Source organism: Pueribacillus sp. YX66 (assembly GCF_041725775.1).
GTDB lineage: Bacteria > Bacillota > Bacilli > Bacillales > UBA6769 > Pueribacillus.
The window spans coordinates 1-56,139 of sequence record NZ_JBEUEL010000020.1; the positions used below are offsets into that span (position 1 = coordinate 1).

Below are 56,139 nucleotides of genomic sequence, written 5' to 3' on the forward strand. Positions count from 1 at the left end.
ACCTTCTGACATTTTTTGTATAGTTGTTAAGGTTGCTTAAGCACCATTATATTGACAGTTCAAGTGAGAGCCCTATCGACTTACACAAAATTCTTGACGGTACCTATTCTGAGGTGAATTTTGAATTTTATTTAATGTGTATTATAGGCATCATTTGGTAAAATGTCAACGTTAAATGGAACATTACCGTTCGACAAGGGAAATCTATCATTACATATAATGAACAAAATAGTAATAAATTTAATTAGTTATTTTTTTAAGCAACTAATAAATGGCTATAATATAATGTTTATATATAGTTTATTAATTTATTAGGTTAACTTGATTTATTAATTTAAAATGAAGTTTATTCAAAAAATAATGACTTACATATTGCGTTAAACGAAATTATATATTACTATATAAGAAACAAGGTTAAGAAATGATTTTTACATTATGGATTATCAAAATTTTATAAGGAGGGTTTTTGTTGAATGCGTACATGTTATTAGAGCTCCCATCTAGTATTGTACCAAGTCAAGAGATAGTAACATTCCGAAATAAAAGGCTAACTTATTCTAAATTAAGTGAGAATGCTAGTAGGTTAGCTAACTTATTGAAAAGTTATGGTATTAAAGCAGGTGATCGAGTTGGTATTATTTCAACGAATCGTCCAGAATTAGTTGAAACATTTTTTGCTACGTTTAAAGTGGGAGCGATTGCTGTACCGATTAACTATCGTGCAAGACAAGATGAATTTGAATATATGATTAATGATGTAAATGTAAACGCTTTATTGTTTGAGGAACGGTACGGATCTATTTTACAACCAATTATTGAACGTAATGATTTTGCTATTACGATTTGTTTAAACGATACACATCAAGCGGGACGAAATTATTATCACCTATTAGATGAAGTACGTGCGCCATTGTTAGACCAAGTAGATATTAATGCTGACGACACGGCACTTATTTTATTTACAAGTGGAACAACAAGTAGACCGAAGGGTGTGATGATTACCCATGGTCAACTGACAAACTACGTCATGAATCATTCCGGGGTTGCCGATGGTACTGATAAAGGTACGTCATTAATTAGTATTCCTAGTTATCATGTTGCAGGAGTAACAAGTATTTGTAATGCGATTTATTCAGGAAGACGCCTCGTATTAATGCCTCAGTTTGAAGCGAAGGAATGGTTGGAGACGATGGAACGAGAAAAAGTAACACATGCATTTTTAGTACCTACGATGTTAAAACAAGTACTCGATCATCCTAATTTTGATCAGACGGATTTGACGGCGTTAGAAAATTTATCCTATGGTGCCGCTCCTATGCCATTACCGGTTATACATGAAGCGATTGAACGATTCCCTAACTCAACGGATTTTGCAAACGCTTTCGGCATGACGGAAACTACATCAACAGTTACAGTGTTAAGTCCTGAAGATCATCGTTTAGAAGGAACAGAGGAAGAAATTGAACAAAAATTAAAACGGTTAACTTCTGTTGGCAAGCCATTGCCGAATGTTGAAATTATGATTGTAGATGAAGGGGGTAAAAAAATAGAAGAATCGGGGAAAGTTGGGGTCGTTTATGTACGAACTGACAAACAGATGAAAGGTTATTGGGAAAAAGATGATGAAACTGATGAAACAGTAGTCGATGGTTGGATACATACCGGTGATATAGGTTGGCTTGATGAAGATGGATATTTGTATTTAGAAGGACGAGATTCTGATTTAATCATTCGCGGTGGTGAAAACATTTCTCCAACTGAAATTGAAAATATTTTACATGCTCATCCGGCGGTAGATAGCGTTGCTGTAATCGGAGTACCCAGTATAGAGTGGGGCGAGGAAGTAATGGCCGTTATTATTCCGAAAGACAAAAATAATTTACCGACATTAGATGAACTTAAGGATTTTTGCCGAGATAAACTTGCTAGTTTTAAGCATCCAACGAAAATTGAATTTGTTGAATCATTCCCGATGACATCAACAGGGAAGGTAATTAAAAACGAATTAAAAGATTTGTTTATTACACAGTAGAAGAAATGATTTTTCTAATCATAAAAATATAAAAAACAGGAGTTGATTACGATGCGTTTTGAATTAACAAATGAACAACAAGCATTACAATTGGAAATCCGTTCATACTTAGAAGAAAAAATTACCGATGAACTATTAGAGGAAGTACGAACGACCCCTTATGGTCCAATCTGGCGTGAATATATCCGTACGCTAGGAAAAGACGGGTGGCTTGGAATCGGTTGGCCGAAGGAATATGGTGGTCAAGGTAAAACTCCATTAGAGCAATACATTTTTCTAGAAGAAATCACTCGTACAGGAATAACGATTCCGTTTATTACACTAGAAACAGTTGGTCCGACCATAATGCGTTTTGGAACGGAAGAACAGAAAAGGGAATTCCTACCAAAGATTTTACGTGGGGAGTTAGAAGTGGCTATTGGGTATACGGAGCCAGAGGCAGGAACAGACTTAGCTTCCTTGGAAACACGTGCTGTTCGAGACGGTGATAAATACGTTATTAATGGTCAAAAGGTGTTTACGACAAATGCATCTATATCAGATTATATTTGGTTAGCAGCCCGAACTGATCCAGATGCGCCGAAACACGAAGGAATTTCTATTTTCTTAGTTCCGACAGATTCGCCGGGTGTGACGATTACAACGACAAAATTAATGGGAGAAAAATCAATTGGTTCGAGTAGCACCTTTTACGATAATGTAATTATTCCAGCATCGAACATTATCGGTGAAGAAAATAAAGGTTGGAAATATATTACGGAACAATTATCGCTCGAACGTCTCATGCTGTCAACTTATTCGATGATGGAGCGTGTTATTGAAGAAACGACTGAGTGGGCGAAAGAAGCTGTTGTTGATGGAGAGTCTGCCATTAATCGTCCGTGGGTTCAAGAGAAATTAGCTAATTTAAAAGTAAAAATTGAAGTATTACGTTTGCTAAATTATCGCGCAGCATGGTCCCACGGTAACTTAAGTGAACCACCATTCAGACCATCGATGAACAAAACATTTGCAGCAGAATTGAATCAAGAAGTATACGATACATGTATGCAAATTATTGGTTTAGCTAGTCAGCTCGATGATAATTCGAAATATTCTATTTTAGAAGGTAAGTTAGAACAGTTCTCACAAAGTTATTTAGTGTACTTATTCGGTGGGGGAGCAAACGAAGTACAGCGTGATTTAGTAGCACGTTTCGGCTTAGGAATTAAACGTTCATAATGTGTAATAACATATATATGGAAAATTTTGGGAGGGAATATGATGGCATTAACAAGAGAAGAAATTGAAAAGTATTTAAGTTTAGAGTCTGAAAAAATTAAAGGTCCAGATGCAGTTTGTGAACAGATGATTCGCCACTGGGTAGAGATAATGGAAGATGAAAACCCGTTGTATAGTGATGAGGAATATGCGAAGAACTCCGAGTATGGTGGAATCATCGCTCCGCCAATGCAAGTACAAGCATATACGATGCAGCCGGTTTGGCCTAAGACAGAGCGAGAACCCAGTCCGATGGAAAGATTTATTAAGTGTCTAAGGGACGAAGGCTATACATCGATTGTGGCGACGCATCAAGGTCAAGAATATTTCGCACCTCTCCGTTTAGGTGATGAAATTAGTTACACGATCACAGTCGATCAAGTTTCAGATGAAAAACAAACGTCACGTGGCCCAGGCTATTTTGTTACATTTTTATGGACGTATTACAACCAAAAAGACGAATTAGTTTGTAAGCAATCATTTACTATTTTAGCTTATAATGCAGGAGCTTAATAGGAGGGAAAGGCATTGAAAAAAACATATAATCGAATAACGTGGGAAGAAGTTTCAGTTGGAGATGATTTACCAGAACATAAGCGAAATATAACCGCCCAATTAGTCGTTGGAGGTGCGATCGCAGCAACACGTGATTATGCACCAGTTCACCATGATTATCATGCTGCTAAAGAGGCAAAAGCTGACGATGTGTTTATGAACATTTTAACAACAAACGGATTAATTGGTAAATACCTAACCGACTGGGCAGGTCCAACAGGTAAAATTAAAAAGATTGATTTGGGATTATCAGTACCTAATTATCCGGGTGATCAAATGGTCATGATTGGTGAAGTAACGGATAAATTTGAAAAAGACGGTGAATACTTAGTCGAGGTTGAATACGTAGGAAAAAACAAAATCGGAAATCATGCAACGGGTAAAGCAGTGTTAGCACTTCCAAGGAGGTAATGAATAATGAGTAATATTGTAAATACTCGAGATAAGACAGCGATTGTTGGTATTGGAACAACAGAAATTAGTCGTGATTGTGGTCGGACGGAATTAAAGATGGCAGTTGAAGCAATATTAGATGCAGTAGAAGATGCAGGTATTTCTGTTGATGACATTGATGGTATGGTTAACTATACGATGGATAAATCAGAACAGTTAGAAGTTGTAAACGCTTTAGGTATTCCTAATTTAAGTTTCTTCAGTAAGACACCCTATGGTGGGGGTGGTAGTTGTGCTACGGTGGCGCATGCTGTGGCAGCCGTTGAAGCAGGGTTGGCAAATTACGTCGTTTGTTATCGTTCGATTCGTGATGCGTCTCTTCCGGTGCGTATTGGAGATTTTGATGCATCACAGCAATCATACAACGATGATGACGTCTACTATGGCATGTATATGCCTTACGGATTAATCACACCGGTATCATGGGTTGCGATGTTCGCGCAACGTTACATCCATGAATTTGACATTGGGGATGATGCGTTTTGGCCTGTTGCTCAAATAAATCGTGAAAATGCAAACCGCAATCCGAGCGCATGGTTCCACGATCAAAAACTAACCTATGAAGAATATATGAATTCACCGATGAACGTTACACCATTAAGACGCCATGATTGCTGTCTCAATATAGACGGCGCGATGGCAGTAATCGTCACAAGTGCGGAAAATGCTAAACATTTAAAACAAACACCAGCATATATTTCTGGTGTAGCACAAGGAATGCATACGCATGGTGAACAGATGACGAGTTATTACCGTAAAGATATTACGACACTTCATGAAGTTGTAGAATATGGTGATTTAATGTTTAAAATGGCAGGTATTACACCTAAAGATATTGATGTGGCACAGTTTTATGATGCATTTAGTCCACTTGTACCAATGCAGTTAGAAGCATTAGGTTTTGTTGAAAAGGGTGAAGGAGTAGATTTTATCCAAGATGTCGATCGTCTTCGTGTCGATGGTGAATTGCCAATTAATACATCCGGTGGATTAATGTCTGAAGGATATGTACATGGGATGAATTTAATTGTCGAAGCAGTTAGACAGATTCGTGGTACTTCGACGACGCAAGTTAATGATGTTGAATTTTCATTAGTTACTGGGGGATTAGGTGTACCATCCAGTGGAATTATTTTAAGACGGGGGTAATGTAAATGGTTAAATATAATAAAGAATATCCAACTCCAAGACCGTTAGTAGATGAAGATACGATTGAATTTTGGACGAAATTACATGAAACGAAACAATTGCACGTGCAACAATGTAAAAACTGTAACACATATTCCCATCCACCACGACCGGTTTGTCATAACTGTCGTCAGTTTGAGCTAGAATGGGTTCCGGTTTCTGGAAAAGGCAAAATTTACAGTTACGTTATTTATCATCGTTCAGTACATCCTGGTTTTGAAGTGCCATACGAAGTTATTCTTGTTGAATTAGAAGAAGGAATACGGATCGTTTCGAATATGGTCGACTGCGGTCCCGAAGATATCTCTATTGGAATGCCAGTTGAATTTGTTCCAGATGACGATGTGTTTGAGGATATAACACTTCCGAAGTTTAAACGAGCAAAATAAACAAAGTGGGTGAAATAGATGGATTTTTCGTTAAATGAAATGCAGGAAGAATTTAAACGAACAGCACGTAATTTTTTCAGTGAGCAATGTGACTTAGCTTCATTACACAAATTTGAAGAAGATGAAAATAAATATTCTGAAGAACTATATCAACATCTAGCAGAATTGGGCTTTTTAAGCATAGTTATTCCGGAAGAATACGATGGAATTGAAGGTGATTTACTCGATTTAGCGATCATTATTGAAGAAGCGGGATATGCAACATTAGCCGCGCCGTTCTTTTCAACGATTGCTTATGGAATTATGCCACTGTTGAAATACGGAACAGAAGAACAAAAGCAACACTTTTTACCAAAAATAGCATCTGGTGAAATAAAGTTTACTGGAGCATTTGCTGAACCTAATGTGAACTATCATTACGAGCATGTATATGCCGAGGCGACAGAATCAGACGGGCGATTTGTCGTTTCAGGAAAAAAGTTATTTGTACCGTATGCCAATATAGCAGATTATATAATAGTTTTAGTCCGAACAGATGAAACAAAAGCAGGAACTGAAGCAGGCTTAACATTATTAATAATTGAAAATGATAATCAAAATATCGAACTAACAGAATTAAGCGGAATTAGCCCAGAAGCAATGTACGAATTAACTTTTAAGGATAAGTCTGTTCCCATAGAAAATGTTTTAGGTGAAGTTAATGACGGCTTCGAGGTAACGAAAAATATATTAGAAACAGCAACAGGCTTGCAGACGGTGGAAATGGCAGGTGTCATACGCCGTGCGCTCGACATTACGAATAGCTATGTAAAAGAACGAAAACAATTTAATATTCCAATTGCAACATTCCAAGCAGTACAACATCGTTTAGCAGACATGTTTACGGCCGTTGAAGGGGGATATTTAGCAGCTTATCAAGCAGTTTCCCGTTTAGCCCAAGGAAAATCAGCTTCGAAAGAAGTAGCGGTGGCAAAAACTTGGCTAAGTCAGAAAGGCCAATACGTCTTAACAAGCGCGCATCAATTACACGGTGGAATCGGTGTTGAAATGGATTATCCACTGCAATTCTGCTTTAGACATTTTAAACGATTGCAGTTGCAATTAGGTAATGAACCGTATTATGTAAAACAGTTGGCAAAAAGTATTGCTGAATCAAAAGAGGAGCAATACGCCTAAATTTAATTGTTGATTCCTTTTGTGCCTCAACTAATTAAAAAATAGATGAATAGGTGGGAAAACAATGGTAAATCAGGCCTTGTCAGGTTTGAAAGTAGTTGATTTTTCATGGCATATAGCAGGTCCGTATTGTACGAAGTTATTAGCTGATTTCGGTGCAGAAGTGATTAAAATTGAACGACCAGAATTAGGAGACCCATCAAGGGAAGAGGGCCCCTTTCCAAGCGACAAGAAAGACTTAAATGCTAGTGGACTTTATCTTTATTTAAACAATAACAAAAAAAGTATCGAATTAAATTTGAAAAGTGAAAAAGGTAAGTGGATCGCTCGTGAATTAATAAAGAAAGCAGATATCGTCGTAGAAAACTTCGCACCAGGTGTAATAGATCGTTTAGGATTAGGCTATGACTCGATTAAAGAGTTAAAACCTAACGTTATTATGACATCCATTTCCAACTTTGGACAGACAGGAGAGTTTAGAGATTATGAAGCAACAGAATTAATTACGCAAGCGATGAGTGGATGGATAACATCAGTAGGTGAAGAAGAGTACGAACCATTACGAGCAGCAGGTCGACTTCGTATTTTAGAGTACCTATCTGGAGCATTTGCTGCGCTTTCAACATTAAGTGCCATTTTAGAAAGACGAAAAACGAATGAAGGAACGCATATTGACGTATCGATTACGGAAGTAGGAAATATGCAACGTTCTTATCCAACAGTCCAAAACTCGTTTCCATCACGTGTATCCAAAACACAGAAACGATTCCGTATGTTACCGAGTGTAGAAAAATGTAAAGACGGTTATATTGGAGTTACTGTACTTACCGGTCAACATTGGGAAAACTTCTGCGCGATGACTGAAATGTATGATTGGATCGATGATGAACGGTTTACGATGATTCCACAGCGTTTAAAGCATAAAGAAATTTATCAGAAACGTTTCGATGAATGGCTTATGCGTCATACGCGACAAGAAATTTTAGAGTTAGGTGCTAAGTGGGGAGTACCAGTAATTCCTGTCCCGTCATTCGATGAATTACCAGAATTCCCACAATATAAAGATAGGGATGTTTTCATTGAAGTCGAGCATGCACATGCAGGAAAAGTGATTCAACCTGCAGCGCCTGCACGTTTATCAAAAACACCTTGGCAGTTAAAGTCAGTTGCACCGACATTAGGTGAACATAATAAAGATATATTAAAAAGTATTGATAACGCTTCCGAAAAGGATATTGAAGAAGCTACAAAGTGAAGTAGGGGGATGAATGATGAAAGGTAGGTATTTTGAAGGGATTCGTATTCTTGATTTAACAATGTGGTGGTCGGGACCTTTAACGACTTCCTATTTTGGAGCGCTTGGAGCGGAAGTGATTAAAATCGAATCAGTACAAGCACCAGATGGATTTAGATATACATCGGTTAAACCGATGGAAAAATGGTGGGAAAAAGGCCCACAGTGGAATGCAGCTAACTTAAATAAGAAAGGACTTACTTTAAATTTACGTGACGAAAAAGGGGTAGAGGTTTTTAAAGAACTGGTAAAGCAAGCTGATGTTATCATTGAAAATTTCACTGCAAAAGTAATGAAAAACTTTGGCTTAACATATGAAAAATTAAAAGAAATTAATCCCGAAATTATTATGGTATCGATGCCGGCCTACGGATCAACAGGTCCGATGAAAAACTCACCAGGATTTGCGTATACATTCGAAATTTTATCCGGTATTGCTCAAGTAAATGGTTATGAAAATGATAACCCGCTCATTATTTCAGGTGTCGGTGATGTAACATCTGGCTTCCACACGATATATTCCATTTTAGCAGCATTGGAGTATCGTGAACGTACGGGAGAAGGGCAATTCATCGAGATAGCACAAGTTGAAACGTCGATTGTACTTTTGGGGCAACCATTAGCTGATTTATCAATGAATCAACGGGTCTGGGATCGTATTGGAAACAAACATCCGGGTATGGCACCGCATGGTATTTTCCGTAGTAAAGGTGATGACTCATGGATCGCAATTGCAATTACGAACGATGAAGAATGGCAACGTTTCTGTGAAGTAATCAGTCGACCTGATTTAATGAATGACGAACGATACAGTACAATTGAAAATCGTTACGAAAATCAAGATGAATTAACATCAATAATTGAGGACTGGACGACGCAATATACACATTATGAAGCGACGGAAATTTTACAACAACATGGGATCAAGTCAGGTCCTGCATTAGAAGTGGAAGAGATGGAGCATGATCCATATTTAGGGAATATGTTCCAGGAAATTTCCCGTGAATTAACTGGCACGCATTTATTCCCATCTTGGCCAGTCACATACGATGGGGAGCGACTGCTACATCAATGTCCTGCACCGACATTAGGACAGCATAATGAGGAAATTTTAAAAGAATTGCTAAATTATACAGATGAACAAATTTCAGAGCTAGAAGAAGCAGATATTATTGGAACCGTTCCATTGAATGCAACAGAAAACTTATAACAGAAAGGATGAGTATGATGAGTTATAAAATGGGTGCAAAGTATAAGTGTGAAGAATGTGAAAGTGAATTTGTTGTAATTAAGCCTTCACCTGGGGCTTCATTAAAATGCTGTGATAAGGAAGTTAAAGAAATATAACATTTTCAAAAAGGGGAATGACTTATGAGTAATCAGTTAGGTAAACGTTATATTTGTGAAGAGTGTGGCTCAGAAGTATTGTGCACAAAAGGTGGAGATGGCAAAATCTACTGCTGTGATCAGGAAATGGATATCAAGCAACCAGTAGCACTTCCGACAGCAGATTAATTAATATACAAAAGATGGATTAGATAAGTAACAAGGGGGGAGGGAGCAATGCAATATTATGAACTTCTTAACGGTTTACGTGTACTTGAGATTTCTCGATATAGCTCATGTAGTTACGCGGGGAGACTGTTATCGTTAAGTGGTGCTCATGTGACAAAAATATTGCCAGACTCGCTCTCTTTTTGTTCTTTTTATGATGAGTTGAAGACGATGATTAGTTTAAAGGCATTTAAAAAAGAAATAAACAAATATGTATCTAAATCAGATATCGTTATTGCCGATTGTTATTTTGCACATTATGTTAGTGATTTATATACAGGAGCGGGCGTCTTCATTGAGTATCCCTTTGACTATTTAAATGAAGAAAAGGAATTACAAGCACGATATAGTTGGGCCTACTTAACAGGAGAGTCGATGGGGGATTCGTTATTTATTGGAGGAAGTCCAGCGATTAGCTTAATTGGTGCCCATATTGCTTCAGCATCGTTGTCTGGATTCATTAATAATGAGAGAAAGCCAATCATCATTAATATTAATAATATTATGATTAGCGCATTAGAAGGTGCGTATGGTCACTATATTGAAAGTCATAAATTACGTCAACGTGTAGGAAATCGCCATCATTCGTTAAGTCCAATGGCAATATTAAAGTCGAAAGATAAACGTGGGATTTTAATTGGCGCCCCCACGACAGCACATTGGCAATTATTGTCTGATTGGGCGGGGATAGAAACAGAAGAAGCTTGGCTAGATGATAACATGAGGCTCTCTCAATCCGAAGCAATTGAAACACGATTATCGGAATGGACAAAGTTATTTAAAGCAGATGAGTTATTTCATATGGGACAGATTTTTCGATTACCTTTTGCGAAAGTTCAATCAATAGATGAAGTAAAACAATGTCAACAATTACATGCAAGAGACTTTTTTATTCGTGAGAAAGAAGACATAAAGTCATTCCGATTGCCTTGGCTCATCAAAGAAAATGAAATTACTCTATCCTCAGTTTATAGAAAACGTCCGTTAAATCGTTTACGTATATTAGATTTAACAACGATGTGGTCAGGTCCTTATTCTACAAGAATTTTTGCTGATCACGGTGCAGAAGTAATCAAAATTGAAGCACCATACCGACCGGATGGCATACGGGCTAATAAAGATAATCAAGCACCTTTTTTTAAAGAGTTAAACCGTCACAAATTAAGCATTACACTCGATCTAAATAATCCCGGGGAACGGAATTATTTTTTACAACTTGTAGAAATAAGCGATATCGTTATTAACAATTTTAGTCCACGTGTCATGGAAAATTTAAATTTAACAGAATCAACATTGTGGAACTATAACCCTAGTTTAATCATCATTGCAATGTCAGCTTTTGGTGCGACAGGTCCTTATCGTGATTATGTTGGCTATGGACCGACATTGGAAAGTATGGCTGGAATCGCTTATTTAACTAAAGATCAAAAAGATGCCCCATATTTACCAGGCTTTTCGATAAGCGACATATTAGCTGGCATTCATAGTGCTTATGCACTTTTAAAAGCGATCTATTTTATCGAGCGAAAAGGTAACGGGATATTTTTTGATATTTCACAATACGAAGTCGCATGTCAAGTTGTCGGCCGTGAACTGATACAAGGGAATGAAAGGAAACAGCAGACTCCTGTCTATGAAGTGAATAGTTTTAAAGAAACGCTAAGACGTTATCCTGTCGAGCCGATTTTTTTATCAAATAATACGAAAACAATCGGTTATCCTTGGAAAAGTACAAGGTGGAACAAATCGAGTGGGAACGTGCCCCGTTTTGGTGAACATAATGAACAAATTCGTAAGTTAATTACTTCAGGTCATTGACAATAAATGAAAAAGGATGACTTAAATATGAAATTTAATCATTTACATGTAGAAATGAATAACGATATTGCTTATGTATTATTTAATCAATCAAAAGACGATAATCAATTTAATGTTTCGTTAGCGCAAGAGCTGTTGTATATTGGAAATTATTTTATTGAAAGTGATCATTTAAAAGCAATTGTCGTTGGTCATAATGGGCCGCATTTTTCGCGTGGTCTATTAAATGAGCGTGGAGACGTAGTAGTAGATGATGATATCGTAAATGTGGCCTCAGAAGCAATCGATACATGGAGCCGTATTTCCTTTCCGATTATTATGGCTATTAATGGACATTGCCATTCGGTAGCACTAAGTTTTGCAACCATTGCCGATATACGTTTAGCACATGATAATGTTCAATTTAAAGTACCAGAGGTAACACAAGGTTATATACCGATTGGGGGAATTACACAACGATTACCACGAATAATTGGAAAAGGCCCATCAATGCCGATTCTATTAAGTGGAAAAACGATGTATGCAGAAGAAGCTTTAAATTACGGATTCATTAATAGAATCGTTTATGAGGGGACGGTTTGGGAGAAAGCTTGCAAACAAGCAGAACAATTAGCGGCCATGTCTCCTATATCCATGCAATATACGAAAGAATGCATTTTACGAGGTGGTGATTTACCATTCGAACAAGCATTGCGCCTAGAAATCGATATGTATATGATTTTGCAGTCAGGTGAAGATCGAATGGAAGGTGTCAATGCTTTTTTAGAAAAACGCGATCCGATTTTCAAGGGGAAGTAAAAACAGAAGAAAGACTAACTATATTGTCAAGTGAAAAAATAAAGCAATTTATAAAATAATGTATGAAATAAATGCATGCCAAATAAACATCAGAAAACTTAATTTTTTCACTCATTGACGAATTTCGTAAGGTTCATTTTTAGTTACTATCGCACGAATAATGTAACAGATTTTTCGAGACACAGCACCAACTGATGTTAAATGATGTTTCCCTTCTGAACGTTTTTTCTTATAAAAAGCTTTCAAAACAGGATCACTTCGAGAAGCAACTAAGGCAGCTTGAAACAGTGTTTTTCTGAGATAAGGCGATCCACGTTTACTCATCACATTATGGCTTGCATCAAATTGGCCAGATTGTGATACAGAAGTATCAATACCAGCGTAAGTGACTAACTTCTTAGGGTTAGAAAACTTATGAATATCACCTATTTTGCTCAATATTGTTGTACCAGTTACTGGTCCGATACTTGGAGTCGTTTCAATGACAGAGTCAATGGAATTCATCAATCGTTTAATTTTATCTTCTGTTTGTTTAATTTGTGCTTCTAAGAAGTTTAGTTGTTCAATCATGGAGCGAAGTTGAAAAGTAAATGTGTCTTGAGCAAACTGGATTCCAAAGGAATTTGAAACCACTTTTTAAGTGCTTTGACTTTAATTAATCCCACACGATTGCGACTAGCTAAACGTAATGTTTCAGCAAGGATATCGGCTGTGATTTTATTAAATGCATCCGGTGTGGAGTACTCAAATAACGCAGTTTTTGAAGTTTTTCTAAATACGCCAACCTTTGCGAAAACCGTATTATATTCAGGAAATACTTGATTTAAAACAGCAATGATTTTACGTTTAAAATCACTGGCAGTTCCAACAAGGTAAGAGCGATAACAGGTCAATTGGCGTAAGAGAACATATCCTCATTCGCTAACGTAGTGTCTTCAAATGAAGCGTAACGAATAAGATCGGCTATTAATACCGAATCAATGATATCAGTCTTTCTTTTTCGAATTTCAGTTCCTTTTCTCCAACCATCGGTTTAGATGGGGTTAATGACATGGACAAAATAATCAGCTTCCTCCTAGAATGAAAAAAGAGCTAACCAATAAAGACTTGTCGCTTCCATTCCCGTAAGGAAATGGGACGAATCATCTAAAATAGTATTTAAACGGGTGAGTAAAGAATGATCATCTTCAAGTGTGTTAGAGAAAGAAAAGCCTTTTAAGACTATTTTTCCTTCATCGTCCATAACGGAAGCAACATGTGTGCGTTCACCGATATCAATACCAAGATAAAACATACTCTTCCCTTCTTTACTTATTTGGATTGAACGCCACTCACCTGAAAAGCGTCACGACCTTGTGCTAAATACGGAGAGTAAGGCAATGCGCCCCTTCAACATCTAACTCATTCGTAAACAGCTTAACAGAGAGGGATCAGTCTATCAATTACAAGTTTAGTAACCCAAGGAATAAACGATCCACCTCTCAATCCATTAAATATATTTACTCAAATAATTGAGGAAATACCAATAAGAAATAAAAATAGGTTCATAAGATTTCCCTGTTAAAATCGGAAGATTAAAATCTTAAATATAATATACAAGGAGTTAATTTCAATGTTAAATAATGATGATAGTCCTATCTTATTTGAAAAAGACGAAAATATTGCACTAATCACATTTAATCGTCCTGAGCTGTTGAATTCATTTAATACCGAAATGAGGGATTTATTATATGAATTAATGAAAGTAATCCGTGATGATTCGACTATCGAGGCTGTGGTGTTTTCTGGTAGGGGCCGGGGATTTTGCGCAGGTGCTGATTTAACTGAGTTTGGAACTGATCCAACGATAATTGAAAAACGGAGAATTCGTTTGCGCCACGATGTTTGGGCATTGATGACGAATTTAGATATACCGTTAGCTGTAGCGCTTCATGGTTTTGCCGTTGGGTCTGGCTTGGAAATAGCGATGTTATGCGATTTTCGTTTTGCAACAAAAGATACCGTTTTATCACTTCCGGAAGCAAAAATTGGTATGGTGCCAGCGGCTGGAGGGACGCAAAGTTTACCACGTTTGATGAAACAGGGAGATGCGTTAAACTTTGCCTTAACAGGGAAGCGGATTACTGCAGAAGAAGGTTATCGAAAACATTTGATAACTGAAATCGTTGCTGAAGATCGCTTACAAACATATACAATTGATTATATGAAACGACTTGTCCATGTGAATGCAAAAGCGATAGAAAAGACAAAATCGCTTATAAAATCGGGTTTAGATATGGACTTAGACGATGGTTTACGCAAAGAAACACTTATCATTAAGCGTTTCTATGCTAGTTAAAGTACCAATTCATTGCCAAAATCTAATAAAAGTTAGTTGAGATAAGTACCGTGCTTCAATGTTAATTTATTTAATTATCGAGCATTCTTTGTTGAATTTTTCTTGCATATTGTTGTAACTCTTTAATATATTTTTGTTCGATTTTTTTACTATATCGTGTCTCAGGGAAATAAATTCCGATAGTTGCTACGATGAATTCGTTTGAATCGAAAATAGGAACCGCAATACCAATCGCATCGGAAATACGTTCACCTTTACTTAATGAGTAACGTTGTTTGCGAATTTGCTTTAATTCATCACGTAATTGTTTTTTTGTTAAAGTAGCAGAAGTGTATTTTTTGTATTCGACTTTTTCAAAATATTGATTGATTTCATTGTCAGATAAAAAAGCTAAATGCAACTTTCCAGCAGCTCCGACATATAAACTATATTCATCGCCAAGTGGAGTTGTTACCTTTAACATTTGGGTACTTTCTCTTCCAGTTAAAAATAAATAATTATAGCCAGACCGAATAGTTAAATAAACTGATTCATCCGTTTTAGTAGCAAGTTCTTCAATGTATCGATCGGAAATAGCAACAATATCATATTTTTGATATTTACGGATTAATTGAAAGAGGAGTATACCAGGTGAGTAGCGTTTAGTTTTGTCGTTTTTATACAGTAATCCACGTTCTGCCATGGTTGTTACTAAACGGAATGCTGTTGTTTTACTAATATTTAATTCTTTTTCTACATCAGTTAAACTGATCGATTCAGAACTTAAAAACATACGTAATAATGAAATGGCATTATTAACGGTATTTAGCTGATTAGGTGATTTTCGATTACCCAAATACATCACTTCTCTCCATTAGAAATTGATAGTGCATGAATGTCATAATACTATGATTATACACCTTTATCAAGTTTACACTATATTAGTTTATTTTTTTCATAAACTATTTTACCGTCAATCCAAGTTTGTTGTGCTGTCAATGTTTTAAGTTGATTAAGAGAGCAAGTTAATGGGTTATGATTAAGTACAATAAAATCGGCATTATATCCGACAGCAATTTTCCCACGAATATGTGCCCAATTACTAACTTTTGCAGCATTGGTTGTAAATAACTGTATCATTTGTTGGCGAGTGAGTGCTTCATTTTTATTAATATATTGTCCTTTGCGAGTTTTCCGTGATGTCGCTGTGTACATGCTTTTCCAAGGATTAATTGTAGCGACAGGAGCATCGGATCCAGCTGCTAGTGTAATACCATGATTTTTTACTGTTCGCATTCGATAAAGCCATTTGTGAAACACTTTTTCAACATCTTGTACATAACGATTACCATGATCATAAATTAAGCTTGGATTAGTGACAACGTCGATTTGTAGTCGTTGGATATCTTTTAAGAACGTATCAGGACATAAACTCAAATGTTCAAATCGATGCGATAATTGTACGTTTGTTTGTTTTTCGGCTTGTTTAATCGCTTCGATAGCAACAGCAATCATTTCAGGTTCAACGACATGTATAGCTAGTGGGATATGATGTTTACAGCAAGTAATCGCTATTTCAGTTAACTGGTCTAAATTCGGATTAAGTCCATTTGCTGATTCGATGACAACTTTCACATGGCCAAGGGATAAGCGCCCATCTTTGATTACTGTTGGCTGCTCATTCAATTGTTGCTTTATCGAATGGTAGTTTTCAATGTTTGTCATTAGTTGCACGGTAATTGGCCAATCATCGTTGATTATTTTCGTCCAAAGGAACACATCGGATACGTCATTTGTCGGTGATGCATCATAGACGGCAACAATTCCGTATTTTAGCAGATCCGTTTGTAACTTTGAAATACTTTGTTTTATTTCCGTTTGGGATAAGGGAGGGATAACCGTTGATGATAACCAGGCATCACCCCCATAGATAATACCAGTCGGTTCATTTGTTATTGGGTCACGATCAACTGTTACATTAGCTGGTTCAGAAGAATGTTTAGAAATACCGGCCATATTTAATGCTAGGCTGTTTAATACCGAAACATGCCTAGTAACGTGACGTAATCGAATTGGATGTTTCGTCGATGCTTGATCTAAATCCCATCGTGTCGGATGACGTTGTTCTCTTAAATAAAAAGTGTCATAATTCATCGCACGAATCCATTGATTAGGCGGAAGAGTCATTGCTTTTTTATGAATGAGTTGAATGATATCAGCGATACTAGTGACATTTGTTGCATCACAAGATAATGAGACATATTGACTTAACACGCCCTTTAAATGAAGATGGGCATCAATTAGACCAGGCATGACTGTTCTGTTGGCACCATCGATGATTATACCTGATTTGGATAAAGGGACGTCTTGTTGTTTGTCAGTTAAAAGAGCGATGATTTTTCCATCAGCAATCGCTATCCCTTTTGCGACTGGCTGCCGTGGCTCCATAGTTAAAACGTTTACATTTTTAACAACCGTATCAGCGAGTTTATGATTATACATTGATTGTCTCCTTCATGTAACAATAATAGAAAGGTACTATCTATTTTCTATATTTATTATAAAGTAATCCAAAAAGGATATAAAGAAATTTAGAAGAAAAAGGAGTGGAATTATATGAGATTAAAAGGTAAAGTTGCTTTAGTAACAGGAGGTTCTTCTGGTATTGGTAAAGGGATTTGTTTAGCATTTGTAAAAGAAGGTGCAAAGGTTGTTTTTAATGGACGTAACGCTGAGAGGGGAAAAGCGACAGAAAAGGAAATGTGTGACTTAGGTTATGATTGTAAATTTATCCAATGTGATTTATCTAATCATGATCAATTAACGGGTCTAATCGATCAAGTAATCGATACTTATGGGAAATTAGACGTTTTAGTAAATAATGCACATGGTGGAATGGATGAAGATAGTTTGTTTGAAGATGTTTCGGATGAAATAATGGAGAATGCACTTAAAGGTGGATTTTTGCCAACCTTTATTTTAATGCGTGATTCGTTACCATATTTAAAAGAAACAAAAGGTAAAGTGATTAATTTTGTATCAGGAGCTGGTATGATTGGTTTAAGTAAAAAGACAACTTATGTAGCAGCGAAAGAAGCAATTCGAGGCATTTCACGTGTGGCAGCAAATGAATGGGGCAGATACGGGATAACGGTAAATATGGTTTCGCCAATCGCTGGGTCACCAGGTGTTGATGATTGGAAAGATAACGATCCAAGAGCTTATGAAAAAATGGTTTCGTTAATTCCACTACGGCGACTTGGTGATGCGGAGGCAGATATTGGTCGAGTGACGGCGTTTTTAGCAAGTGATGAAGCAAGTTATATAACGGGTCAGACGATTATGGTAGACGGTGGGACTGTGCTAGTACGTTAAATAAATCATATATAGAAATGAGTGATTGAAATTAATAAAATGCTTAAACCGGCAATCATTTCAATCTCCTTAATTACAGTAATGTCAGCAAGTGCAATTTCACCTGCTCTCTATTTAATTGCTGCTATTTTCCCTAATGCAACACCAACAATGATAAAGGACCATCTTTAACGATTGTTCCTTTTTCTTTTATTTCAAGCTATTTAGTTAATTACATGTCAAAACGAAATTTATTATTACTTGGTATATCGATTTATATTATCGGTGGAGTCGGTGGACAATTTGCGAATACAATTTGGATATTATTATTATTGCGCTTGTTATTGGGGGCCGGTGTTGGTTTAATTTTACCATTATCAATGTCGTTAATTAACGATTATTTTACAGGGGATGAACGTACGAGAATGATGGGATATAATTCGGCATTTAGTAATTTTGGTGGAATTGTAACGATTGTGGTCGCAGGAATTTTAGCTACATACGGTTGGAGAATACCTTTTAATGTTTATTTAATTGGTTTTGTCGTTATGTCGCTAGTATTCTTCTTTATTCCTAATGAAAGAGTTAAAAATGAAGTAACGGAAAAAGAAAAAACAGGTATTCCTTGGATTGTTTATGTTTATGCATTAGGAATGATGATGATTATGATTGCTTACTTTTCCATCTCGACAAATATGGCCTTGTTTTTAGCAGAAAACCAATTAGGTGAATCTCGCTTAGCTGGGATGATTATATCTTTTACAACGATTGGTGGAATGACAACGAGTTTACTTCTCGTACAGATTCAATCAATTTTTAAAGAATATACAGTTACGGTTATGTTAATCGGTATGGGATTAGCCTTTACATTTCTATCATTTACTAATTCCATTATCTTGATTATGATAAGTGTATGTTTAATTGGTTTTGGTCAAGGAAGTTTATTTCCGATTATTATTTTAAAAGCATTAAACCGTGTTGGACCACAGTATAGCGAGCGTACGATAGCGATTACTTCTAGCTTTGTTTTTTTAGGACAATTTTTATCACCTGTTGTACTAGAGACTGCTAGTAGTATTTTTAATCAGAAAATGATTCGTTTCCAATTCACTTTTTTAGCGATATGCTTTTTTATTTATTTAGCGATTACCATTGCATTTAATATAAGTAAGGTTCTTCGTTCATCATAAATCTAAATTGATAGGGGTGTTGTCTGATGTTAAAAGAAGTTGCAGCTGATATATATAAAATAGCATTACCAATGGACTACAATATGGGCTATGTGAATAGTTACTTAATTAAAGAAGATGAAGGTTATGCAATATTTGATACCGGTGAAAATAGGGAGGAAGTTAGAGAGATATGGCGTAATATTATTGCCGATGGGTACAACATAACAAAAATATACGTTACCCATATGCATCCTGACCATATCGGGTTAATAGGATGGTTTAAGGAAACATATGACACGGAAGTGGTTGCTGCGGAAATAGGTTATGAGTTTTTATTGGAGGAACGTAAACGTTTTATTAATGGAGTTTATCAAAATGATGATATGGTAACATTAATCAAGTGCTATGGTGGTCCCGAAATTGAATCATTTGCTAGCAGTTATTACAAATATGATACTTATCAATTTGAACCGACGCAGCTGTTTAAAGATAATGATATTTTAAAGGTTGGTCAATATGCTTTTAAAGCCATTTGGACACCTGGTCATTCTCCGGATCATTTTTGCTTTTATGATGAGGCATCGAAGATTATTATTACAGGCGATCATATTTTACCTCATATTAATCCAATTGTCGTACCAAAAGATAAACGTAAAAACAAGTTGAAAATTTATTTAGACGCAGTAGATAAATTAACGGATTTAGAAGCAGAATTAGGTTTACCAGGCCACGAAGGTATCATCGAAGGATTAAACGAACGGATTGCAGAAATGAAAAAGCGATATAACAAACGTTTTCGTCAAATCGTTGAGTCTGTTCAACAAAAAAGTAAAACGCCCTATGAAATATCAGAAGAACTGTATAAGAATAATACACCGACTTCAATTATGCAAACTTTCACATATATCGTATATTTAGAAGCGTTAGGCTATGTATCAATTACCGAAAAAGATGGGATTTATCAGGTGAATGGGGAAATTGTTACGGACACATAAATATTTGTATATTCTCCATAAAGATAGAAGGGGAATGGATTACAATTAGGAAAGTTGATAAAATACTTACAATTTAAAGCAAAACACTATATTAAATATGTCATTATGAGGAAGGATATATATATCAAAATAATGACTGAAATATTCATGTGAAAACGGGGTGAACATTTTGGATAAACAACAGTATAAAGTATTATTGGAAATGGATGGATTAGATCGCAATAAGTTTAATTTGGAAAATTTACAATTTTGGAGTGAAACTTTAAAGTTTAATTTTAGAGCTTCTTATAAAAACGATACTTACGAAAACTTACGACCAATTTTTAGCTTGAAGCAAAAGGTTGATCATATTGAATAAAAAACCTATTGAATTTCTCCAATGGGATATAACAAAATTGTCTAAAAAAATTAAAAATAAGGAACTCTCTCCTGTTGAAATAACAACCACACTATTGGATAGAATTAATGATCATAACCCTTCTATAAATTCATATATTTCGATTTCTGCTGAAGCTGCTATTACACAAGCCAAAAAACTGGAATCAGAATTATTAAATGGCGTGTATAGGGGACCTTTACATGGTGTACCAATTGGATTAAAAGATAATGTGAATGTGAACAATATGCGAACAACATGTGCTTCTATGTATTACGAGGATTTTGTACCAGACGAAGATGCGACCGTCACAGCAAAATTAAAAAAGAATGGTGCTATTATTATTGGAAAAACAAATATGCACGAATTCTCTGCGGGTGCAACAGGAGATTTATCACATTTCGGCCCAGCTAAAAATCCTCACAATATGAAGAAAATTGCTGGGGGATCAAGTTCGGGCTCTGCAAGTGCTGTGGCTGCTAATTTAGCATTTGCTTCGATAGGCACCGATAGTGGCGGATCTATTAGAATTCCCTCGGCTTTTTGCAATATTGTCGGATTAAAACCAACGTTCGGACTTATTAGTACGTATGGAATAAAACTTTTAACTGCTACGCTTGAACATGTCGGGCCGATGACAAAAACAGTCAAAGATAATGCACTTCTGCTAAATACTATTGTTGGTTATGATAAAAAAGATCCTTATTCTATTAATTTTAAAAAACAAGATTACACACGATATATTGGAAATAGTATAAAAGATTTGATCATTGGCATTCCGAACAATTTCTTTTTTGATTTAGTTCAAGAAGATATTAAAATTTCCCTTGATGAAACAATTAAAGATTTAATGGATATCGGAGTCAAAACGAAAAGAGTCACGATTAACACGATAGAGGATTTAGTTGTCGCTCAACAGATAATTATTACGGCGGAAAGTTATTCGATGTTACAAAAGGAACTGAGAGATGCTCCTGAGAAAATAAACAAAGAGGTTAGAGATTTTTTAGTAAGAGGTGCCAATATACAAGCTAGTGAATATTTACATGCATTAAAAATCAAACATAGAGCAATCGATGAATTAAACAGTTTATTTAAAAGAATCGACTTTTTATTGGCTCCCACTACGCCTGTTTTTCCACCTTATATTGGTCAACGTTTACTTGATATTAATGGTGAAGAATATCCGACACATATGTTAACTCACTTAACCGGAGTTATGAACACAACTGGTTTTCCATCTATTTCAATTCCTGGAGATTCTATTAATGACCTCCCCCTTGGTATACAACTAGTTGGGAAACCTTTTTCTGAAGCCAAGATTTATCAATTAGCTTATGTTATAGAAAAAATACACTTTTAACAATAATCTTGTTGTAACAATAAATTAGTTCTATATCGGACTTTATAGTACTTAAAAGCCACACATAATTTTATAAAAGAAAAACAGGAAAACCTCATCTATAAATAGGCGAGGCTTTCTTGGTAGTCTTTGAATCTGAAGATAATTCATCTCCAACCTCTTTCATATCTTTTTTTACGGAAAGATTTATTGCAACTCAAATTGAATTCTTGTTTATATCTACTATAATACCTTGTATATCATTCTTACCACATCATGTGAGTGAAACACGAAATAGTATAGCAATAATCGCTCTCAAGAACTATTTTTTCATAAAATCTTCTAAGAAATAAATTATCGTAGTGAGATTAACTGACCGTTATAATACTTCTTATTAAGGAAAGCGTTCGTTTGCTCAGTTTACAACGCCGATAGAATTAGTGAATTGCATAAAAGCTAGGAATGCGATTATTGCTAGGGTCTGAAGAGCTATTCCAACTATACTACATATAAAACCAGCAATTGCCATACCTTTACCCTTTTCTTGATTATTGTCTATCTCTTTTTCACTTTTTGGATAAAGAATAAACCTTGTAACACCTGCAATTAACTCAATAAACGCCAAGAAAATCGATTGTATCCCTAGTGTAAGAATAGCAATTGATTTACCATTGATTCGGTCGACATTATTCGAGCTTAATAAAATGTATACGAATTCACATTAAAAATCACATTATTATTAACATATTATTTTCCCCCAAAAAACAACGAAGTTATGCGGTTTAGAAGCATTAAAAAAGGTGAATTTTAAAAATTCACCCCAAAAACAAAAAATAGTCTCTCGGAAATTAAATTTCCGCATAAGCTCTAGTCTTTCGACTAGGGCTTTTTATGTGCTTCACCCCCAAAAATCAAAATAATAATGAGCTAATTGCGATGTTCTGTAATGCGTGTGGCTCTAAGGTTTGTGAAGAGGGGTAAATTTATTTTCCCCCAAAAAACAACGAAGTTATGCGGTTTAGAAGCATTAAAAAAAGTGAATTTTAAAAATTCACCCCAAAAACAAAAAAATAGATGAACCCTTGTCCTATATAGGTTATACTTGTTTATAACCACATAAACTAAAAACCTAAGGAGGTCCATCTATTATGGCTATTATACCACAAATGAGTTTATTTTCATGGAAAGATATCGAGGATTTAGGAGATTTAAAAAGACTAAAGTTGGTCATTGAACATTTACCTGATGAAGAACTAATGATTACGCTAGAAAAGCAAAGAAAAAACGGAAGAAATGATTATCCTGTTCGCGCTATATAAATGTCAAGATAAGAGTGTACATTTTTGACTAAATAAGAATGTACACTTTTTGTGGGAGATGTATTTAATAATTGTTTGGCTTAAGCCAAAAAATTATTAAATTTTCGCCACGATTATACAGGACTCACCATCTTTCTTTGATTTACTTTTCGCTTTTTATATGGTCCTTTAATCGATAAGAATCACCTACTATATTAACTACTGTTGCGTGATGCAGAACTCGATCTAAAATTGCATTTGCTAACTTAGGGTCCTGAAATATCTTTGCCCAATCTTTAAAGTTTGAATTGGTAGTAAATATAGTACTTTTATTTTCATATCTTAAATCAATCAATTGAAAAAAATAATTTAGCGTCATCTGAATCAATTGGCAAATATCCAATTTCATCAATAATCAATAATTTATATTTGGCATAATGTTTAAGCCGGTTCTCTAGTCGATTCTCAAGTTTTGCCTTCTTTAGATTTAAAATCAAGTCATGACATTTTATAAAATAGGTACTCGTTCTCTTTTTAGCGGCCGCAATCCCAATTGAAGTTGCCAGGTGAGTTTTTCCCACTCCACTGGTACCTAAGAAAACGATGTTTTCTTTTCGTTCGATAAATCGTAAAGATGCAAAATCTAATATTTGTTCTTTATTTACAGATGGTTGGAATTCGAAATCAAAATCCTTAATTTCCTTGTGATGTGGAAATGCTGCTACTCTAACCATTGCGCGTACCATGTTTATTTCCTTCATATCAATTTCATAGTCGGTCAATTTGATAAGAGTATCCACAAATGAAAGCCGATTATTATTCATAAAATCTATTGTTTCATCTAAATGAGTAACCATCTGATTCAGCTTTAAATACTCCAAATTATCGACCAACTTTGTATAACTACTGCTCATTATCGTACACCTCATTAATCGCGTCTAGATTTTTTAATGCTAATTCCTCTATTTCATTTGTGTAGGGCAATTGTTTACTTAATGTTTCAATATAGTGTTCCTGCTTATAATTTAGCTTTCTCTGCTGTATTTCGTGTTGAACGATTAATTCCGTGCTATAATAAACGTGTATATGATTGTCATACACTTGTAAACTTACAATTTTTCCAATGTAACCTGCTGGTACAGAATATTGGTTAGATTTGTAAGTAATCATGTTTGAACGATTTACCTTTACAAGTGTATGATTTATTTTATAAGCCTCCCTTATTTGTTTACTTGGTAGTGGTAGTAAATGATTCTTTTCTTTTTGGAAACTCAGTATTGGTATTTTACCTGAACCTTGGTTATATTCATTGTTTACACGATTACATAGTTCTTCTATAAACTCATTCAACTCTTCATAGTTAAACTTTCCCTGATAAGCATGTATTTCATCAATTATTTTCATAGGGGCTTCAACCTTTCCCTTAGTTTGGGCTCTTCTCGCAATGCACGGTTTTACTTCAAAATTAAAATCTTTTGCATACTGATGGAATCTTTCGTTTACGACTCCTTTCTGATATTTTGTTCGTGACTCGTCCATCGCAGTTTTCATATTATCTACTAATATTGTTTTAGGCACCTCTCCAAATCTTTCAAAGGATTCTGTTAAAAACGATAATAATATACTTTGTGACTTAGATATTGATAAATGATACGCTCTGAAACGTGAAAGCGATAAAAGTAAAACAAAAACATTAACGTATAAAATTTCACCATCCTTTGTAATGTATTTCATATTTTCCTTCCAATCTAATTGTGCTTGTTCTCCTGGCGGAGTTTCAAATCGTATGACATCTTGGCTAGCATGTTTTCCTCGATTCGCATCAAAATATTGTTGGAATTCAGGTTTTTTAGATATATAAGTCCGAAAATTAGATGAGGAGCAATCTAACCCATAATTATCTTTTAAATACTGCCATAATACTCGCTTGTAATAAAATTTTTGCACAGAATCAGGAGACAACAGCTCCTTAATTACATTTGCGAGTTGCTACAGTGATTTTCGGATTGTGCTGTTCCTGCAGGAGTCTGCGTGTAGCCGAATTTCACACAATCCATATCAGCACTAATTCATTATCATTTTACCATTATGCAACCTGAGTGATTAATTGTGTATTGATTCGATCAACTGCTAATTTCGATGCATTATAAATAAGTGTTACGATATCAAAATGAACTTTAGCTCGTTTACCTGTGCAATAACGCACGTTATTAAGTTGAAAAAATTCCTTAAGATATGCATTCACTCGCTCAACGGCGGTACGCCGTTTAAATATATTTTTCCATGCCACAGAACCACGCGCCGGTGCAGTATATCGGCGAAGGTCCTTTGTTATTTTCATTTTAAATACTTTTTGACAAATACCATCATTAGCTAACGGACAATCAATACACTCTTTGGGTTGGGTATATTTTAACGTTTCGTACTTGACATCGTAGCTATCGTATCGATAAGAGTGTTCCCTGAAACAAGTTGGCGCAAAGTGCTTATCAAATCCAATTATTTCAGACTCATTGCGTTTATTATAAGCAATGATTGATTGATGTCCCATTTTGTACACCTGTTTATATATCGCTTCGTAATCATATCCAGCATCCATTGTCTGATAACGTAATTTAGGCAGCGATAAACGTTCGTGAATACCCTTTAAAAGTGGAATCGCCGCTTTACCATCATTTAAATTTCCAGAGGAAACGAGTGACTGCAAAATATACTGACTTGATGTTCCAACAGCTAAATGTCCTTTGTAACCAAACCAAAATTCATTTTTACCTTCACTATTTTTCTTTACACCCCACTTAGGGTCTGTTGGGACCTCCTTGCGTAGCTCGCTCAATGAAGCGTCCAACTGATTTTCGATTTTCTTTTCATATATAGACATGTTAGCCTCTTTTTCAGCCTGTTCTTTTAACCATTGTTCACGCTCAGCTTTTGATTTTCGTCCACGTTTTTTCGGTTCAGCCTTCGGCTTTTCTTTTTTCGTAGGTGCTTGATCGCGTGCTTCGAAGTGAGTAGCATCAATTGCGACTGTGTCATCAGTAACGAATCCCTCTTTAATCGCTTGAATAATAAGCCTCTCTTTCACTTCATCTAAAACGTTAGATTCACTAAGTTGTGTAACAAGTCTTGAATAAGAGGATTCCGATGGAACCGCATCAGACACACGAAATCCACAATTTAATTTAAAAGCGATATCATCATCAAGTCGTTTAATTAGGTCTTTAATTGTCGGTATACGTTCAACATAACGAATAAAAAAGGAAATAATCATTGCTGGATAATTAAGTTCTGTAGGTGCACCTACCTTAGTTTTTTTACTTACCTTAGCATAGATTAAGTCCATGTTTATTGCCGAAATAATTTCATTATATTTTTGGTTAGACCAGCTATAAAAAGTCAAGGTAAAAATAAAATTAATTTCAGAAATGTGATTTAGGTTGCATGTCATATAATTCTTGGATGCTAAAAAAGCATTCTTGCCGTATAATAGTCATAGGAAGTATCTCTCCAATCTTTTTGATAGTGTGATTTCAACTACTATTATACAAGATTTGGGGAGGTACTTCTTTTTTGACAACTCAAATCCCTTGCCCTGTAAGGGCTAGGAATTATGAAATTCACTCAAGTAAATAGTTAATTTAAAAGCCGATAGTATGTCTACTTTTAGAGTAGTCGCATTATCGGCTTTATGTTTTTTCAAAAAGAAAGGAGTGATTCAATGGAGGAGTTAGGGTATAATAATACTGAGGTGATTTTCATGAATAGATCATTTCCAGTGTTATATGAACAGGATGAAGATGGCTATATCATAGCAACTTGTCCTATTTTAGAAGGTTGTTATTCTCAAGGTAAAACATTAGAAGAAGCTTCGGAAAACATAAAAGAAGCTATTAAGTTATGTCTTGAAGAGTTAGACGAGGAAGAAATTCCGAACAAAAAAATATTCTTCGGTGAAGTGGTAGTGCCTTGAGTCATTTTCCTTTATTGTCTGGGGAAAACATGATTAAGGTGCTCGAGAGAATCGGTTACAAGGTTGCTCGTCAACGAGGTAGTCATGTGAGGTTAATACATGATAATAAACCACCGATAACCGTTCCACTCCACAAAGAACTTGGAAAAGGATTAACTCGCAAAATCATCAGAGATGCGGGTTTGACAGTGGATAAGTATATAAAGTTAAGTAAATAGTTAATTTAAAAGCCGATAGTATGTCTACATTTAGAAGTAGTCGTATTATCGGTTTTTTTGTTTGAAAAATGGAAGGAGGAAGATAATATGTTTAAATCGTTGCGCCATCAAAAACGAGAAGAATTAAAAGAAACATCTGTATTGAACACGGACGCTTTTGATAAAAGACGGTTCGAGCAAATATTTGGTATGTCCGAACGTTTGCAGTCGATTGAGGAGTTAGCAAAAGTTAAAAGTTTGCCCATGTTCAAAGGACTTCTCGGTGACATGTGGGCGGGATTGTTTAAGTTAAGTCCTGAACTCAAAGAGGATGTTCCTGAACACCTAGAAGCGAACCACTCAATCATGAACAAAATCATGAGTGAGGAGTCGTTTCAGGGCATAAGAGAAAAATCGAAGCTAGACGATATGTTCTCGGCTATTGGTGCAGTACGATTCGGTGAAGAAACTTACCATTGGTTAATGGAACAAAAAAGAAGGAACGAAGAGTTAAGTATGGCGATGGAGGAAGCGCAAAAGCAACTTGAACATAGCCGACAAGACTCTGATGAATCCGATGAAGGTGAACAAGGAAGTGGTGGAGGGGGAAATGAAGATGCTCTAAATCAAGCGATGTCGGAATTTGCTCAACAGATGGGTGAAGCGTTAGAACAAAGTCAGAACAGTTTCTCGAGAATGGTAGCTAATGCTATCGAAGAAACGAGAGAAACTGAACAGAACTTGAACGCTATGATTGGTGGAATAGAAGCGGGTACAGGTACTAGTAAAGAATTAAATAAAGTGCCATTGAGAGATAAAATAAAACTCGCAGAAGTAATTTCAACCGATCCTGATATGAAAGAAATAGCTGAATGGGTCGGGCGTTTCGCTAAAATCGCTCGTACTAAACAGAAGATGAAACATAAAGATAGTACGGAGCAAAGTGGTGTAGAACAAGGGAATGATTTAGCTAGGGTGCTACCTAGTGGATTGGTTCAATACACGAACCCCGCTACCAAAAACGACTTTCTAAAGCGTTTTGCAGAAGGTCAACTCATGCAATATGAACAGAAAGGGAAAGAAAGTTTGGGACAAGGTTCAATCATACTCTGTCTGGATCAATCGGGGAGTATGAAAGATTTGGACAATCAAGCAAAGGCTTTCGCTATTGCTTTAATGGCGATTGCTAAAAGGCAGAAGCGAAATTTTGTGTATATTCCGTTTAATTGGAATGTAGGAAATGTTAGAACTTTCCCTAAAGGTAAAATCACACCCTCTGAAATTGTGGAAATCGCTCGTGAATTTATGGGCGGTGGCACTGTTTTTACAGACCCTTTAAAAACAGCACTCAACTATATAAAAATGGACAGGTACAAAGATGCTGATGTTATCTTTGTGACTGACGGTGAAGCTGGGATAGGTGAAGCTTTTTTAGAGAGGCTCAATGTAGAGAAAGAGAAATTAAAGTTCAATGTTCTCTCGCTTGCTATTGGAAGCATGGCACAAGTGAATACACTTGAACTCTTTTCTGATAGAGTTGTTAAAATCAAAACCTTCGATGAAGATGGAGCTTTTGAGGCGTTTGAGGTATAAAGGAACGACCTCATAATTTGAGGTCGTTTTTGTCCTTTTTGTTAATTCTACATACATATGAGGTTTAATAGCATTTTTTCTAAGAGCGAAAAACACTACACAAATACTACACATTGATTTTATAAACCTTATCATATCAATGCTTGTAGGCATAGTTCAAAGGCGGTTGCCGCCTCCACTTAGTAAAGCTCTGCCGGAGTGGCGGAATAGGCAGACGCACAGGACTTAAAATCCTAAAGAGTACTCACAACATGAAAACCTTGATATAATGCGATTTTACAGCTCCATTCTCCAAAGGATTTGAACCAAATCCTACGAAGCTAAGGGAGCTGTTTTTTAATGTCTAAAAACTTCAAAGAAACTTTAAAAGATGGTTTACAATTTGTTTTATGGACAAAGCGTTTAGAGGAAAAATCAGAATTAACCATCAGAGATTACAGGCAAAGAATATCAGAATTTATCAATTTCCTTAAAGAGAATTATCCAGAAATTAAATTTGTAGAGGAGGTTCAGAAAAAACATTTAAGACACTACATTGAAGAAATGGATGCAAGAGAACTTAGCAACACAACTATTAATGGTAAGCTGCGTTATATTAGATCATATTTCAATATTCTAATAGAAGAGAATCTAGTAAGTGAAGATTTCAGAAACCCTTTGGACGGTGTTGCACTTAGGAAAGAAAAGTTTGACGACAAACGCCACTTATCTAATGAAGAATTAGAGAAGTTAATTTCATACCCAGACAAGAGAACATTTACTGGAATCCGTAACTACGTTTGTATGCTTTTAATGCTTGGAACAGGTATAAGACCATCGGAAATGTTAGCTTTAAATGTTGACGATTGTCAAGAATATCATATAATTGTTAAAGAAGAGGTATCAAAAAGTGGAGAAATGAGAATACTGCCATTGTCAACAGGTCTTCAAAGAGAACTCTATAAGTACATCAAAATAAAAGGAGACTGGGGAGGAGAGATTCTTTTTCCTAATCATGAAGGAAATAGACTTTCTACTAGAGGTTTGGGATACGCTATAAAGAAAATAGCAGATGAAGTGGGAATAGATAGAGATTCTGTTGGGACTTATTCATTTAGACACACGTTTGCTATTAATTATCTTAGAGAAGGTGGAGACCCTCTAAAACTTCAGAAACTTCTCGGACATACGACTCTAGAAATGACTAGACGATACGTTAGATGGGATATAGAGGACTTAAAGAGCGACTTTGATGAAAGATCAATAGCAGAAAAATTCATTAAGAGGAAAAATAAAAGGAGACGATAATTTCATGAAGAATTCTTATATCACTAAGTCTTATGACGTAGTGGAGAGAAACAGAATGACTAGAGACCAAGCACTTCCAGGATTTCCGTATATCTCATATAAAGCAGCTCAAATGGTTGAAATGGCTTACAGTTTTAAATTACTTTTAAGAGACAATGCCTTGGAAGCTTTATACAGAGACAAAAGCCGTAAAGTGAAGTCAACGGTAGACATGACTAATAAAACACTCCGAGATATAACCACGAAGGGTTATTTAAAGACTTTATCTCTGGGACATGAGTATGGAAACATGTACACACTAGACGAGTTGGGATTTGACTATCTCGGAGTAAGACCTTTTGACACCAACTTCTCACGTAGGGACTTGATTAGATACTATGCAGTCAATAGAGTATTCAGTGATCTATGCTTTGAGTACAGAGAAAATCATACAGTAGAATGGGTTACTGGAGGAGAAATTGGAGACGCTGCTTCTATTATATGGGAGGACAGTACACGAAGAAAGGCGATTAGAAGTGACGTTTGGGTATTCATTCAAAGCAACTTCAGACACGATAGAATGGAGGAAATTGTAGAAATCCAAAGTAAATACACAAGAGAAAAAATAGACGATTTACCAGGACCAGTAAGTGTAAATGCTGTTAGTGTAGAAAGAGATAATTACACGTTGAAGCTTGTAGAAGATGGAAAAGAATGTATAAGTAACGATGAGGTTGAGAAGTGGGTGGACGGAAGGTAATGGGATTCCTTTATTGGAGTCCCTCTTTTTTAGCCCCCAGTGACTAAATTAAAAATTCATCTTGAGACAAGTGGGGTCGGTTGCTAGTAAACACCTATACACGGAACACAGGAGTCGATTTTCTCGTCCCCCGCCCATCGGGAAATAACGGGAAATAGTCAGGAAATAATGGGAAATAAAAAGAATAGTCTAATTATTTCCAGGAAATAGAACACTCGTTCTTTTATTTCCCGTTATTTCCCTTCATTATATATCAAAAAGGCGAAAGGGAACATATGTTTTATAACTGTTTGAATGGGAACACTCGTTTTAATAGCATGTAACAATCCGAACACACGTACTAAAAACGAGAAAAGTTAGGACTTTAAAACTATTCTACATACGAACATAAGATCTGTTTTTGATCATGGGTACACAAAACAAGCGAAAATATGGGACTTTAAGCTCAAATATTGCATAGATACTTGCATAGTCGGAAAAAATGTTTTATTATGAAGTCAGTCGCGAGGGATTGCAAGCGACGATAAAAGAAAATTAAAAAATGTTAAAAAAGGTATTGACTAACCTATAGCGTATATGTTATAGTAAAGTCAGTCAGTCAGACGGCAAGACAAGCCGACTAACTATATACTATCGTATACGAGCGTATGTCAATATGCTATAAACCTTTAGAGATAGCGAGGACAAAGACGTTACGGTACAATGACGGTGTATAGATAGTTAAAATTTTTCTTTACCGTTTGATTGAAAACTTTAACATTTAATTGAAAATATGTATTGACTAGTCTATACACTACATGTTATAGTGTAGACAGTTGAAAAAACTGTGAGGTGATTAGTGGAAAGTGAATTTTGCTAGCAAATCCGCTAGGGTTACGGCTCGATCGGGTTTGTTAGCACCAAAAACAACATATAGATATATAGCGTCAACATTAGTATGACGTTACGTGAATAAACCACGTTATAAAAACCTGAAGGGGTTACGGGAGATTGACCGAGTGACAGAAACGGAATCGTTTGCACCGATAGCCTGCTAGGTTAGCCACGATATGCAGTAAAATCGGGGGGGCTAGAACCGCATAGACGGGTAAGGGGATCGAACTAGGATACACACTACATCTAACAAACTAGGTAAAACACATGCCTGGTTTATGCTATTGACTATATCGACTAGTCAATAGTATACGCTAGGTATGTAAACCTAGAATAAAACAAATCGAAAGGATTGATAAAAATGACGAACATGAACCTGGAAACAGGAACGGCGTGCGAAAGGGGTGATACTGAGGAAACAGTACATACATTAGAATGTGCGTGGTGTAGTGAAGAAATGGAAGAAGCTTACGACACGACAAAAGACGGCGAAAAGCTATGCGAGGACTGTGTAGATAATGATACCGTATCGTGTGACCAATGTTATGAGCTAATCCATGTAGACGATTATTACACTGTGCATGGCGCTCCAATATGTTCAGATTGTAAAGATGACAACACAGTAGAATGCGACAACTGCGGTGTTCTGGAGTGGGATAATATCGCTCACTCAGACGACAGTGTAACGGTATGTGACCGTTGCTATGATTTGAATTACACAAGGTGTTACGAATGCAGTGACATACTTAGACTTGATGAAGCATTACTCGACAGACATGCAGATCCATATTGCACACATTGTTACGTTGAAGAAAGCGACGTAATCAATGATTACATGTATAAACCTATTCCACGCTTTTATGGTGTAGCAAGTGAAGGAGACTACTATGGTGTAGAGCTGGAAGTGGATACACCGAGCGGTGAATATGTAGACTTACACGATGCTGCTGAGTCTGTTCTATATTGGGCAGAAGATGAAGCATACAACAAGTATGATGGCTCGCTAGACGACGGGTTCGAGATAGTTACACACCCGTTAAGTTTTGACTATCATATGAACGAAATGGACTGGGAGGAAATACTGAATGACTTGAGATACAAGGGGATGAGATCTCACGACGTCGGCACATGTGGAATTCATGTGCATATCAGTAGACGTGGGTTCGGTGACACAGAAGAAGAACAAGACGAAAATGTGTCAAAACTTCTCGCAATAGTTGAAAGAAATTGGGACGAGTTCGTGAAGTTTTCGAGAAGAACAAAAGGACAGCTCGCACGTTGGGCAGCCAGCTATTGCAACTTCTTAGAGGTAGATCCAAAACGTGTATGTGAAAAAGAATTGTTGTCGACCGCAAAACGTACGGGCAGGTACTTTGCGGTCAACCTGGAAAATACTCACACAGTCGAGTTGAGACTGTTTAGAGGTACACTTAATATTAACACTTTTAAGGCTACTATTCAATTTGTAAAAGCTATACGTGACTTAGTAGTAACTCATACAATGGATGACATTAAGGCTATGGAATGGAATGACGTAGCTAAGTATCTGGAAGAGCGTGGATACGAAGAATTAAACAAGTACCTGGAACAACGTGGGCTATCATATGGAGTTAGAAGTAATGATATTCCTGCATAGTCAATAGATTACTCTAATAAAATTATAAAGGGGATTGATATTTAATGTGTAGATTAGGCGGAGTAGTTTTAACGAATAGACCGAGATCAGTTGACAAGTATCGTCAAATTAGTGAGGACTTGCTTGGAATGTTAGTCAAGATGGAAGATGCTTTAGGTGGTGATGGAAATAGTCTCACGTTCCATTATCCTAACGGCACGTATCGAATTATTAAAGAACACCGTAAAGTAAACCGTTTATTCAGCCGCTTCGACGAGATACAGAAGAACCTAATGGACGGAGCAATTATCGTACAAATGCACGCACGATTAAGTACATGCGGACCTAGTGAAAAACATGAAAATATGCACCCGTTCGTACATGGAGAAATTATCGGTTGTCATAACGGACAAATTTACGACAAGCATATCTGGGATGAGTTGGAAGAAAAGTACGGTATTCAACCTTATTCAACAACAGATAGCGAAGCTATGTTTGCAGCTATGTCTATATATAGTCCGACACTAAGGCCAAAAGGTTTGCAAAACGTTCTGGATATGTTGGAAGGGTCATACGCAATCACGGCGGTGTCGAAGAAAGAGCCGAATATGCTCACACTAGTAGCAGGGGATAATCCGCTTGCGTATTGGAATAATCGTAAAGAAGGAGAATTTTGGTATGCAAGCACCGTAGAATTGTTTCCAGAAACATTGAACATACCGACACGAAAAATTAAGAAGAAGTACGCATATGGAAAAAACAAAGGTAAAACGTATACAACAACAGTTAGAAACGTTATCGAATTGGAAGAGGGTGAGGGGCTATATATACGGTCACATAAGCGTAAAGTAACTATGGAAAAACATCAGTTTGATACGTGGGGAACGTATTATAGTCCGTACAGCAATTGGAACTTTGGATCAGCGTGGAGCGACGAGTGTTACGGATGGACGGACGAGGATATAGACGAACTGGAGAGAAAGGGAAGTCTGTAATGGCTTCTCTTTCTGCATGAAAAGGGGATATGTGTAATGGAAAAAATCAATGTTTATACAGTTAAACAAGTGAAAGAAAAGACTATCGACTACTTAGATGATATTACAGTCAACAGTCCAGAGGACGCTTACACGCTATTTAACAGAGTGTTCGATCTGAAAAACAAGACGAAAGAGCATTTTGTCATGGCTTGTCTGAATATAAAGAATAAAGTAGTAGGGCTACACGTTATACATATTGGATCGATTAATATGTCACTGGTGAGTCCTAGAGACGTGTTTCAATCAGCTTTATTAAACAATGCTAAAGGAATAATAATAGCTCATAATCACCCAAGCGGAGATCCAGATCCGAGTCGTGAGGACATTGAAGTGACTAAGCGTTTAGTTGAAGCTGGCGACATGTTAGGAATTGATGTCCTGGATCATATCATTATAGGCGATTGCTATATAAGCTTACGTGAAAGGGGGCGTATGTAATTAATATTGAAGAAGAAATCAGAATTAGACTGAGTGAAGAAGGCGTTGAAATGTCTGAACAAGAAATCAAGAAAACAAAAGAGAACTTCTTGAACGCCTTATACATGGTAGGATATTGGGATATTCTTGATGAAACAATTCAGAATACACTTGACGAAAGGGAAAATGTGTAATGCTAATGTTCACTTATGGAACGCTTAAAGATCCGCTACGGCTGGAACAGGACGGGGCGATTATCACAGTAGAAAATGCAGTAGTACAAGGATTTAAAATGTATTCAAACAAAAGGCTTCTTTCCAATTACTAAAAGGACAGGAAACACGAACGACGTCATCTATGGTACATTGTTTTTCATTCCGAAACACGTTATCACACAATATTACGACAGGATCGAGGGCTACATTCCAGGACGAGATCCAAAGCTAAATATGTACAATCGTGAAAAGGTTAATGTATCCGTAAATGGAAGGCAAGTTGAAGCTGAAATGTATGTAGCAAATGAAGATATGTTTGAAGAACTTTATGAGGACTCAAACTTAGTCGAGTCTGGAAACTGGGACGACGTGGGGAAAGCGTTGTCGTGTTTACGATTGGGAGTGGTGACATGAAAGAAGCATTAAACAAGCTTTATAGTCTTAGAAAACAGTGGGAAATCAAGCGAAATAGCGCAGTGAATAAACAAGTTAGGGGAATTGTAAAATATTCAAAAGAAGTGGATAAGATCGATCATATTCTGATTGGAATTAATCTTACTATAAACGAACTTGGAGGGGGTGATCTATTAGTAGAACAATCTGATACATGTACTGAATGGTGTCCTAACTGTGAAAGTGAAGTAGAGTTACCGTATGAATTTAAAACACATAAATGTCCAAATTGTAATGAAAGAATACTTCCGTGTGCTCAATGCTTTATATCGAATTGTCAATATTGTCCACTTTAATATTAACTACTCAATAGAATATAGGGGGTTATTTAATGGAAAAAGACAGGTATTTTTACTATGACGGAGAAAATCCGCCAATGGAAGTATCGATCCCTAAGCTTAAAGGGACGAATGGAACTAGTCGTTTCATGGTGGACCACGTTTTAATGAAAGGCAAATCCGACAGACAGTATAACGCAGTCATGGGTAAACGTTACGGAGTTTTTCGTAATCCACTACTATTTGAAATTCTCAATTCTAAAAAATGTTTGGAGGTTATTTAATTTATGGAAAAAACAAAGAAATTAGCTACATTTAGAATGATCGTAGAGGAAGCAAATAAAGCAGGTGTTACCGAAGTACCTATGAAGACTTTTGAAAAGTTTTTAGATGTTTTAGGACAGACTACAGCACGTAATGAAATTTTAGAAGAAATTATATTTGAACAAACTGGATGGAGTATGCTGGAATTGGAGTTAGAAGAAATTAAAAAGATTAGAAAACATGCGGAAAAATTAGACGATAGAGAAAGGAGTGAAGGTCTGTTTGATATTTTGAAAATAATGGAAGTTATTTCGGATATAGAGAGGAGAAAATAGATGAGTGACGTAAGACTAAACTCTAATAAAGGAGAATTTAAAGACGACTTTAATAGACTTAAAAGATTCGTGGAAAAGGAATATGAAATGACTGTTACAGAATTTTGGACACATACACACTAGATGACGGTGATTACGTACTCGTCAAATTATTTTATAGATAATAGAAAACCTAGAATCGTTTTGCTATACTGAAGGCAAAAGTGCTGGAGGAGGATAGGGATGTCTGTACCTTCTGGGGGATGGCAATCTGATTCTGGGTTACTAGACATTGTTGACGACGCTACACACTATAACGAACCTAGCTCGTTAACTGTGATTGCAGTATCTATCGCAGTCTTAATAGTTGTGTTTACATTTTTATATTTAAGTACTAAGGACAAGGAGTAGCTGGATGAGGTACAGGGGAGTTAGGGGAAATTAATACACATAAATACACGTTAATACAAAATTAATACACCAGAAAAGCTTGTTGTGACGGGCTTTAATACACTTTTTCGCTCTCCTGTATTAAGGTTTCAGTAAGGTAAGAAAAACAATTTTATACAATTAATATACTTGAATATTCTGAAAAAAAAAACGGGGTTTTTGAATCTTTAAAATTCACTTGACATTTGACAAGGTTGAGTGTATTATAATAATTGGATAATTGTGCTTACGCCTCTCCTACTAATAATATATTAGTAGGTTAAATTATATAATATAATTGTCAGAAAATTCTGCACAATAAAATAAAATATTTTTTAGGGGGTTGATAAATTCTTAATACAGGCTGGTGTAAAAGTGTATTAAACCCCGCCGTTATACGGTTTCTAGGTGTATTAAAAGTGTATTAATTGCGTATTAAGAGTGTATTAATTATACTAGTCAATAGTCTAGTCAAGAAAGGGGAGTTTGTTTTGCATTGCAAAGTATGTAAAACAGTATTAGAAAAACCTAGTTACCGTCAAATATTCCCACACTTTAACTTTCCTGCTCATAGTACAGAAGATTGGGAGATATGTAAGCATGGACTACTTGAGCAGAATATGTCACCTGCTTATCAATTCTTGAAACAAGCAGTCAATTTATCGTCAAAAGCAAATGATTTTCCAGACATTAAAAACTTACTGAACGACAGCAGCAGTAATTTTGAGTTGTTGCTTCAAATTGATCGACTAGGAGAAATGATCGCTATTTCTTTCCCAGAGATTGAAATAATAATTAGTGATAACTTTATTCCAGCGGAAGTGCAACTTGATAGATACACATATCAAAAACTAGTTGCATATGAACTGGAGAAGAACACACGTGATCCAATTTTTCTTCGGAATACAACGAAAGAGATGTTTGAGTGTACACAAAAAGGGGAAATGAATTTAAGCAGTCCTTTCTATTATGGAACAATTCCCGTTAGCAGAACTTCTCAATCAATTCGTGTTCCAGTAGAGTTAGTGCGAACGTTACGTTACCCTTTTATACATAGGGAACGTTCACTAGAAAGAATATTAATGGAATACGCTGAACATCTTAACGTGTCGCCCAGAAACGAAGATATAGCCTACTTAATATTAAAGAGAGTATAAGACCTTCAAACATCAGAAGGCGTGTAAGAGGAGAACGTGCGTCGTATACAGTAAACTACGTCAACATGGATCATCTTCCAGGCGATAAACGCTCCGCTATTAATAAGGCGTTGCAAAGCATTGACACTTCTTTTATAAGACAAGCCGCAGTCGGGATGGATAACAAACCCCTAACAAGCGTACGAGTGGACTATTCCGATAAAAAAGAGATTGATAAACTCTCAAAAGAGCTTCACGTCCCAGTCTACAAAGTCACGACAGCATTGTTATTATATTCTAATTATGTAAAAGCTTGACAAACTATATGACTATATTATAGAGTATGCAGTATAGGGGGAAGTAGGGATCAATCTGATTAACAATCTTAATCACTTCAAAGAATTTCTATGGTTGTTAGCTGGTACGGGAATTATAATGTCGTTTATTTATCTCGTTGACAAAGCACTATAAGGAGGACGACTATGACACCTAAATACAGGGAAGGGGACATTCTCGTCCATAAACACAATAGCGTTATAGGAAAAATAACTGTGATTGCTTCAGATGATAAATACTATATCGTCGAGAGTCATGGAGAAGTTTACCGCTTTTCTCACAAGCATTTAGAGCATGAGTGGGATAAGAAAGAGGGATAGAATGACACGTAAAGAATTGGAGGATGAAAAAGTTGGAACAATGTCCGATCTGTGATACATGGGTCGTTACAAGTTGCCCATGTTGTGGGACGATTTTCTGTCCCGACTGTTTTATAACCGAACATGAACTGGAAAGTGAGGGAGGGGAGTAGCTTGACTAATACCGATTATTTCATACGTAAATTCTCAGAAGCTGGTTTAAGTATACAAATTACAATCGAAGACGATAGCATTGTGGATATAATTGTCCCTAATGGAGAAAGATACGAATATTTTCGTACAAGAGATGTTGACCTTCATACAGCATTAGTCCTTATGGTCGATAAATTATCTGAAGAAGGTTTTTTATGATTATTTTATTAAAAATGACATTTTTGTGACTATATTATTAATCGTAATGTAAGATAGGAGGAGAAAACTAGCTTGCTAGAGTTATACCCTTACCAACAACAAGATTTAAACTTTCTCTCCCAGTGGGGACGATCTGCAAATTTTTCCGAGCCAGGAGCTTCTCCTAGATAAAGAGGTGAGACTCCAGTTACAAGTTCGATATTTTTCTGAATCATTTGAATTAAATTTACTACCCATCCTGGAGCAAGAACTCCGTCTAGTTTTTTAATTGAATTTATGTCGTCAACAGGTATAGTTAATCCTGGTTGCCATAACTTGTTCGCTAAGTCTTTGATATTTCTAATGCCAGACGCATTTTTATCGACAACCAGTTGTCCGTTAGCAAGTGCTACGTTTTCAATGACCAATTGAAGTAATTTGTTAACAATAACCTGCATCTCAATAAGCTGTTCAGCTTCACCCATTCCCCAGAAACTTTTTTGAATTGGGTAGTTAAGACCTCGAACGAATGGATATTTGCCATGCATGTAGAAATTTTTGTCGTAAGATAAAAGAACATTTCCTGCTACTACAATCCTAACTAACCCGTCATTTTTATCTTTCTTCCAATATTCGATTAGAGTTGCTTGCCGCTGTCTCGGATCTTCATCGTCTTCGCTGTCGTAAACACTAATTTCAGTATTCATTTGGTCGGCAACGACTTGATTTGCTTTCTCTGGATACCGTCTTTTGATGTATTCTATTGAACGCTTCATTGCTGTGCCACAGAAGTCTGCATTTTGTAAGTCATCTACTTCGTTAGGGTCAACAAAGAAGTTTACGGGATCAACAATTTCAAACGCAACGTCTCCTAGACCATTTAACTTATGGGGGTCGAAAAACACCTTCCATATGCTTGTTCCAAACTTTAAACGTTCACGTTCGCCTAATTGCAACGATTTCTCAATCCCATTTTTCTCTAATATAATTTTTACAATTTTAGTTAAATCTTTTGCAGTCTCTTCTGTATCTGGACGTGTAGGTAGGACGATGGGGTCTGGTACGTTCGTAGTCAAATAAGGCATCAAACTTTCAACTGTCGTAAACACGTAGTTGATTGTAGGCTTTATTCGATCCTTATCTACCTTGATTCCCGACCATTGATCGTTTTTATAGAATTGTTCGTATTTACGCCACTTATCGTGCAAAGGCTTTTTAGCTTGCATGGCATATCGATAATTGTCCCAAACTTCGCTTACAATCTGTTCTTCACGTTTACTAGATTTGGCTTGTTTTTCATCCATCATTCGTCACCTCCCTCGTAAGAGTGAAATCCATCACTGATTTCATTAATCCATTTCTTTGCATTTTCATACTTCATACGCCATTGTTCAGCTTCTTGTCTTGCTTCAGCTAACTGCTTTGATAAATAAATAATCTGTTCATTTTGTGCGGCAATCGCATTTTTTGTATTAAATAAGACCCGAATAAACTTCAACACGATCTATATCCTCCTTGCCATCTTCATAGAAGTCTGGTAACGGTGGTGGCACTGAAGTAACCATCGAAGCAACAGAGACGTCGTGATGTCTTGGAATCCCCATAATCATATAGCGAAGGGCATCAACCGTGTGATCCTTATAGGCATGTGGTTTTTCTGGTTCATTCTGTCCAGGCTTCGCTTTCTGCCATCTGTATTGGGAGAGTTCTTCTATTAAATGTTCACATCGTTCAGAGATCACTAACTTAGGTTGACCATCTTTATTTTTCTTTAAATATTCCGAGATTTTATGAATACCAGCATGTAAATCATTGTTTCCAGGAATTACTGGAACACCGTGACGCAGGTACTCTCCACGTACAGATTTCCCTGTTACCGCATTTCTGTTTTGTGTTGAAGGGTCAATCCAATGTCCAAAAATTGAAGTGTCCTTCGACATAAACTTAATATTAGCGGCGTGGTGTTCTACGAGCTGGTTCGTTTCGTAATACTCTTGGTAAACATAAAGAGTTCCTGTATCTGGATTAACTGATCCCCATAAAGCTGCCGTCGGATTATGCAGACCATGATCCAGTCCAAAGTAAACAGGATGCTCTGGATCTGGATTAACGTGTGGAATAACATACGGATAAGATGAATGAAAATCTGGGAACACTTGTCCTTCAAACGCAGACCAATCTGCGTAAATGTATCTCTTAACCCAACTTTCTGGATAGCTGTCCAGAAGTCCTTGTACATAGTCTTCTGGAAGGTAAATATTCTCTGTTGTCGGAGCTTGAAAATAAGAGTAATTTTCGCTTTGATTTTGTACAAACTTAGAGTACACCCAGCTTCCACCTTCTGGGTTCGTTGTTCCAAAACCTGTACGTCTGGGAACATTATTTCGTCGAAGGCGAGACTCTAGCATCATCCAAATATCCTCAGCCACTTCAGAAAGTTCATCTATATAGAAGAAACCCAGATTTAAACACTTATATTTATTTGGATCGTCCATAGATCGAAAGATAACAACTGATCCATTGTAGAATTCAAGTGAGTTCTCGGATTTATTGAACGCTGTCTCTAATCTTCCACCTTTTAAAACAGGGTGGGGGACAACTTCCAAAAATGTTCTTTGTGTCGTATCTCGTAAGTTTGGATATGTTTGTGCGCCAACTAGTCCAAAATTATTTGGATACCTAAGAGCTAACTGAATAGCTTCTTGTGATCCGCATAGCGTTTTTCCAGAACCGAAACCTCCAGCATATAAACGATACTTCGCATTAGAAGCGTGGAAATCAGATTGAGCAGGAAGAGGGTCATAGAATTGCTCTAAATATCCACACGTTGGACAAAACCCCCACCACGTATCTGAACCTTCTTTGTAGGGCTTTCCACACATTTTACACGGATGCTCATTATAAGGAAGAAATTCTGTCATTTGAAATTTCCTCTAAATTCACAATATCTTGTTGTTTATTCCCTTCGTCAGGGTTTGGAATATTGTTTACTATAATAATGTTTGGAGACTTCGTTTCTTTCTCTTCATTAGAGATTCTCATGAACTCCAACAACATTTTCTGTTGTCTTCCTTTACCTTCAACAGCTTGATTGAAAATTGTATTCAAAACCTCTGGAAGCTTCGCTACGTAAAGGTCTTGCATGTTTTTCACAGCCCAGCGAAGAAAAGAAGGATCATTCATATACTTTCTATATTCATTCAAAGTGATTCCTAAAGACTCCGCCTTATACGTATCGGGCATATCTGAAAACCCTTCATCCATCATTAAGCGGACTAATTCTTTAGCTGTATCGTCCTTTTCAAATGTTTTCTTTATTGGAAGCTTTTCCATTGGCAACCCTCCAATTCTTAATAAATTATAACACTTATTACATACGCAATCAACTATGCAGTTATATCACAAAAATAATTTTTGAAAAAAGGTGTTGACAAGGGGGACAGATTTCAGTATCATGAAATTGTTGTCATTTTACTTACGAAAGGATCAAATACTTTCATCCTAATGCAGCAAAATGGAGCTAAACCGCATAAAATGCCGGAGTGGCGGAATAGGCAGACGCACAGGACTTAAAATCCTGCGGAGGGTTTACCTCCGTGCCGGTTCGAGTCCGGCCTCCGGCACCAATAAATTAATGTTTGGTCTAGCCCACAGAAGTGGATGTAATTAAATAGTGCACCATTTCTAAGAGGTACTTAACGTTAAGTAAGTACCATTTTTAACTTTATTTTGCCGGTGTGGCGGAATAGGCAGACGCGCGGGACTCAAAATCCCGTGTCCTTTATAGGACATGTCGGTTCGACCCCGACCACCGGTAGTATAAGCACGTAAAGACGACGTTTTAGCGGTATTTAAACCGTTAAAGTGTCGTCTTTTTTAATGCATGCTATGAAGCCGGTAGTAGCGTTCTAATGTTTCAGGTTACATGGACTGAAAAAATATTTAGAAGCGATAAATTGATTTGTAAAAAGTTTTTTTCCATATTCAAGCAATGCACCGGTCAGCTCTAATGTTCTACAAATACATTCACTTTCATAAGTAATTTCCCATAACTTAATGTAACAATAATTAATTAAGAATGGAGAATATGAAAGAGTATGATAAAATTTTTATCTTTTAGTGGTTATGTGACAGAGATTAGTGATTTTATGGTCACTTTAAATGGTGAAGATTCAGGTTGTTATAAATTAATATCTGTTAATAACGTTAATAAAGGTTCTAATTCTTTTATCCATTTTGTCGTATCACCGACCACTTATTTTGTTGACCATATTATTGTGTCTGAAGGGGATTGGATAACGGGATATTATGATGGAAATGCACCCGTTCCATTAATCTATCCACCACAATATCAAGCTCTTGTCGTAGTCAAAGAAAGCCCGTATCAAAATGTAAAAGTTGATCACTTTGACCAGAATTTGCTAAGCAGTGACGGGCGATTAAAATTAAATCTTTCTTCTTTTACTCAACGATTATTGACTAACGGTCAACCCTTCACAAAAAATCTTGCAAACCGTAATCTGATTGTTCTCTACGGCCCTGTTACAAAAAGTATTCCAGCGCAAACAACTCCTTATAAGATTATCGTATTGTGTTAAATTGTCAGATTCCTTTCAAGTAGGAACAGTCACTTTTCTTATAATTCGGAACTACTTTTTAGAAGCAACTTGTTCTCGAGCCATATTCTTCGCCACAACTGAACCGCCTTCTCTTGTACGAGCTAATTCGATAATGTCTTCGATTTGGTACACGATGAAGTTGTCGGCGAAGCTTTTACTCTGATTAACTTTGGGAAGATCTTTTCTGATTGTTCCGCGACTCCTTTACTTATGGACAGGCTTAAGAAGTGTATGAAGTAATGAACTCCTTTTTTGTCGGACAATCTAGACGTTCTCCAAGATAAATAACCTTTTTCAATAGTGGGTATACAACGCATTATCAGTAGACAACTTGTATGTTATACTAAAAAGAAAATAAGGATTGATAAGATATATGAATCGAAGGAAAAGGCTTTCCGATAGTATTGCTGATGATATTATGTCGATGATCATGATTGAAAAAAGATTTTGTCCGGGTGATAAACTTCCGAATGAAATAGAGTTGTCAGAGGAACTGAATATAAGTAGAACGACACTTCGCGAAGCCATCCGAATATTAGTTACGAATGGTATTCTCGAAATCGAAAGAGGGAGAGGGACGTTTGTTAAAGAGGATCTTGATATTAGCAACACCGTACCCTCATTTCAAGAACTCTCAAATGAAAAGATCAACGCAAAAGATTTGTATGAGATGCGCTTAATCTTTGAGCCAGAAGCAGCTTATTATGCGACGTTACGAGCTAGTGATCCGGAGTTGAAGCGGATTTTAGAGTACGGAAAGCAAATTGAAGAAAAAATTAAGCTAAATCAGGATAGAACAGAGGTGGAGCAGAAATTTCATAAAGCGATCGCAAAGGCAACCCATAATGAATTTATGGATAAGCTAATGCCAGTTATTTTTGAAGCGATTGATAAAGGTGTAACGTTATCAGAAAAAAATGAACTCGTTGCAAAAGATACGATTAATGACCATAAAATGATTATAGAATTTATGCAAGCCCGCAATCCTGAAGGGGCGAGAAGTGCAATGAAAATTCATATTTTACGTGCGTTGAAAGATTTAGGGATTGAATAATTAAGGCTGATTGTCTTACAACCTATTTACAGTAGACAACAAACGATTTAAAATAGAATAATAAGTTTAAAATAAAGGTGTGTGTTCAGATGAGAAGTAATATGATAAAAATTGGTGTTGATCGTGCTCCTCACCGTAGTCTTTTATATGCAACAGGAAAAGTAAAGCCGAAAGATTTAGAAAAACCATTTATTGGTGTTTGTAATTCCTATATCGATATTATTCCTGGTCATGTTCATTTGCGTGAGTTTGCGGATGTCGTAAAAGAAGCGATTATTGAAGCAGGTGGAATTCCGTTCGAATTTAATACAATTGGGGTTGACGACGGAATAGCAATGGGACATATCGGAATGCGTTATTCCTTACCAAGTCGCGAACTCATTGCTGACTCAGCCGAAACGGTCATTAATGCGCACTGGCTTGACGGTGTTTTTTACATTCCGAACTGTGACAAAATTACACCAGGTATGCTTATGGCTGCTGTTCGTACGAATGTTCCTTCCGTTTTTGTATCGGGTGGACCAATGGAAGCAGGCGTAAGTTCAACAGGTAAACAAATTTCCTTAACGTCTGTATTTGAAGGTGTTGGAGCGCATAAATCAGGTCAAATGTCTGCGGAAGAGTTACTAGATATTGAAATGAATGCTTGTCCAACATGTGGTTCATGTTCCGGAATGTTTACGGCAAACTCCATGAACTGTTTAATGGAAATGTTAGGTGTCACACTTCCCGGTAATGGTTCAATCGTGGCAACAAGTGAAAAGCGTAAAGAGTTAATCTTCGAAGCGGCAAAACATTTAATTCGTATGATTAAAGAAGACATCAAGCCACGAGACATTATTACAAAAGAAGCGATTGATGATGCATTTGCACTTGACATGGCAATGGGTGGATCAACGAATACCGTTCTTCACACATTGGCGATTGCGAACGAAGCTGGGATTGAATACAATTTAGAGGATATTAATAAAGTTGCTGCTAAAGTTCCTTACTTAGCAAAAATTATGCCAGCATCTGACATCTCAATGGATGATATTAATAAAGCTGGCGGTGTAGAAGCAATTATTAATGAGTTAACAAAAGTTCCTGGAGCTATTCATCCAGAACGAATAACGATTACAGGGAAAACGATTGGTGAACTTGTAAAAGGTCATGAAATTACAAATACAGACGTGATCCGTACGAAAGACAATCCTTACAGTCCCGTAGGTGGCTTATCTGTCCTTTATGGAAACATTGCACCAGAAGGTTCTGTTATCAAAGTAGGTGCAGTTGATCCATCCATTAAAACATTTACAGGTGAAGCGATCGTCTTTGATTCACAAGATGAAGCTCAACAAGCTATCGATGATGGAACCGTTCAAGAAGGTCATGTTGTCGTTATTCGCTACGAAGGACCGAAAGGTGGTCCTGGTATGCCAGAAATGCTTGCACCAACGTCTGCTATTATGGGTCGTGGACTTGGTACAAAGGTTGCGCTCATTACAGATGGACGCTTTAGTGGTGCATCACGAGGCATTTCAATCGGTCATATTTCACCAGAAGCTGCCGAAGGTGGACCGATTGCGTTGATTGAAAATGGTGATGTAATCGAAATCGACCTTCCGAACCGAACAATGAATGTAAAAGTGTCTGATGAAGAATTGGAAGAACGTCGTAAAAACTTAAAACCATTCGAGCCAAAAATTAAGACGGGATGGTTAGGGAGATATTCTAAACTTGTTACAAATGCCTCTAAAGGCGGTATTATGAGTATTTGATTTTTATAGTCTAAAAAGAAGTATATCCTCACAAACGTTGCTTTATCAATGTTTGTGGGGGTTTTTTATTAGAAAATCGTAAGTGGCATCGTTTGTTTGTTGGAATCAATTGTTTCGATAAATTTTTCGATTGTCGGCGTTAAGTAAGTGTCAGCCCTTCTAATAAAAACGGTTTTTATCTTACTGTATTGCTTTGGAAGCTTTTTAAATTGGATAAGCCCATTTTTTTCATTTGTTTTACTTCTGATTTTGGAACGAATGCAACACCAAGTCCCATAACTGTACTGCGTAAGATCATTTTTAATGTACCGAACTCCATCATTTTTTTGGAGTCATGTTTTGATCTTTAAACCATTTCATTAGACGTGCTCGATATACACAACCTTCATAAAACATAAAATACACTTTTTTTAATCTTCGAGGTAGATAAATGATTATCAGAAATTAAAACAAGCTCCTCTTGATACACATCCGGAGGGAAGGTTGTTTCTGTAACGAAAGCGCCATCTAATTTAAAACATCGGATACTAACGATTCTGTTACTCCTGTAAATAAAATCAACGTTTTTATATTTTTTAACATAGCTGGACAAAAATATAGGCTTTGAAACTAGAGTCTTAACATGGTCCTTTAAGTATTGCCACAGCACTCTTTTATAATAGAGTTTCTGTGGTGCCTTCTCTGAAAGTAGTAATTTGATATCATAATATTTATCTATTTTTGATTTTCTTTTTCTTGTAGTAACCGGTTGATAACCGATGAAATATTTTTCAACCGTACGGCAATCAACGTTAAGATTTTTCGCTAATTGACTTTATTAATTTTCATTTGCAGACTCTCCATAAATTATTTTAAATTTTGGCAAGTCTGTAAGCTCTTTTGCTTCTACTTCTGTGTTGACATCTAATGTTACATGCATAATATCCACTCCAGTCTGAACGAACATTCTTTTGAATTGAAGTTTGAGAAATATGATTTAGTGGTGATTGATGAACTAGGATACATCTCATTTGATAAGGAAGGTGCAGAACTTCTTTTCACCCATTTAGCGGGGAGAAAATCAACCATTATCACAAGTAACTTACCGTTCCTTAAATGGCAAGACATCTTCCACGATCCTTTGACGGCGGCTCTGATTATAGGCTTACGCATAAATCGCACGTCATTAATATGAATGGACCTTTATACAGAATGAAAGAAACAGAAGAATGGATCTATGCTGGAACAAATAAAGTGGATCAAAATTAAATTGCGAAGTGGATCACTTTTCACTTGCGAAATACACAAAACTTTACTAAATCGTTCCCAACCTAACTTTCTTGCTTGAAAATGCCCAACAAATTCTCAATCGCAGCATATGTCATAGATTGTTTTCCGTATCCTTTTAAAAATAACGATCAAATCTTAACTCAATCTATACATGAATTTTACTGAGTTTTAATATTAAGGTGATATGCTTAAATTAACTAACAATTTGGAGGTGATAGACATGAAAATACGTGCACTGTTTATTGATATGGATGGCACACTTCTAAATCGTACAAACACAATTTCTTATCGAAATTTGATAGCTATCGACAAACTTATAAATCAAGGGGTTAAAGTTTTTCTAGCAACTGGACGCCACTATGAAATTACAAATCCTTACCACAAAGCAATTGGGTTAGAAACGCCAATGATCTGCTTAAATGGTGCAGCGATCCATGAAGCAGGGGATGGAAATTTTATAGAAATGCATCCTGTTCATTTAAACGAAAAGCGATTACACGATTTAACCGCTGACCAACCCTATAATGTTTTAATTCATACTGCGAATGGACTTTACTGTAAGGAAATAAATGATGATATCATCCATTGGGTAAACGTTGGAAACATTCCACCTCGCTATATCGGAGACTTAAGAAAAGCAAACTATCCAGATGTTCTTAAATACAGTGTGCGAACAGGTGGACCGAACTATGAATTATCCGCTTTATTTAAAGAAGAAGCCAATGTTATCGATTGGAATGATGGTTTTGAAATTGTTGCTCCAAACATTTCGAAATGGACAGCAATAAAAAACTTATTAGATCAATATCAAATCCATCCAAATGAAACAGTAGCAATTGGAGACGGTCCCAACGATATTGAAATGCTTCAACACGTAGGTATTGGGGTTGCAATGGGGAACGCCAGCAAAATAGTTAAAACTGCAGCCGATGTCATTACAGGTCACCACGAAAATGATGGTTTAGCTGAGTTTATTGAATATTATCTCCTTCAATCACGTGCAATCTAACCCTCCTAGGAAAGACTTCATCTCTCTTTCCTCATCCCATAACTTCACATCTTTCATAAAACCGAAAAAGCACCCTAATAGGATGCTTTTCATTAATTATTTTTCGTTCTGTTAATGACTAAGACATCTGTTCACGCAAATTTGTTTGAACGACTTTCTTATACGTTTTAGTTTGTAGCCTTACAAAAATATTATTAGCGATTAACGACAAAATGATTAAAACGGTTCCCGCTATATTAAACATTGTAATGTGATAACCTTGATACATTGATGCTAGTATAGTTTCATGGACACATGTTAGTTAAGTCATTACAATCAATTTTAGGAGGATGTGTCCAATGAAACATAAGAATCATGGAAAACGATACAATGACGACTTTCGTAAAATGATTGTTGAGTTATATAACTCTGGTCAATCAGTTAGAAGTTTAAGTAGCGAATATGGCGTTTCTGAAGTGACTATTTATGCATGGATTAAAAAGTTCACTCCAATTGAATTAGAAGATGGTTCCTCTGTAACTCCAGATGATTATGCAAAATTACAAAAACAAATACTTAAATTACAACAGGAAAATGATATCTTAAAAAAGCTATGGCCATATTCGCAAAAAAGTAAATAATATTGAAATAACTGATTTTATTCATGACCAAAAAGAAAATTATCCAGTGCAAACAATGTGTGAAGTACTTGAAGTTCCAAGAAGTACATACTATCAGTCATTAAATAAAACAATTTCTAATCGTGATCGTGAAAATAATTATCCAAAAAGATTATTGAGATCCATAAAGAAAGTAAAAAACGTTATGGTGCACCTAAAATTCACCGGGAATTGATAAAAAAGGGTTACAAGGCTAGCCTAAAGCGAGTTCAACGTTTGATGAAAAAAGCTGATATTAAATCAATAGTTGTTAAAAAGTTTCGTCCTACACCTAGCAAGGAAACAATTGTTGAGCGTGAAAACATTCTCGAAAGAGATTTTTCAACAGAAACGATTAATGAAAAATGGGTTTGTGATATCACCTATATCCATACACTTTGTGATGGTTGGTGTTACCTTGCATCAGTTATGGATCTTCATACTAAAAAGATAGTGGGTTATTCCTTTTCTCGTACGATGACGACTGATTTAATTATAAAAGCACTAGAAAATGCTTATCATGCACAAAAACCTGATAAAGGATTAATATTCCATTCAGATCTCGGCACACAATATACAAGCACTGATTTCGCTAAAATTATAAAAAAATTCAAAATGACGCATTCTTTTAGCTATAAGGGAAGCCCTTATGATAACGCTTGTATCGAATCCTTTCACGCTATTTTAAAGAAAGAAGAAGTAAATCATGTTCAGTACCTTGATCATAAATCTGCCAAATTAGCATTATTCCAATACATTGAAGGTTGGTACAACCGCAAAAAAATTCACGGTAGTATTGATTATAAAACACCACAAGAGATGGAAGATTTGTATACCTGTGCTGGATAACTAACGCTATTTAAATTCACTGCATCGGCTTTACGTGGAGAGGCGGGCATGATAGCCTCTTATGGCAAGCCAGCAATGTTTTTAAGTGATCTGGCTCCATGGCTTTGAAATCGTGCCCGCAGAGGCTCCATGTCAAGCCTTGACAGTTTAATATAAATCATATTCAAAGAACAAATTAAAAACTTAACTTATTTGTGTCCAAAATATTGACGTAGATCCACATCGAAACAACAAGCGTAGTAACTGGAACGACGTTAATAAATAAAAGTGCATTTAGAGGAGTCAAAATACTTACACCAACGTTCCAACCTAGTAAAGCAATCAAACCTGGAAAGATTACCATAAACAATAAATGCGGATATGCAATAATACAATCGACACGTATCCAACCATTGTTGCAATCGTAACGACGACCGTAGCGGTTAATGTTCCGAGCAAACAACTTAACGTTGAAGACTGCAAAGCAGACCATCCGTTAAAGCGACTTCCACCGATCGTATAAATCACCCATCCGACAACAGCGATAAAGATAAGAATAGAAGGAATAATATCACTCGTTGCACCTAAAAATCCTGCAAAATCACCTTTCATAATCACAAACATGGCACCAATAAAAGCAACAATGACGCAAATCGTCGTAAAGGAATGAGGACGTTTTCTAAAAACGATCCTTAATAGCACAATCGAAATCATCGGCATTAAAGCTTCCATAACAGAAGCAACCATCGCACCTGGTTCTCCTAATAAATCTTCTCCCCAGAAAATCAGAATATTATAGACGACAAACGCCATCGTATCAAAAAAACATAATTGCAAACCATAACCTTCAAATCGAAACGCTTGTTTTCCTTCTCTCCATAAAAGCAAAAATACTAATATAATTGTAACCGCATCATAGCGGATAAGAGTAAAATAAAACGGATCAATGTGGTCAAAAGCTGAATGTGCAATCGGAAACATGGCTCCCCATGATACAGCTGCAATAAAACATAAAAACGCGCCTCACAATAAGCGATGCTTCAAACCCCTCATGCCTCCTTAACTACTAACATATTCATTATCTATCAATTTTGGTATCTAATAAAATGAATAGTAATGATAATCTTATATCAATGAAAGGGGGATGTTTGTGGAATTTAAAAAAAAGGAACGATTACAGAAGCAGCAAAAGAAGTTTTACCACTAAGGGGAATAGCTCGAAGGTTAGGTCGCAATGTAAGTACAATTTTTGGTGAAAGAAAACGTGGTTCCGTCCAGCAAATTGATACTAACTATAAGCCTTATACGAAATATTTTCCAGACGTTGGGACACAAATTTATGAGGAGAATCGAAAAAAACGAGAAGCTCGTTCTACCGTAATGAAGGCCTGGGAATTTACCCGTTTTGTAGAGGAAAAATCCTCAAAAAGAAATGGTCCCCAGATGCGGTGGTTGGCTATGCAAAAGGCACAAAAAAGTCCTAGGAATGAGCAAAGAAAAACATCCTAAATCTATTTAAACAAGAGAAGAATTTGGACACTGGGAAATCGATATCAAATGATGATGCGTTCCAGACGTTAGTGGAAAGGTAAACACGCCTAAAGATAATTACGCGCATTTTCGAATAAAACATCCCAAGCAGTCACAAGGGTTCTTCATGATATATTTGTGGAGTATTCTTAACTTCAAAGTGTTTTTAAAAGCATTACAGCTGACAATGGCTCAGAATTCAGTGACAAAGAACTAGGAATTAACATTTATTTCTCACACCTTTATGCTTCATAGGAACGAGGATCAAATGAGCATTATAATGGGCTTATACGTAGATTCATCAAGAAAGGGCAGCCAATCCTTACATGCACTGATAAACGTATTGATGAAGTTGCACACTGGATGAACACACTTCCACGATACTAGACTACCGAACACCAGGTGAAATATTCACCAATTTTGTTGATGATCAACAAACTACTGGAAAACCTTATATAGTAGTTTCTCGCATAGTGTTGCATATAATATTGGAATTAAAGTAAAAAACAATATACTTGAATCCTTTATTTTTTAGTAAAATTTTCCGACTTTTTTCTCTTGTTCTAAAAAGTAGTTTAATTGAATAATAAGGAATATACTGTAAATTCGGAGGTGATAGTCTGAAAATATTTGCTAGAGTAATGTCGGTAGGGTCGTTAGTTATCGTATTATATAAATAAAGGTAACAGATATTCAACATATTTTCGCAAACAAGTTATAGAAATATACACTTCCCATACTACCTATGTTGAAATGATAAACTTTATTTATATAGTACAAAAGAACATTCAATGAAAATTAAAAATGGAGGTATTTTATGATGAGAAAAGTAAAATCAATTATCCTTACAGCATCGATAGCAGTAGTCATAATAGCTATAGGTTCTATTACAGCGCAAGGATTGACACACCAGCATATTTCTATGGGATCTGGCGCTACTGTTTATATTCAAGGGTACAATACTGTTGGCGTAAAAGGAACAGGTCTATACGGTACAAATAAAAACAAGGTAGTGACTGGATGTAAAGTAAGATTAAGAGAAGGAAATTTTGATAAATCTGCCAACAATTATGCAAAAAGGGGTGGCTGGACAGCGAAGTTATCAAAAGTAAATAATCCATTAAAAACTGCTTATACTACTTACAGTTGGAGATATTAGTCTAGTAATTAAGTTCCTAATGTTTTTGGCAGCATATAAAATGCTGCCAAAAAGCCTTTTAATTTATTTTATTTATCATTAATGAAAAAGAAAAGGAAGTAAATATGATACCTAATATAATAAAAAAATCATGGCTACCTCTTTGTTTTACGGTAATCGTATTTAGTATTATTGCAGGCGGAATTTCTATGATTTTAACTGTAGAGGAAAAAATGACAAATCATATAAGTAAAAATACGTATCGCATTCTTATTAATCAAAATGATACAGAAATATATTTTACAAACGAAGATTTATTATCATGGTTAAATAAACAAGTTGAGCAATTTACATTTTATAAGAACATACCTGAATCCGCTAGTCGTTTGAGCTACTCAAATGAAAAATCCTCTATGTACCAAATGGATAAAAATGAGGCTTATATTAATGTTTGGAACGAAGATGATCAAATCAAAAAGAATGGTAAACATTATTTTTACTTTAATCATATGGAGTATGAAGTAGTTGGCTATATTGATAATTTTACTAATGTAGTGGCAAATATTATTCCATCACTAGAAAAAAATCCTAAAGAACCGATGAAGGGGGAATATTATATTGACGCTGGTGAAAAAAGTGAGCTACTCATACAAGACCTATTAACTGCGATACAAAAAACAAACAGCGAGACTGAAATTTATTATGAGAAAGTTGAAAAAGCATGGCGGACTGATCTATTCAATCAAAAATATGCGCTTCTTATATTTCTCGGATCTAATGCTCTCCTATTTGTCTCTGGATTCACTATTATACTTTCATCGGTAGAAAAATATAAAAGAGAGATGTTTGTTAGGAGATTATCAGGAGCAGGTGAAACCCGTTTATTACTAACGATTTACTTCAATATGTTAAGTATTCGATTCATAGGCATCATGCTTGCAAGTTCAATCTTTTTTTTAGTGACTAATATTTTTAACTTATTGCCTTACAATACGGTGTTTCGTTTGGAATCGATCATCATAGGTATCATATTATTCTTTATTATGGATATATTATACACCCTCCCTATGTTATTTATTAATCAAAAGAAACAATTAATCAAAATTATGAGGTAATAAATATGCCGATTCAACTAAAATATGCGTTGGAAGATATTTGGAGAAAAAAACTATATTTCATTTCATTTTTAATTCAGATTACGATAATAATACTATTAATTACGGAATGTTTTTCCTTAATACATAAAAAACAAGATGCGTTTCATCATTTATCTAATACCTTTGATATTTCCAATGCTTTTTATATATCAATGGAAGAGAAGGAAGAGTATGTAGGTGGAGAATACGAAGAAAATATAATGAAAGATTTATACACGTATATTACTAAAAATGATAAATATACAAGTTTTTCAAATATTGAGGATTATATAGAAATAAAAGATATTCCTAAAAATCCACTTTCTGTTGAGATTGAGCAGGGGCCTAGCAAAATTAAGGCTTATAAAACATTGTTTATTTCGCACAGTTTTATCAACGTTTTTAATCTAGCATTATCAAAAGGGGAATTTTTTCATTCGAATTGGGAGTATGCGAGCGATAAAAGTATACCAGTTGTGCTCGGTTATTCATATGAAAAGTATATGGATATTAATGATGAATTTACCGATACCAACAATCAAAAATATAAAGTTGTTGGTTTTTTACAAGATGGGCAAACTTTTGTTGATATATCATTTGGCGAAGGTGTCATCGGATTAAATGATGTTATATTAATTCCAATTGATGTTACAGCATTAGACAATATACATATTAACGGAAATCATGATTATGAAACCTATCTTGATAATTCGACTATCATCGTTAAGAATAGAAACGATATAAGAGAATTAAGAACAATTACCGAAGATTCAAAGTTATATAATTATAACATTAACAGTGTGGAAGGCGTTTCCAGGTATATGGAAAAATCCACGCAGGAAGCTGTTGGTGTGTTTTCATTTATATCAATATTAGTTATTATTTTTGCTTCATTACTAGTAATTATTAACACTTTGGAATTTGTTAGAAAAAATATTAGGGAATTCAGTATTCATATTTTTTGCGGAGCGACCAAGGTACACATTGCATTAAGGATTTTTTTACAAATCTTTATTGTTTGGTTACTTTCTTTTATTATTTCTCTTATAATATCCAGTGAAATTTTTATTGTATTAGGTGTTTCGGGATTAATTTTACTACTTTGCTTAGGAACATGTCTTCCAAGCTTTATTACACTTTTTAAACTTCAAATAAGTGATATATTAAGGAGAAAAGAATAAATGATTGATCTGAAAGATATTTCAAAGGTATATAATAAATCTAAACCTAATGAAGTGAATGCTCTACAAAATATTAATTTAAAAATAGAAGCAGGAAGCATGCTAGCCATTATGGGTCCGTCAGGTTCAGGAAAATCTACGCTACTTAATATATTAGGATGCCTAGATGTGCCAACCGCAGGCACATATAAGTTATATGATCAGGAAATACAATCTTTAAGCCAAGGAAAATTAGCCGCTGTACGAAATCAGCACTTTGGTTTTGTAGTACAAGACTTTGCACTTATTGAAGAATATACAGTTATGAAAAACGTTGAAATTCCGCTTCATTATAGTAAAAACAAAGTCAATAAAAAAGAAAGAATTTTAACTCTGCTCGATATGCTTGGTATGAAGGAAAAAGCGTCTGAATATGCATATAATTTATCGGGCGGGCAAAGGCAGCGTGTGGCAATTGCACGAGCATTAATTAATAATCCAGATATTATTTTAGCAGATGAACCGACCGGTGCATTGGACCAAAAAACGGGTGAGCAGGTATTATCTATATTCAAAAGGATACATAAAGAACAGAATAAAACTGTTTTAATAGTTACACATGACGACAAGATTGCGAAACAATGTGAGGGAATAGTAAATTTAGTAGACGGAAAAATATATTAAAAATTCCCCTGTTCAAATACAGCCTTGAGGAGTAAAAATTCTTCGAGATAATCATCCCCTAAATTTGATAAATATGGGATAATTTAACTGTATTTATCGCTTTTTAGGGGGATTTCTGGATGGTTACAAGAAAAGAAAAA

54 protein-coding genes, 2 tRNA genes and 6 pseudogenes are annotated in these 56,139 nt (G+C 35.8%); 49 read left to right on the top strand and 13 right to left on the bottom strand.

From position 1 onward, the window contains the following. The first annotated feature begins 469 nt into the window (after positions 1–469). From ABU914_RS09790 to ABU914_RS09845, 12 genes are all read left to right on the top strand, one after another. Entirely contained in the window at positions 470–2,032 is a 1,563-nt protein-coding gene (locus tag ABU914_RS09790) for a class I adenylate-forming enzyme family protein (RefSeq protein ID WP_379669552.1), read from the top strand. Between the two features lie 51 nt (positions 2,033–2,083). Then, complete coding sequence (locus ABU914_RS09795; RefSeq protein WP_379669553.1) at positions 2,084–3,253, top strand: acyl-CoA dehydrogenase family protein; 1,170 nt, start codon at positions 2,084–2,086, stop codon at positions 3,251–3,253. A 42-nt stretch (positions 3,254–3,295) separates the two neighbouring features. After that, positions 3,296–3,805, top strand: coding sequence for a MaoC family dehydratase (locus tag ABU914_RS09800; RefSeq protein WP_379669554.1), 510 nt, complete (start codon positions 3,296–3,298; stop codon positions 3,803–3,805). A 15-nt stretch (positions 3,806–3,820) separates the two neighbouring features. Further along, positions 3,821–4,258, top strand: coding sequence for a hotdog family protein (locus tag ABU914_RS09805; protein ID WP_379669555.1), 438 nt, complete (start codon positions 3,821–3,823; stop codon positions 4,256–4,258). Positions 4,259–4,264: 6 nt separating this feature from the next. Then, a complete protein-coding gene (locus ABU914_RS09810) occupies positions 4,265–5,449 on the top strand; it encodes a thiolase C-terminal domain-containing protein (protein WP_379669556.1) in 1,185 nt (394 codons plus the stop codon). 5 nt (positions 5,450–5,454) lie between these two features. Then, on the top strand, positions 5,455–5,877 hold the full coding sequence (locus ABU914_RS09815; RefSeq protein WP_379669557.1) for a Zn-ribbon domain-containing OB-fold protein: 423 nt from the start codon (positions 5,455–5,457) through the stop codon (positions 5,875–5,877). Between the two features lie 18 nt (positions 5,878–5,895). After that, positions 5,896–7,053, top strand: coding sequence for an acyl-CoA dehydrogenase family protein (locus ABU914_RS09820; protein WP_379669558.1), 1,158 nt, complete (start codon positions 5,896–5,898; stop codon positions 7,051–7,053). Positions 7,054–7,117: 64 nt separating this feature from the next. After that, positions 7,118–8,308 carry a CaiB/BaiF CoA transferase family protein gene (locus tag ABU914_RS09825; protein ID WP_379669559.1) on the top strand — a complete coding sequence of 397 codons (1,191 nt, stop codon included), beginning with the start codon at positions 7,118–7,120 and terminating at the stop codon, positions 8,306–8,308. Between the two features lie 16 nt (positions 8,309–8,324). Then, on the top strand, positions 8,325–9,557 hold the full coding sequence (locus tag ABU914_RS09830; RefSeq protein WP_379669560.1) for a CaiB/BaiF CoA transferase family protein: 1,233 nt from the start codon (positions 8,325–8,327) through the stop codon (positions 9,555–9,557). A 161-nt stretch (positions 9,558–9,718) separates the two neighbouring features. After that, the gene (locus tag ABU914_RS09835; RefSeq protein ID WP_379669561.1) at positions 9,719–9,862 is read left to right on the top strand and encodes a hypothetical protein; all 144 of its coding nucleotides are present in this window, start codon (positions 9,719–9,721) and stop codon (positions 9,860–9,862) included. A 48-nt stretch (positions 9,863–9,910) separates the two neighbouring features. Then, positions 9,911–11,719, top strand: coding sequence for a CoA transferase (locus ABU914_RS09840; protein WP_379669562.1), 1,809 nt, complete (start codon positions 9,911–9,913; stop codon positions 11,717–11,719). 27 nt (positions 11,720–11,746) lie between these two features. Further along, the gene (locus ABU914_RS09845; protein ID WP_379669563.1) at positions 11,747–12,517 is read left to right on the top strand and encodes an enoyl-CoA hydratase/isomerase family protein; all 771 of its coding nucleotides are present in this window, start codon (positions 11,747–11,749) and stop codon (positions 12,515–12,517) included. A gap of 111 nt (positions 12,518–12,628) precedes the next feature. Here the strand turns inward: ABU914_RS09845 and ABU914_RS09850 are convergent. Further along, positions 12,629–13,811 (bottom strand): annotated as a pseudogene (locus ABU914_RS09850) (IS110 family RNA-guided transposase). A 318-nt stretch (positions 13,812–14,129) separates the two neighbouring features. Here ABU914_RS09850 and ABU914_RS09855 point away from each other — a divergent pair. Next, positions 14,130–14,855, top strand: a complete 726-nt coding sequence (locus ABU914_RS09855) for an enoyl-CoA hydratase/isomerase family protein (protein WP_379669564.1) — start codon at positions 14,130–14,132, stop codon at positions 14,853–14,855. 70 nt (positions 14,856–14,925) lie between these two features. Here the strand turns inward: ABU914_RS09855 and ABU914_RS09860 are convergent, their stop codons facing one another. Beyond that, positions 14,926–15,690, bottom strand: coding sequence for an IclR family transcriptional regulator (locus tag ABU914_RS09860; RefSeq protein WP_379669565.1), 765 nt, complete (start codon positions 15,688–15,690; stop codon positions 14,926–14,928). 80 nt (positions 15,691–15,770) lie between these two features. Then, positions 15,771–17,336, bottom strand: a complete 1,566-nt coding sequence (locus ABU914_RS09865) for an amidohydrolase (RefSeq protein WP_379669566.1) — start codon at positions 17,334–17,336, stop codon at positions 15,771–15,773. Positions 17,337–17,450: 114 nt separating this feature from the next. Between ABU914_RS09865 and ABU914_RS09870 the strand changes: the two genes are divergently transcribed. The 6 genes from ABU914_RS09870 (at position 17,451) to ABU914_RS09895 (ending at position 22,094) form a co-directional block, all read left to right on the top strand. Further along, the gene (locus ABU914_RS09870) at positions 17,451–18,209 is read left to right on the top strand and encodes an SDR family NAD(P)-dependent oxidoreductase (RefSeq protein WP_379669567.1); all 759 of its coding nucleotides are present in this window, start codon (positions 17,451–17,453) and stop codon (positions 18,207–18,209) included. A gap of 39 nt (positions 18,210–18,248) precedes the next feature. Then, a complete protein-coding gene (locus tag ABU914_RS09875) occupies positions 18,249–18,380 on the top strand; it encodes a hypothetical protein (protein ID WP_379669568.1) in 132 nt (43 codons plus the stop codon). A gap of 44 nt (positions 18,381–18,424) precedes the next feature. After that, on the top strand, positions 18,425–19,378 hold the full coding sequence (locus ABU914_RS09880; protein ID WP_379669569.1) for an MFS transporter: 954 nt from the start codon (positions 18,425–18,427) through the stop codon (positions 19,376–19,378). Between the two features lie 26 nt (positions 19,379–19,404). Next, positions 19,405–20,355, top strand: coding sequence for an MBL fold metallo-hydrolase (locus ABU914_RS09885; RefSeq protein WP_379669570.1), 951 nt, complete (start codon positions 19,405–19,407; stop codon positions 20,353–20,355). Positions 20,356–20,524: 169 nt separating this feature from the next. Further along, the gene (locus ABU914_RS09890; protein ID WP_379669571.1) at positions 20,525–20,713 is read left to right on the top strand and encodes a hypothetical protein; all 189 of its coding nucleotides are present in this window, start codon (positions 20,525–20,527) and stop codon (positions 20,711–20,713) included. Continuing rightward, complete coding sequence (locus ABU914_RS09895) at positions 20,706–22,094, top strand: amidase (RefSeq protein ID WP_379669572.1); 1,389 nt, start codon at positions 20,706–20,708, stop codon at positions 22,092–22,094. The genes ABU914_RS09890 and ABU914_RS09895 overlap by 8 nt, the downstream gene beginning before the upstream one ends. Before the next feature lie 394 nt (positions 22,095–22,488). Here the strand turns inward: ABU914_RS09895 and ABU914_RS09900 are convergent, their stop codons facing one another. Further along, positions 22,489–22,698, bottom strand: coding sequence for a DUF4190 domain-containing protein (locus ABU914_RS09900; RefSeq protein ID WP_379669573.1), 210 nt, complete (start codon positions 22,696–22,698; stop codon positions 22,489–22,491). Positions 22,699–23,221: 523 nt separating this feature from the next. On the opposite strand from ABU914_RS09900, the gene ABU914_RS09905 reads away from it, so the two are divergent. Further along, a complete protein-coding gene (locus tag ABU914_RS09905) occupies positions 23,222–23,392 on the top strand; it encodes a hypothetical protein (protein WP_483880150.1) in 171 nt (56 codons plus the stop codon). A 142-nt stretch (positions 23,393–23,534) separates the two neighbouring features. Here ABU914_RS09905 and istB read toward each other — a convergent pair. The 3 pseudogenes from istB to ABU914_RS09920 all read right to left on the bottom strand — a co-directional run bounded on the left by istB (position 23,535) and on the right by ABU914_RS09920 (position 26,865). After that, positions 23,535–24,285: pseudogene (gene istB / locus ABU914_RS09910) on the bottom strand (IS21-like element helper ATPase IstB). Continuing rightward, a pseudogene (gene istA, locus ABU914_RS09915) lies at positions 24,275–25,348 on the bottom strand (IS21 family transposase); the annotation flags it as partial. The pseudogenes istB and istA, both read right to left, overlap by 11 nt. Positions 25,349–25,457: 109 nt before the next feature. Continuing rightward, a pseudogene (locus tag ABU914_RS09920) lies at positions 25,458–26,865 on the bottom strand (IS1182 family transposase). Between the two features lie 224 nt (positions 26,866–27,089). Between ABU914_RS09920 and ABU914_RS09925 the strand changes: the two are divergent. From ABU914_RS09925 to ABU914_RS10005, 17 genes are all read left to right on the top strand, one after another. Next, a complete protein-coding gene (locus ABU914_RS09925; RefSeq protein ID WP_379669574.1) occupies positions 27,090–27,341 on the top strand; it encodes a type II toxin-antitoxin system HicB family antitoxin in 252 nt (83 codons plus the stop codon). A gap of 29 nt (positions 27,342–27,370) precedes the next feature. Next, positions 27,371–27,559 carry a type II toxin-antitoxin system HicA family toxin gene (locus ABU914_RS09930; protein WP_379669603.1) on the top strand — a complete coding sequence of 63 codons (189 nt, stop codon included), beginning with the start codon at positions 27,371–27,373 and terminating at the stop codon, positions 27,557–27,559. Between the two features lie 57 nt (positions 27,560–27,616). After that, complete coding sequence (locus ABU914_RS09935; protein WP_379669575.1) at positions 27,617–29,131, top strand: vWA domain-containing protein; 1,515 nt, start codon at positions 27,617–27,619, stop codon at positions 29,129–29,131. Between the two features lie 339 nt (positions 29,132–29,470). Then, entirely contained in the window at positions 29,471–30,418 is a 948-nt protein-coding gene (locus ABU914_RS09940; RefSeq protein WP_379669576.1) for a tyrosine-type recombinase/integrase, read from the top strand. Between the two features lie 55 nt (positions 30,419–30,473). Further along, positions 30,474–31,157: a hypothetical protein gene (locus ABU914_RS09945; protein WP_379669577.1), complete on the top strand. Its 684-nt coding sequence runs from the start codon at positions 30,474–30,476 to the stop codon at positions 31,155–31,157. Positions 31,158–32,391: 1,234 nt separating this feature from the next. After that, on the top strand, positions 32,392–33,666 hold the full coding sequence (locus ABU914_RS09950; protein WP_379669578.1) for an amidoligase family protein: 1,275 nt from the start codon (positions 32,392–32,394) through the stop codon (positions 33,664–33,666). A 44-nt stretch (positions 33,667–33,710) separates the two neighbouring features. Then, entirely contained in the window at positions 33,711–34,640 is a 930-nt protein-coding gene (locus ABU914_RS09955; RefSeq protein ID WP_379669579.1) for a class II glutamine amidotransferase, read from the top strand. A gap of 27 nt (positions 34,641–34,667) precedes the next feature. Next, positions 34,668–35,120 carry a JAB domain-containing protein gene (locus tag ABU914_RS09960; protein ID WP_379669604.1) on the top strand — a complete coding sequence of 151 codons (453 nt, stop codon included), beginning with the start codon at positions 34,668–34,670 and terminating at the stop codon, positions 35,118–35,120. A gap of 50 nt (positions 35,121–35,170) precedes the next feature. Continuing rightward, positions 35,171–35,293, top strand: coding sequence for a hypothetical protein (locus ABU914_RS09965; RefSeq protein ID WP_379669580.1), 123 nt, complete (start codon positions 35,171–35,173; stop codon positions 35,291–35,293). A gap of 126 nt (positions 35,294–35,419) precedes the next feature. Next, positions 35,420–35,728 carry a gamma-glutamylcyclotransferase gene (locus tag ABU914_RS09970; protein ID WP_379669605.1) on the top strand — a complete coding sequence of 103 codons (309 nt, stop codon included), beginning with the start codon at positions 35,420–35,422 and terminating at the stop codon, positions 35,726–35,728. Continuing rightward, a complete protein-coding gene (locus tag ABU914_RS09975; protein ID WP_379669581.1) occupies positions 35,701–36,063 on the top strand; it encodes a hypothetical protein in 363 nt (120 codons plus the stop codon). Before ABU914_RS09970 ends, ABU914_RS09975 begins: the two co-directional genes overlap by 28 nt. A gap of 35 nt (positions 36,064–36,098) precedes the next feature. Beyond that, positions 36,099–36,329 (top strand): hypothetical protein, encoded by a 231-nt coding sequence (locus tag ABU914_RS09980; protein WP_379669582.1) that lies wholly within the window; start codon positions 36,099–36,101, stop codon positions 36,327–36,329. 3 nt (positions 36,330–36,332) lie between these two features. After that, positions 36,333–36,644: a hypothetical protein gene (locus ABU914_RS09985; RefSeq protein ID WP_379669583.1), complete on the top strand. Its 312-nt coding sequence runs from the start codon at positions 36,333–36,335 to the stop codon at positions 36,642–36,644. Positions 36,645–36,866: 222 nt separating this feature from the next. Next, the gene (locus tag ABU914_RS09990; RefSeq protein WP_379669584.1) at positions 36,867–37,034 is read left to right on the top strand and encodes a hypothetical protein; all 168 of its coding nucleotides are present in this window, start codon (positions 36,867–36,869) and stop codon (positions 37,032–37,034) included. A 509-nt stretch (positions 37,035–37,543) separates the two neighbouring features. Then, positions 37,544–38,209, top strand: coding sequence for a hypothetical protein (locus ABU914_RS09995; RefSeq protein ID WP_379669585.1), 666 nt, complete (start codon positions 37,544–37,546; stop codon positions 38,207–38,209). A gap of 461 nt (positions 38,210–38,670) precedes the next feature. Beyond that, entirely contained in the window at positions 38,671–38,844 is a 174-nt protein-coding gene (locus ABU914_RS10000) for a hypothetical protein (RefSeq protein WP_379669586.1), read from the top strand. A 153-nt stretch (positions 38,845–38,997) separates the two neighbouring features. Beyond that, entirely contained in the window at positions 38,998–39,195 is a 198-nt protein-coding gene (locus tag ABU914_RS10005; protein WP_379669587.1) for a hypothetical protein, read from the top strand. 89 nt (positions 39,196–39,284) lie between these two features. Here the strand turns inward: ABU914_RS10005 and ABU914_RS10010 are convergent, their stop codons facing one another. The 4 genes from ABU914_RS10010 to ABU914_RS10025 are packed head-to-tail and all read right to left on the bottom strand — an operon-like array spanning position 39,285 to position 42,507. Beyond that, positions 39,285–40,478: a portal protein gene (locus tag ABU914_RS10010; protein ID WP_379669588.1), complete on the bottom strand. Its 1,194-nt coding sequence runs from the start codon at positions 40,476–40,478 to the stop codon at positions 39,285–39,287. Continuing rightward, entirely contained in the window at positions 40,478–40,675 is a 198-nt protein-coding gene (locus tag ABU914_RS10015; RefSeq protein WP_379669589.1) for a hypothetical protein, read from the bottom strand. Before ABU914_RS10015 ends, ABU914_RS10010 begins: the two co-directional genes overlap by 1 nt. Further along, the gene (locus ABU914_RS10020) at positions 40,647–42,095 is read right to left on the bottom strand and encodes a phage terminase large subunit (protein WP_379669590.1); all 1,449 of its coding nucleotides are present in this window, start codon (positions 42,093–42,095) and stop codon (positions 40,647–40,649) included. The genes ABU914_RS10015 and ABU914_RS10020 overlap by 29 nt, the downstream gene beginning before the upstream one ends. Beyond that, positions 42,073–42,507: a hypothetical protein gene (locus tag ABU914_RS10025; protein ID WP_379669591.1), complete on the bottom strand. Its 435-nt coding sequence runs from the start codon at positions 42,505–42,507 to the stop codon at positions 42,073–42,075. The genes ABU914_RS10020 and ABU914_RS10025 overlap by 23 nt, the downstream gene beginning before the upstream one ends. 203 nt (positions 42,508–42,710) lie before the next feature. On the opposite strand from ABU914_RS10025, the gene ABU914_RS10030 reads away from it, so the two are divergent. From ABU914_RS10030 to ilvD, 5 genes are all read left to right on the top strand, one after another. Then, positions 42,711–42,800: transfer RNA gene (locus tag ABU914_RS10030), tRNA-Leu, on the top strand. Positions 42,801–42,905: 105 nt separating this feature from the next. Further along, positions 42,906–42,991: transfer RNA gene (locus ABU914_RS10035), tRNA-Leu, on the top strand. A 280-nt stretch (positions 42,992–43,271) separates the two neighbouring features. Continuing rightward, the gene (locus ABU914_RS10040) at positions 43,272–43,772 is read left to right on the top strand and encodes a hypothetical protein (RefSeq protein WP_379669592.1); all 501 of its coding nucleotides are present in this window, start codon (positions 43,272–43,274) and stop codon (positions 43,770–43,772) included. 394 nt (positions 43,773–44,166) lie between these two features. Beyond that, the gene (locus ABU914_RS10045; protein ID WP_379669593.1) at positions 44,167–44,847 is read left to right on the top strand and encodes a FadR/GntR family transcriptional regulator; all 681 of its coding nucleotides are present in this window, start codon (positions 44,167–44,169) and stop codon (positions 44,845–44,847) included. An 89-nt stretch (positions 44,848–44,936) separates the two neighbouring features. Beyond that, positions 44,937–46,607 (top strand): dihydroxy-acid dehydratase, encoded by a 1,671-nt coding sequence (ilvD, locus tag ABU914_RS10050; protein ID WP_379669594.1) that lies wholly within the window; start codon positions 44,937–44,939, stop codon positions 46,605–46,607. A gap of 175 nt (positions 46,608–46,782) precedes the next feature. Here ilvD and ABU914_RS10055 read toward each other — a convergent pair whose 3' ends face one another. Then, a complete protein-coding gene (locus tag ABU914_RS10055; protein ID WP_379669595.1) occupies positions 46,783–46,905 on the bottom strand; it encodes a hypothetical protein in 123 nt (40 codons plus the stop codon). A 648-nt stretch (positions 46,906–47,553) separates the two neighbouring features. Between ABU914_RS10055 and ABU914_RS10060 the strand changes: the two are divergent. From ABU914_RS10060 to ABU914_RS10070, 3 genes and pseudogenes are all read left to right on the top strand, one after another. Further along, positions 47,554–47,855 (top strand): annotated as a pseudogene (locus tag ABU914_RS10060) (ATP-binding protein); the annotation flags it as partial. Positions 47,856–48,096: 241 nt separating this feature from the next. Continuing rightward, on the top strand, positions 48,097–48,885 hold the full coding sequence (locus tag ABU914_RS10065) for an HAD family hydrolase (RefSeq protein ID WP_379669597.1): 789 nt from the start codon (positions 48,097–48,099) through the stop codon (positions 48,883–48,885). Between the two features lie 338 nt (positions 48,886–49,223). Next, a pseudogene (locus ABU914_RS10070) lies at positions 49,224–50,372 on the top strand (IS3 family transposase). Between the two features lie 336 nt (positions 50,373–50,708). Here the strand turns inward: ABU914_RS10070 and ABU914_RS10075 are convergent. Then, entirely contained in the window at positions 50,709–51,332 is a 624-nt protein-coding gene (locus ABU914_RS10075) for an EamA family transporter (protein ID WP_379669598.1), read from the bottom strand. Between the two features lie 1,369 nt (positions 51,333–52,701). On the opposite strand from ABU914_RS10075, the gene ABU914_RS10080 reads away from it, so the two are divergent. From ABU914_RS10080 to ABU914_RS10095, 4 genes are all read left to right on the top strand, one after another. Continuing rightward, positions 52,702–53,040 (top strand): hypothetical protein, encoded by a 339-nt coding sequence (locus ABU914_RS10080; protein ID WP_379669599.1) that lies wholly within the window; start codon positions 52,702–52,704, stop codon positions 53,038–53,040. A 104-nt stretch (positions 53,041–53,144) separates the two neighbouring features. Further along, positions 53,145–54,134 carry an ABC transporter permease gene (locus ABU914_RS10085; protein ID WP_379669600.1) on the top strand — a complete coding sequence of 330 codons (990 nt, stop codon included), beginning with the start codon at positions 53,145–53,147 and terminating at the stop codon, positions 54,132–54,134. A gap of 5 nt (positions 54,135–54,139) precedes the next feature. Then, complete coding sequence (locus ABU914_RS10090) at positions 54,140–55,336, top strand: FtsX-like permease family protein (RefSeq protein ID WP_379669601.1); 1,197 nt, start codon at positions 54,140–54,142, stop codon at positions 55,334–55,336. Continuing rightward, entirely contained in the window at positions 55,337–55,999 is a 663-nt protein-coding gene (locus ABU914_RS10095; RefSeq protein ID WP_379669602.1) for an ABC transporter ATP-binding protein, read from the top strand. Positions 56,000–56,139 lie beyond the last annotated feature (140 nt).

Coding starts and splice junctions, on each gene's coding strand:
- ABU914_RS09795 (WP_379669553.1), top strand. CDS start 2,084: ATGCGTTTTGAATTAACAAATGAACAACAAGCATTACAATTGGAAATC.
- ABU914_RS09800 (WP_379669554.1), top strand. CDS start 3,296: ATGGCATTAACAAGAGAAGAAATTGAAAAGTATTTAAGTTTAGAGTCT.
- ABU914_RS09810 (WP_379669556.1), top strand. CDS start 4,265: ATGAGTAATATTGTAAATACTCGAGATAAGACAGCGATTGTTGGTATT.
- ABU914_RS09815 (WP_379669557.1), top strand. CDS start 5,455: ATGGTTAAATATAATAAAGAATATCCAACTCCAAGACCGTTAGTAGAT.
- ABU914_RS09820 (WP_379669558.1), top strand. CDS start 5,896: ATGGATTTTTCGTTAAATGAAATGCAGGAAGAATTTAAACGAACAGCA.
- ABU914_RS09825 (WP_379669559.1), top strand. CDS start 7,118: ATGGTAAATCAGGCCTTGTCAGGTTTGAAAGTAGTTGATTTTTCATGG.
- ABU914_RS09830 (WP_379669560.1), top strand. CDS start 8,325: ATGAAAGGTAGGTATTTTGAAGGGATTCGTATTCTTGATTTAACAATG.
- ABU914_RS09835 (WP_379669561.1), top strand. CDS start 9,719: ATGAGTAATCAGTTAGGTAAACGTTATATTTGTGAAGAGTGTGGCTCA.
- ABU914_RS09840 (WP_379669562.1), top strand. CDS start 9,911: ATGCAATATTATGAACTTCTTAACGGTTTACGTGTACTTGAGATTTCT.
- ABU914_RS09845 (WP_379669563.1), top strand. CDS start 11,747: ATGAAATTTAATCATTTACATGTAGAAATGAATAACGATATTGCTTAT.
- ABU914_RS09855 (WP_379669564.1), top strand. CDS start 14,130: ATGTTAAATAATGATGATAGTCCTATCTTATTTGAAAAAGACGAAAAT.
- ABU914_RS09865 (WP_379669566.1), bottom strand. CDS start 17,336: ATGTATAATCATAAACTCGCTGATACGGTTGTTAAAAATGTAAACGTT.
- ABU914_RS09870 (WP_379669567.1), top strand. CDS start 17,451: ATGAGATTAAAAGGTAAAGTTGCTTTAGTAACAGGAGGTTCTTCTGGT.
- ABU914_RS09875 (WP_379669568.1), top strand. CDS start 18,249: ATGCTTAAACCGGCAATCATTTCAATCTCCTTAATTACAGTAATGTCA.
- ABU914_RS09880 (WP_379669569.1), top strand. CDS start 18,425: ATGTCAAAACGAAATTTATTATTACTTGGTATATCGATTTATATTATC.
- ABU914_RS09885 (WP_379669570.1), top strand. CDS start 19,405: ATGTTAAAAGAAGTTGCAGCTGATATATATAAAATAGCATTACCAATG.
- ABU914_RS09905 (WP_483880150.1), top strand. CDS start 23,222: ATGGCTATTATACCACAAATGAGTTTATTTTCATGGAAAGATATCGAG.
- ABU914_RS09925 (WP_379669574.1), top strand. CDS start 27,090: ATGGAGGAGTTAGGGTATAATAATACTGAGGTGATTTTCATGAATAGA.
- ABU914_RS09930 (WP_379669603.1), top strand. CDS start 27,371: ATGATTAAGGTGCTCGAGAGAATCGGTTACAAGGTTGCTCGTCAACGA.
- ABU914_RS09940 (WP_379669576.1), top strand. CDS start 29,471: ATGTCTAAAAACTTCAAAGAAACTTTAAAAGATGGTTTACAATTTGTT.
- ABU914_RS09945 (WP_379669577.1), top strand. CDS start 30,474: ATGACTAGAGACCAAGCACTTCCAGGATTTCCGTATATCTCATATAAA.
- ABU914_RS09950 (WP_379669578.1), top strand. CDS start 32,392: ATGACGAACATGAACCTGGAAACAGGAACGGCGTGCGAAAGGGGTGAT.
- ABU914_RS09955 (WP_379669579.1), top strand. CDS start 33,711: ATGTGTAGATTAGGCGGAGTAGTTTTAACGAATAGACCGAGATCAGTT.
- ABU914_RS09965 (WP_379669580.1), top strand. CDS start 35,171: ATGTCTGAACAAGAAATCAAGAAAACAAAAGAGAACTTCTTGAACGCC.
- ABU914_RS09980 (WP_379669582.1), top strand. CDS start 36,099: ATGGAAAAAGACAGGTATTTTTACTATGACGGAGAAAATCCGCCAATG.
- ABU914_RS09985 (WP_379669583.1), top strand. CDS start 36,333: ATGGAAAAAACAAAGAAATTAGCTACATTTAGAATGATCGTAGAGGAA.
- ABU914_RS09990 (WP_379669584.1), top strand. CDS start 36,867: ATGTCTGTACCTTCTGGGGGATGGCAATCTGATTCTGGGTTACTAGAC.
- ABU914_RS10000 (WP_379669586.1), top strand. CDS start 38,671: ATGACACCTAAATACAGGGAAGGGGACATTCTCGTCCATAAACACAAT.
- ABU914_RS10010 (WP_379669588.1), bottom strand. CDS start 40,478: ATGGATGAAAAACAAGCCAAATCTAGTAAACGTGAAGAACAGATTGTA.
- ABU914_RS10020 (WP_379669590.1), bottom strand. CDS start 42,095: ATGACAGAATTTCTTCCTTATAATGAGCATCCGTGTAAAATGTGTGGA.
- ABU914_RS10025 (WP_379669591.1), bottom strand. CDS start 42,507: ATGGAAAAGCTTCCAATAAAGAAAACATTTGAAAAGGACGATACAGCT.
- ABU914_RS10040 (WP_379669592.1), top strand. CDS start 43,272: ATGATAAAATTTTTATCTTTTAGTGGTTATGTGACAGAGATTAGTGAT.
- ABU914_RS10045 (WP_379669593.1), top strand. CDS start 44,167: ATGAATCGAAGGAAAAGGCTTTCCGATAGTATTGCTGATGATATTATG.
- ilvD (WP_379669594.1), top strand. CDS start 44,937: ATGAGAAGTAATATGATAAAAATTGGTGTTGATCGTGCTCCTCACCGT.
- ABU914_RS10055 (WP_379669595.1), bottom strand. CDS start 46,905: ATGATCTTACGCAGTACAGTTATGGGACTTGGTGTTGCATTCGTTCCA.
- ABU914_RS10065 (WP_379669597.1), top strand. CDS start 48,097: ATGAAAATACGTGCACTGTTTATTGATATGGATGGCACACTTCTAAAT.
- ABU914_RS10075 (WP_379669598.1), bottom strand. CDS start 51,332: ATGTTTCCGATTGCACATTCAGCTTTTGACCACATTGATCCGTTTTAT.
- ABU914_RS10080 (WP_379669599.1), top strand. CDS start 52,702: ATGAGAAAAGTAAAATCAATTATCCTTACAGCATCGATAGCAGTAGTC.
- ABU914_RS10085 (WP_379669600.1), top strand. CDS start 53,145: ATGATACCTAATATAATAAAAAAATCATGGCTACCTCTTTGTTTTACG.
- ABU914_RS10090 (WP_379669601.1), top strand. CDS start 54,140: ATGCCGATTCAACTAAAATATGCGTTGGAAGATATTTGGAGAAAAAAA.
- ABU914_RS10095 (WP_379669602.1), top strand. CDS start 55,337: ATGATTGATCTGAAAGATATTTCAAAGGTATATAATAAATCTAAACCT.